The sequence below is a fragment of the Mycobacterium sp. SMC-17 genome (assembly GCF_045310915.1).
GTDB lineage: Bacteria > Actinomycetota > Actinomycetes > Mycobacteriales > Mycobacteriaceae > Mycobacterium.
In genome coordinates, this window is record NZ_JBJIAK010000044.1 from 1 (window position 1) to 50,625 (window position 50,625).

Here is a 50,625-nt window from a genome sequence, read left to right on the forward strand (position 1 = left end):
TAACTGCCGCCCACAGCAAAATGATCCCGACCAGAACCGAAAAGTCCTCACAGAATCAGTCAGTCCACGGATCGAGGTTTAGCCCACGTCGTTGGGGCCAGCCGAACTCGCGACATTTGCGAATTCTGTCCTACGCGGGCAATTTCGCGCCTGTACATGACGAAGCGCTCATTACCTAGCGCGTACATAATACGTTCTGCGCCAAATGATTACACAACCATGTGCGCCGATTATCCGGTCGGCGCCTGATCCTCAACAATTGGACCAGCAGGGTCATAACCGCCACGCGCGCCTCAATATCCATATCTGGGTGATACAAGATCCATAGAAATTCCCAAGGTCAAACCTCGCGCACGCTCATGCCGACCTGGACGGCCAAAACAAGCAGCTCCACCGGGGAGTGAAGACCGATTGGTCAAAATCAATGCAGCGCAACAGGACTGCACAAGGGGTGCGACACGCGAGAGACCGGGAGGACTGGTCGCTCGCGTGTCGCACTAATTGAGATGATGCCGGAAGGTCATCACCGATAACCAACAGGCTGTCGCGGGCCCATTGGCGAATCCAGCCTATGACCTCCTGCTATGCACGAGCTGTCGTGCGCATAGGAAATGACAATCAGAATTGTAGTCACGACAGGAATCCGCGCGATGAACTGCCCGCCACTGCGTGCAGAGAACGCCGGCACGCGCTCGGTCGCCACTTCCGAGTACGGGGATAAGGGCTGAGCCACTGAAGGTTTCGGAAGGATCGCAGGCCACGTCGATGTTGACGTACCTCGCTGCGGAATTATCCGCAGTTGATCTCGGTGTCATGTATGGCGACCTCGGCGGGTCTGTTCCACACGTTGAATCAGACTGTGCATAAACGTGTTTCGAAGTCGCTGCCCATATCGGCGACGATGACATGAGGTGTGCATGACACAAAATGGCGGCGGCGCAGCACGCGATTTCACACGCGCTGCGCCGCCTGGACAGTTTGTCAGGGAATCCTCTTGATCACCGAGGTGGCGGAGGCGGCGGCGGGCACGGAGCGGGTGGCGGTGCGCACTGGCTTGGCGGCGGCAGGGGCGGACCGGCATTGGCCACACCTGCACCGAGCAGGCTGGCGGTCAATCCAAGCCCGGTGATGAATGCGGCGGCGCCGACATACTTGGGCCGACGTGTGATTGAGCTGGACATGTAGCTCCCTTCCTAGGTGAATCAGTCTGTCCTGCAACGACTGTAGTGCACAAGGTGGTCTGCGGAACGTCATCGGACCTGTGGCATCCATATGCATTTTCAGGCTCACCACTGAGATGAATTGATAGAAAACCCACAACGCCAGCGGGGCGCGACAGCCGGTATGCCGACCCATAATGGAGCCATGGCACCGATCGAACGTCTCAAGGCGGGCCGTCCGTCGGCAGCAACAACCGCCGCCAACCGTCAGCGCATTCTGCGTGCAGCGCGAGAGACGTTCATTGAATTCGGTTATACCACCGCGACATTCGATGTCATTGCAACACGGGCTGGCTTGTCCAGACCGGCACTGCACTATCACTTTGCCAACAAATCGGAGTTGTACCGCGACGCCATCGACCGCCCAGCGGTCGATGTAATGGCGGCAGCGGCCGCTACGGCCCGACGCTCGAAAACGTTGCCCGCACAGCTTGTCAGCTTCTTTTCAACGGCCCTGGGCGCCGACGACCCTGGCCAGTGCAACGCCCAACTTGTTGCCGCCGCCGTTCGCGAATCGGTTCGCAATGAAACACGAATCGTCACTGACCGCTCGGTGCTTCGTATGGCCCGGGCGTTCATCTCGTCGGCAATGCGTGAGGCTATCGATCGAGGCGAGCTCAGCGATGAGATCAACATCATCGATGCCGTCGAAACGATGGTCGCGGTTCTTTGCGGTATCGCCGCTTACCCCTCGGCGGTTGGCCCTGCCGACAACCTTCCGGCCATCGTGAGTACTTTCGAACTGCTGATCACCGACAGACTCCTCGCCGGTTGACACGTCGCACCGGCCTACAGAGCTGCAAACGCCACCTGCGCATGAGCGACGGTCCGGCCGCCAGCCGCAGTTGCGCTTGTGTCACGGTTGACATGATTCACATACGAAAACCCCACAAGTACAACATCATTCGGCCCTATCCTGCCTAGATCATCATCGGCGCTGAATCAACGACCAAGGCATTACCAGGACGGGAAAGAACTGTTGACAACATTGAAATGCGGCTTCGTGATGAGCATCTGTGCGGTCGTGGCGTTGTCCGTCGGAGCTGCGCCCTCACGCGCGGATCTAGACAACCAGCTGAGCTTGGTGGACGGCCTCGATCGCACCTTGACGGTGCAGCAGTGGGACACGTTCCTCAACGGTGTATTTCCGTTGGACCGCAACCGGCTGACACGTGAGTGGTTCCACTCCGGCCGCGCCACCTACAAGTGTGATGGCAACGGCTGCGGCCAGTTCACCGGCACGTTGGAGTTGGGCTATCAGATCGGCTTCCCGTGGGCCCTGGGCGTAGGCATCAACTTCAGCTACACCACGCCGAACATTCTCCTCGACGATGTCAATCCCGGCACATTCAACAGTAGCGGGAGCGGCGGTGGCGGCATCATCACACCAAACCTGTTGCCGGGTGTGTCGATCTCCGCCGATCTAGGCAACGGCCCGGGTATCCAGGAAGTCGCGACGTTCTCGGTGGACGTTTCCGGCCCGACGGGTTCAGTGGCGGTGTCCAACGCGCACGGCACTGTGACCGGTGCAGCCGGCGGCGTGCTCTTGCGGCCCTTTGCTCGCCTGATCGCCAAGACCGGTGACTCGGTGACCACCTACGGTGAACCCTGGAACATGAACTAACCGGGCAGCCATCGAGGCATGGAGGCGCTGGATGAGGAATACACGGCCCAGAAGATGCCCGGACGCGCCTTGGCCGCCGAGATGAGTCGGTCGAGGGAACGGGGCGAGTTCGAAGATCAAATGAATCCCCAGCGGAGTAGCGGAGCCGCCAAACGAGCGGCATTCAGACGGGGTTGTGCGCCGAGATCGCCAGCCCGCCAGCGGGACTCAGTCCGTGACGAGCGGGTCGACCACCCGGCCGCGTCCCGGTTGCACCTGCGGCAACCGGGCTACGCGCCGGGCGGTCGAGTCGCTGCACCAGGATCAGAACGGCGGAGGCGGGAGTAGTGGGCCGCCCGGGGCCGGCGGAGCCCCTGGACCCGGAGGAGGAGCGAGGCCGGGTCCACCGGGCGGCGGGGGCGCACCGGGCCCCGGCGGCAGGATGCCCGGCCCGGGCGGTGGGGGCGGCTGCGCGCCGGCCACGGCCGCGGTAAATCCGGCGCCCGTGCCCATCAGCGCGACCGCCAGCAATGCGACCGCTGCACGATGACGTGACTTGTGCTGCTTCGACATTCACATACCTCCTCTTCTGCGGAACTACTTACAGTCGCCGACACTAGCTCATTCAATCGACTGAAATGAATTGTCTAATCGCGGTAACATCGTGCGTTGAAACGTTATATCGCAAACCGTGCAGCTACTTCTACGATTGCCGGTTCAAGCTCTAATTAGCCTTGCTACCAGTCGATTTGGTCGGACGGTGCCGTAGCACAGCAACACAATATTGTTCATCGGAATGGGTAAATATTCGGAGTTCGCGCTTTTCCGACGCTCCTCTCCGCTGCATATTCATATTGTCGCGATACGCGATCCATACGAATTCCCCAGGATTGGAATCGCATTTGAGCCGAGTACGACTCAACGTCGTGAGCACAATGCAAGCAGCGTTATTTTTGCCAGACGGAGGTGTCGGTTGACTGTCAAAGTCGCGCGGCGCCGTGCGGCGTCTGCACTCGCGTACGTCGTGGCACGCGATAGGCACGGTGCACTCCGCAGCGCACGACGGGCGACTTCTCGCTTCGAGGCCCTTACGGGTCATCCGAGCGCTCTTCCCGCCAGTTGGAGGGGAAGTCTGGCCAGATGGCGGATAACAGCGGAGCGGCCCGACGCGGCACACTCGGTCCTGAACAGCCTCACGGCATCTCTGGAGGCAATGGCCGGAGCACGATCGGCGTCGCGTCAAGAACCAGGAGGCCACGGACGCGCCGCGCGAATCCACGACCTGCCACGCGATTGCTTAGTTGACCTTTTGCAGTGCAAACGGTCGAACCCGGCACCGTTGGAGATTTCGTAATGCGCGTCGCCACGGAGAAAAGCAACCCCTGCTCCCCTCACTTTCAACATATAGCGCACCCCGGGGCTTGTGGCAAGACCCCCCCTCATGCTCCAGAATCGCTGGGCTGCAACGTAACTGCAGCTCGATCGTCTTGAGGGGGACGCATGACGAACATTGACGTGATCATCGTGGGCGCAGGACCGACCGGTCTGACGCTCGCCACCGAACTCTGCCTGACCGGGATCAAACCGCTTGTCCTGGAGCGACTCACCGACATTCGCGAGGTCGCCAAAGCCGGCGGCATCGGCGGCCAGATCCTCAACCTGCTGCGCTACCGCGAACTCGGTGACCTGCTCAATGACGCGGCCGGCCCGCCCGTCACCGCCAAACTCCCGTTCGGCGGCATCCACGTCGATCTCACCCAGCTCGACGAGTCGCCGATCAGGTGCAGCGGCTCCCCCAGCCTCGGCTCGAAGCCCTCCTGCAGGACTACGCACGCAGCCTCGGCGTCGAGGTCCGGCGCGGCCAGGAGGTCGTCGGTCTGCAGCAGGACGACGACGCCGTGCATCTCGAGGTCCGCGGTCCGGATGGTCCGTACCGCATCATCGCGCATTACGTCGTGGGCTGCGACGGGGTACGGAGCCGGGTGCGGGAACTGGCCGGCATCGGCTTCCCGGGCATCGTCTACCCCGAGATCCACCGGATGGCCACCGTCACGTGGCCGCGCGAGATCACCGCCCGCGACGACGGCGACTACGACGTCCCGGGCTATGGCCGCCTGCCGTGGGGCTACAGCCAGACCGAGGGCGGCATCTTCGCCATCGCGTCGTCAGAGCCCGGATGGTTGGGCCTGTACACCAGCGAGGCTCCCGACCACGACTACGACGATGACGACCCGATGACGCTGGACGAATTCCGCGCCAGCGTCCGTCGCGTGCTCGGCGTGGACTTCCCGCTCGGCGAGCCAAAGCGGCTGACCCGCTTCACGTACGCGGCCCGGCACACCGAGCGCTACGTGTCGGGCCGGGTGCTGCTGGCCGGTGACACGGCGCACCAGATTCCGACGGGCGGCGTCGCGGTATCGGCCGGGATGCTCGACGGGGTGAACCTCGCGTGGAAGCTCGCCGCCACGCTCCATGGCTGGGCACCGCCCGGCCTGCTCGAGACCTACCACTCCGAACGGCACCTCGCCGGCGAACGCCTGCTGCTGCACGCGCAGGCCCAGGTGTCGTTGCGGCGGGGCCACGACCCGGCCGACGAGGCGCTGCGAAAAGTGTTCACTGAGTTGCTCTCCGACGCGCCCGCGCTTGCGCGCGTCGGCGCGATGATCGCCGCGTCCGACGTCCGGTATCCGATGCCCGGCGCGCAGCCGCACCCGCTGGCCGGGACGTTCGCGTCGCACCTGCCCGACGACGTCGTGGCGGCCCTGCGCGCGGCGCGACCTGTCTTCGTCGGACCACCCGAGCTGTGCGACGTCGCGGCACCGTGGGTGGATCGCGTCGACATCCTCAGGGGCCAGGCCGACGCCCTGCTGATTCGCCCGGATGCACACATCGCGTGGGCCGGCGCCTCGGATGCGGGGCTGCGGGACGCACTCACGTATTGGTTCGGCGATCCGCGATGAATATTCGCGCCCGCACCGGTCTACCCAGTGAACGCAACCATCAGGAGGCAACATGACCGAGCAGACCGCCCTGCCGCCAGTGGTCGACCAGGACACCTGGCGGGCCGCCCTCGACGACCTGCGCCGCCGCGAAAAGGCCGCGACGCGCGAATTCGACGCCATCGCCGCACAACGGCGCCGGCTGCCGATGGTCGAGCTGCCCGACTACACCCTGATCGGCGCCGAGGGGCCGGTGCGGCTGGCTGACGTCTTCGACGGCAAGTCCCAGCTGATCGTCTACAACCACATGTGGACCGACGGCGCCGAGTGGCAGTGCTCGGGTTGCACCGGCTTCACCTCGCAGTTCACCCGCCTCGATTTCCTGGCCAATTACGACGCCCGCTTCGTCATCGTCACCAACGGGCCCATCGAGGAAGCCTTGGCCTACAAGGCCAAAGTGGGCAACAAGATGGAGTGGTACTCGTCGTCGGAGAGCAGCTTCGGGTCGGACATGGGCGCCGCGCCCGGCACGGGTTTCGCCGTCAATGTGTTTCTGCGACACGGCGATACGGTGTACCGCACCTGGCACACCGACGGCCGCGGTTGCGAGCAGCTGGGCCACAGTTTCGCGTTGATCGACGTTCTGCCCTACGGCCGCCAGGAGCAGTGGCAGGATTCGCCCGAAGGCTGGCCCCAGTCGCCGACATACTCCAAATGGGCCAGTTCACAGGACATTGCCCGCGCATACGGATCGAACGCAGAGAACGGACAGAACCGATGACCAGCAGCTCGACGACCCAGGAACGCTTCGTCGCCACCCGCACCATCGCCGCACCGCCCGCGGCGGTGTTCGCGGTGCTGGCCAACCCGGCGCGGCACAAGGAGACCGAACCGGGCGACTGGGTCCGCGACGCCGTCGACGCCGCACCGATCACCGGTACCGGCCAGGTCTTCGCCATGAACATGTACCTGGACCAGGCCGGCGGGGACTACGTCACGTACAACCTGGTGACGGATTTCGAGCCCGACAGGACCGTCGGCTGGGCGACCGGCAGTCTGGACGAGTCGGGACAGCACGTCCCGGGCGGTTGGTGGTGGCGCTACGACCTGACCCCGAATGGCGACGGCACCGATGTCACCCTCACGTACGACTGGACCGAGACACCGCAGGCCTTCCGCGACCAGATCGGCGGCATGCCGCCGTTCCCGCTCGGGTTCATCGAGGAGTCGCTCGCCGCACTCGACCGCGCCGTCACCGGGTAGGGGCCGCCTCGCCCGCGCTGCGCGACAACGCTTGCACGACAACGGATTGTCACACATGCACGGGCGAGGCGGTGCCCTCACCGAACCGAGGGTACGGGCAAAAGCGTCGGCCGTTCACCGAGTCGACTCCGAATGGCCAGGCGAGAACCGTTTTGGTCCTGCGCGTTTCCCGCGTACGCTTGGTCCATCGGCGGTACTTCGTCGCGTGGCGGGTCAAAGCCACGCCGTCGCCGATTCGAAGTAGTTTGACCGATTCGCGGTCAAGGCAGGAGCGTCGAAATGACGCCGCAACATGACCGCACGACCCACGCTCAGCGCACGTCGCCGAAGCAGACTCCACGATTGCGGTTGAAGCCCAAGGCTCCCCACAGTGGATATGTCGACGGGGCGTGGTGGCCGCACACCCGCAACCTGAGCACCGAGCTGCCCGACCTGCTGGCCGTCTTGTCGGTGCGCCTCGGACAGATCGACCGGGTGCTCTACAACGTCGGCGAGTGGTCGGCCGCCCCCACCAAACTCGCGGCAGGCGGGCGGCGGGTGCGCCTCGACGGCTATCAGCGCCAGCCGATCAACACCGTTGAGGTGGTTGGTCTCGATCGCAACCGGATCGTGCTCCTGACCGTGCCCGTCGATACGGCTCCGGCAGAAGCCCATTGCGCGCTTATGAGTGCCGCGCAGCCCAATGACCACACGACGGTGTCGGGCATTTTCGCAGCCGCGCAGCACGCGGACTAGCGGTTCATCGCTTCTTGCGCTGAATCACAACAGATTTGGATGCGGACGTTCGCATCCATGTTCAAAAAGAAAGTAGTAGTCACATGACCGAAGGAACCGTGAAGTGGTTCAACGACGCTAAAGGCTTCGGCTTCATCTCCCCCGACGGCGGTGCACCCGATGTTTTCGTACATCACACCGAAATCCTGGGCGCCGGCTTCCGCTCACTGGAGGAGAACCAGCGAGTGAAGTTCGATGTCACCCAGGGCAATAAGGGCCCGCAGGCCGTCGGCGTCACCACGCTCTGATTCCCGCGGAAATTCTGGACTGACGCACCACGCGTCAGTCCAGAACCTTTCCCGAAACACGTTGCCGCCGTGCGGCTGTCAGGATTTCCTCGGCGGTCTCCAGCATCGCGTCCTCACCGCGACGCGGGTCTACCGGCTGACCGGCAGCGCGGCGCAGCACCATGCCGGCGAGCGTGTTGTTGGTCGTGCTGGGCACGATCAACAGGGTGGCGGTGGCTTCGCACCCTTCCACGGTCATGATGTGCTGCGCGCGTCCACGCCAGGCCTGCCAATTGAGGTTCGGCGGATTGTGCAGGGGCGACCAGTTGATGCCGACCTCCGCGATCTTCCCGAGACGGTCATCGAGAACCGCCATCAGGCCCCCGAATTCGTCGGCCAGGACTCCCGTGTACGGCCACCAGGCCCCGTCGATCCGACGACCGAGCTTGTCGGACAGGCACAGCCGGACGGGCTTGTCGGCGCGGATCCGTTGCGCGACGTACGCCATCAGGTCACCACCGCATGCTGAAGCCCACTGGTGCGCCATCCCATGAAAAGTCCTAACGGTCGGTGCCGCGATCACCCACCGGCAGAATCACGTAGAGACCACGCTGCCAATGACTTCGAGCGGAGCCGCCAAGCAACATCTGACGCGGCTCTACCTATGACGCTACGCCGCATGCGCGGCCGCCGCGCCGCGCAACCGTCAGTCGCTGTACTCCGCGGTCCCGTCTTCGAGCACCAGCCGGGCGTTGCTGCCGTCGGCCGCAGCGGCCTCGGTACGGAACACCGCGTGCCCAGGCTCGGTGCGCCACACCGATGTCGTCAACGTCTCGCCGGGGAACACCGGGGATGTGAAGCGCGCGCCGACGGCCTTGATCTTGGCGGCGTCACCGCCGGCGAGCTCGGTGACCAGGACGCGGCCGGCGACGCCGTAGGTGCACAGGCCGTGCAGGATCGGCTTCGGGAAGCCGGCGAGGGTCTGCGCGAACCACGGGTCGCTGTGCAGCGGGTTCCGGTCGCCGGAGAGCCGGTAGATCAGCGGCTGATCCTCGGTGGTGGGCAGCGCCACGACGGCGTCGGCCGGGCGATCCGGGATCTCCGGCGCGGCGGCCCGCTCCCCTGGCTGCCCGCCGAATCCACCCTCACCGCGGATCACCGCGGTCGACCAGGATTCGGCGATCACATTCCCGCTGTCGTCCGTGGCGGTGCCCTTGAACGTCAGGATGGCGTTCTTGCCCTCGCCCTTGTCCTGGATGTCGACCACCTCGGAGCTGACGTTGAATCGGCCCGACGGCGGCAGCGGCGCGTGCAGCCGAATCTGCTGGCTGCCGTGCAGCAGCTTGCCGAAGTTGAAGCTGCCGACCTCCCCGACAGCGCCCCAGGCCGGGCAGCAGATCACCGCGTAGGTGGGCAGCACCTGCTGGTCGATGCCATGGCTGTTCTCCGTGGTGAACGCCAAATCCTTCGTCCCGCAACCCACTCCGAGTGCGTAGAGCAGGGTGTCGCGCTCGGTCCACTCGAAAGGCTGCGGTGCGGTCTTGGCTCCGATGGCATTGGGGTTGATCGGCATTCGGCGGTTCTCCCTCAGAAGTCGGTGTGACAAATTCGGACCATACGCGCTATTGACCTGAACCCGCGACAGGTTCACGATGACTCGCATGCGATATGTCGTTACCGGCGGTACCGGGTTTATTGGCCGCCGCGTCGTCAGCCGGATTCTGGCTCAGTACGACGAAGCCGAAGTGTTCGTTCTCGTTCGTCGGGCCTCGTTGGCTCGCTTCGAAGAACTGGCCGCGGACTGGGGTGACCGGGCGAAACCCCTGGTCGGCGACCTCACCTCCGCAGGTCTGGGCCTGGCCGATCTGGCTGATCTGGGTCCGATCGATCATGTGGTGCACTGCGCCGCGATCTATGACATGACCGTCGACGCCGCTACTCAGCAGGCCGCCAACGTCGAAGGGACTCGCGCGGTGATCGAGTTGACGCGCGGCCTCGGTGCGACGCTGCACCACGTGTCGTCGATCGCGGTGGCCGGCAATTACCGGGGCGTTTTCACGGAGGACGACTTCGATGTCTCCCAGGAGCTGCCGACGCCGTACCACCAGACCAAGTTCGAAGCCGAGCAACTGGTGCGCGCCACCGCGGGTCTGCGGCACCGGATCTACCGGCCTGCCGTCGTCGTCGGCGACTCCCGGACCGGCGAGATGGACAAGGTCGACGGGCCGTATTACTTCTTCGGGGTGCTGTCGCGACTGGCAGCACTGCCGAAATTCACGCCGATGATGGTGCCCGACACCGGCCGTACCAACATCGTGCCGGTGGACTACGTGGTCGACGCGCTGGTGGCGCTGATGCATGCCGAGGGACGCGACGGCCAGACCTTCCATCTGACCTCGCCGAATCCCATTGGGCTCAAGGACATCTACCGCGGCGTCGCGCAGGAAGCCGGCTTGCCGCCACTGCGTGGCACCTTGCCGAAGGCCACTGCGGCTCCGGTGCTCAAGGCCACCGGGCGGGCCAAGGTCCTGCGCAACATGGCGGCCATCCAGTTGGGCATCCCCGGTGAGGTGCTCGATGTCGTCGACCTGGCGCCGTCGTTCGCCTCCGAGGCCACTGTCGCAGCATTGCAGGGCACCGGCATCGTCTTACCCGAATTCGCTTCCTACGCACCGAAACTCTGGCGGTACTGGGCCGAACACCTGGACCCGGACCGGGCCCGCCGTGATGATCCGCGCGGTCCGCTGGTCGGGCGCAACGTGATCATCACGGGTGCCTCGAGCGGTATCGGCCGGGCCTCGGCCATCGCCGTCGCCGAGCGCGGCGGGCGGGTGTTCGCGCTGGCGCGCAGCGCCGACGCCCTCGATGAGCTGGTGGCGGAGATTCGCCAATTCGGCGGCGAGGCCTACGCTTTCACGTGCGATGTCGCCGACGGCAGTTCGGTGGAACACACCGTCAAGGACATCCTCGGCCAGTTCGATCACGTCGACTATCTGGTGAACAACGCCGGCCGCTCGATCCGCCGGTCGGTCGTCAACTCGACCGACCGCTTCCACGACTATGAGCGCGTGATGGCGGTCAACTACTTCGGCGCCGTGCGAATGACCCTGGCGCTGCTGCCACACTGGCGCGAACGCCGGTTCGGTCACGTGGTCAACGTGTCGAGCGCCGGGGTGCAGGCCAACAGCCCGAAGTACAGCGCCTATCTGCCGAGCAAGGCCGCGCTGGACGCGTTCTCGGAAGTGGTTGGCACCGAGACCCTTTCGGACCACATCACGTTCACCAACATCCACATGCCGTTGGTGGAGACCCCCATGATCGCGCCGTCGAAGCGGTTGAACCCCATGCCGCCGATCACCGCGGAGCACGCCGCGGCAATGGTGGTGCGCGGCCTGGTCGAGAAGCCGGCCCGGATCGACACCCCGATGGGCACGCTGGGTGATCTCGGAAACTACTTCACACCCAAGCTGTCTCGCCGCGTGCTGCACCAGTTGTACCTCGGCTACCCGGATTCGGCAGCGGCCCGCGGTGTCGCCGAAACCCAGCCGCCGGTTGATCGTCCGGATCGCCCGCGCACACCGCGTCGACCCAAGCGGCCCCTCGCAGCCGGCAAGGTCCGGGTGCCCCGTCCGGTCAAGACCGCGGTACGGCTGATCCCCGGCGTGCACTGGTAGACACCGATACAGACGGCGACACCTGGTCCCAGCAATGGGGCTCGGACCAGGTGTCGCGGTGTCGAGGTCAGACCAATTCGTACGCCGGGTCCCGGTGCAGGGTCGAGTCGATGCCCTCTTCCTCCTCTTCCGCCGAGATCCGCAGCCCCATCATCTTCTTGATGACAAGCGCGATGACGAGGGCCACCGTGAACGAGTAGGCCAGGACCGACCCCGCGGCGACGGCCTGCTTGAGCAGCAGGTCTGCGCCGCCGCCGTACAGCAGTCCGTTGACGCCGTTGGGCATGCCCGAGCTGGCGAAGAAACCGATCAGCAGGGTGCCGACGATGCCGCCGACGAGGTGGACGCCGACGACGTCGGTCGAGTCGTCATAGCCGAACTTGTGCTTGAGCCCGATGGCGAACGGGCAGATCACCGCCGGGATGAAGCCGACGAAGATGGCGCCGACCGGGGTGACGGCACCACACGCGGGAGTGATGGCGACCAGACCGGTGATGGCGCCCGAGGCGGCGCCGATGCCGGTGACGTGGCCGTCCTTGAACTTCTCCACCAGGAGCCAGCCCAGCGTGGCCGCACACGTCGCGACGAACGACGTGACCATGACGATCGCCGCCGGCTTGCCGGCGGACAGCGCCGAGCCACCGTTGAACGCGTACCAACCGGCCCACAGCAGACCGGCGCCGAGCAGGATGAGCGGCACGTTGTGCGGCTTACGTGACGACCAGGTCGCCGAGCGGCCGAGCACCAGCGCCACCGCGAGCGCAGCCGCGCCCGCGTTGATGTGGACCGCCGTGCCACCGGCGAAGTCGATGGCGTGCAGCTTGTTGGCGATCCAGCCGCCCTTGGCGTCACTCGTGACGACGCCGTCGACCGCGAAAACCCAATGGGCGACCGGGAAGTAGACCAGAATTGCCCACGCCGTCGCGAACGTCATCCAGGCCGCGAACTTCATCCGGTCCGCGGCGGCACCCGAGACGATCGCCACGGTCAGCGCCGCGAAGAGCGCCTGGAACAGCGCGAACAAGCTGACCGGCAGGCCGTTGATGGTGGTCATCGGGTCCAGGAGGTTCTTCATCCCCGCGAACTCGGTGAAGCTCCCGACGAATCCGCCATAGGAAGTGCCGAACGCCATGGAGAAGCCGAACAGCACCCACAGCACTCCGACGACCGCCACGGCGCCGTACGTCATCATCATCATGTTGGTCGAACTCTTCACACTGACCATGCCGCCGTAGAACAGGGCCAGCCCCGGGATCATGATGGTGAGCCCAATGATGCAACAGAGCATGAATGCTGTTGTTCCGGTATCCATTTCGCCTCCTCGCAAGTTCGGGGCACAGGCTATGCCCGTCTCGGGACAGTAGACATCGTTTTCTTTGCGTAGACGAGATGGTGCGCGTAACAAGCTTGTGAACGACCTCGTAACGCCGAAGTTACGTAGCTGCTGTTGCAATCCCCAAGTCGCCCATGTCTACTATTGAGAAACGATGATTCCTATCAGTAGTCGGGAGTTGGCATGACGAAGCCCACCACACTTGCGGAGTTGGCCGCCCAGGCGGGAACCAAGTTCATCCTCGCGCTCTTCGTCGACCTGAACGGCAAGCCGTGCGCGAAGCTGGTGCCAGTCGAAGCGGTCGACGAACTCGCCACCGACGGAGTCGGGTTCGCCGGCTACGCGGTCGGCGCGATCGGCCAGGAACCGAAAGACCCCGATCTGGTCGCCATGCCCGATCCTGCGTCGTTCACACCGATCCCCTTCGTCAAAGAGGGCCTGGCCCTCGTCCATTGCGATCCGCACGTGAACGGTGAGCCGTGGCCGTTCGCGCCGCGCAACATCCTCAAGGCCATGATCCAGCAGGCCGCCGACGCCGGATTCGAACCGTGGATCGGCGCCGAGGTCGAGTACTTCCTACTCAAGCGGGACGCCGACGGCGCATTGGTGCCTGCGGACGACCAGGACACCGCGGCCCAACCGTGTTACGACGCCCGCAGTGTCACCCGGATGTACGACCACCTGTCGTCGATCAGCACCGCGATCAACGGTCTGGGCTGGGGCAACTATGCCAACGATCACGAGGACGGGTCCGGCCAGTTCGAACAGAACTTCAATTACGCCGAGGCGCTGACCACCTGTGACCGCGTCATCACCCTGCGTTACCTGCTCAACGTGATGGCCGCTGAGCGGGGCATGATCGCCACGTTCATGCCGAAGCCGTTCGCGAACAAGACCGGATCCGGCCTGCACATGCACATGTCACTCACCAGTGGCGGCGCCCCGGTGTTCCCGACCGAGCCCCACGAGGACGACCGCGGCCTCGCGATGTCCGCGACGGCGTACTCGTTCATCGCCGGCATCCTCGATCACGCGTGCGCCATGCAGGCGGTGATCGCGCCAACGGTCAACTCCTACAAGCGAACCGGCGCCATCTCGACGGCGTCGGGCGCCTCATGGGCGCCGCGCTTTCCGACCTATGGCGGCAACGACCGCACCCACTACGTGCGCGTCCCGGACAGCAGTCGCATCGAAATGCGCGGCGCCGACGGTTCGGCCAACCCGTACCTGGCGGCGGCCGTCGCACTCGCCGCCGGACTGGACGGCATCAAGCGGGCTGCTGACCCCGGCGCCCTGGGCACGGGACCGAAACAGGAACGCCTCCCCGCCACGCTGTTGCACGCCATCGAACGGCTGGAGACCGACGAGGTGATGACCGGCGCCCTGGATGCCGCCATCCCGCCCAACACCGATATCCCCAGTGTCGCCGCCTATTTCGCCCGTCTGAAGAAGACCGAGTTCTGGGACTGGCATTCCGCGGTCGGCGCCTGGGAACACGAGCGCTACCTCACCGCTTTCTGAGCACTGCAGCAAAACCGCTGTCGGCCAACAACATCGGGCCGCGACGAGAAAGGACCAGTACAACCATGTGCGGAATCGTCGGGTTGCACCTGCGCAACCCCGAGCTCTATCCCAGGCTGGGTGAACTGTTGGCCGGCATGCTGACCGCCATGGAGGCGCGCGGCGCCGACTCCGCCGGCATCGCCGTGTATGGCGACCCCGAGTGGTCACCGCCGGGACAGAGCACCATCTCGCTGATCGAAGTCGGCGAGTCCCCCGAACAGGTCGCGGAAGCACTCGGCGCCCGCCTGAGCGCCGAAATCACGGTCATCGCGCGCGATGTGACCTATCTGGTGTCGGCGTCCACGACGCCCGAGGCACTGCTCGCCGCGGCCAAGGCGGTGTACCCGCACGCTCTCGTCGGCGGATTCGGCACCGATGTGGCGGTGCTCAAGGGCGTCGGCACGCCCACGTCGCTGGTCGAGAACTGGGGCTTGGCCGGCGCACAGGGCTGGCAGGGCGTCGGCCATACCCGGATGGCCACCGAATCGGCGGTGACGCCCAGCGGCGCACATCCGTATGCGGTGGGCCCGGATCAGTGTCTGGTGCACAACGGTTCGTTCGCCAACCACGCCGGCATCCGACGTAACCTACGCGCGGCCGGTGTCGAATTCGATTCCGAGAACGACACCGAGGTCGGTGCCCGCTTCGTGGCCCACGAGCTGGCGGCGGGATCCGACGTCGAGCAGGCCCTGACCGATCTGACGACAACATTCGACGGCTTCTACACCCTGCTGGTCTCCAACAGCGACAGCTTCGCCATCGTCCGCGACGCCATCGCGTGCAAACCGGCGGTCATCGCCGAGACCACGGACTGGGTGGCCATGGCATCGGAGTTCCGCGCCCTGGCGCACCTGCCGGGGATCGAGGACGCCCGCATCTGGGAGCCCGAACCCGAAGTGGTCTACGCCTGGAGCCGAGAGGCGGTGCCGGCATGAGCGACGCGCCAACGACTTTCGACCTGTCGACGGTGAGTCTGCGTGACGTCAATGCGGCCCTGCACGCCGACGGCATCGACGGCCAGTTCGTCATCACCAATCCCCAAGGCGCGCACAACGTGGCCGTCGGAGTCAACTCGCCGGTCGAGATCACGGTGCACGGCCACGTCGGCTACTACGCCGCCGGCATGAACCAGAAGGCCGAGATCACCGTCAACGGCAACGCCGGACAAGGTCTGGCGGAGAACATGATGAGCGGTGTCGTCCATGTCACCGGCGACGCATCGCAATCGGCGGGCGCCACGGGGCGCGGCGGACTGCTCGTCATCGACGGCAACGCCGCCGCCCGGTGTGGCATCTCGCTGAAAGGGCTGGACATCGTCATCGGAGGCTCAGTGGGCCACATGAGCGCCTTCATGGCACAGAAGGGCCGCATCGTCATCCGCGGTGACGCCGGCGACGCCCTCGGCGACTCGATCTACGAGGCCCGGCTGTACGTCCGAGGCGAAGTGAAATCCCTTGGTGCGGACTGCATCGAGAAACCGATGGAGGCCGAACACCTCGAGGAGCTCGCGGGCCTGCTCAAGGCGGCGGGCTACGACGACGACCCGGCCACGTACCGGCGCTACGGCTCGGCCCGCAACCTCTATCACTTCCAAGCACACAACTCCTACTGATTGGAGGCCAGCTCATGACCTTCTCGGCAGACGACCGCGCCAACCGCGGTCTACGCGAGTCCGCCACCTTCGACCGCACGACCATCGCCGCCATCCACCGGGCGGCGGAGACCGGCATCTACGACATCCGCGGCTGGGGCGCCAAGCGCGCACTCCCCCATTTCGACGACCTCCTCTTCCTCGGCGCGTCGATGTCGCGCTACCCTCTGGAGGGCTACCGCGAGAAGTGCGGCACCGATGTGGTGTTGGGCGCACGGAACGCCAAATACCCACTGCACCTGGATATCCCGGTCACCATCGCCGGCATGTCGTTCGGGGCGCTGTCCGGCCGCGCCAAGGAGGCGCTCGGACGCGGCGCCTCAGAAGTGGGTACGTCGACCACCACGGGAGACGGCGGCATGACGCCCGAGGAACGTGGCCACTCCAAACACCTTGTCTACCAATACCTGCCGAACCGGTACGGAATGAACCCGGACGACCTACGCCGCGCCGACGCCATCGAGGTGGTACTCGGCCAGGGCGCCAAGCCCGGTGGTGGCGGAATGCTGCTGGGCCAGAAGGTCTCCGAACGGGTCGCCGGGATGCGCGACCTGCCACAGGGCATCGACCAGCGCTCGGCGTCGCGGCACCCCGACTGGACCGGCCCTGACGACCTGACCATCAAGATCAACGAGCTCCGTGAGATCACCGATTGGGAGAAGCCGATCTACGTCAAGGTCGGCGCATCGCGCACGTACTACGACGTCAAACTCGCGGTCCACGCCGGCGCCGACGTCGTCGTGGTCGACGGCATGCAGGGCGGCACCGCGGCCACCCAAGAGGTGTTCATCGAGCACGTCGGCATCCCCACCCTGGCCGCAGTACCGCAAGCCGTGCAGGCCCTGCAGGAACTCGGCGTACACCGCAAGCCCGACGGCGTGCAATTGATCGTGTCCGGCGGCATCCGCACCGGCGCCGACGTCGCGAAAGCACTGGCGCTGGGAGCCGACGCCGTCGCGATCGGCACCGCTGCATTGATCGCGCTCGGCGACAACCACCCGAAGTACGAGGCCGAGTACGCCCAACTCGGCTCGGCAGCAGGGTTTTTCGACGACTTCCAGGACGGCCAGGACCCAGCAGGCATCACCACGCAGGATCCGGTGTTGCAGCAGGCGCTGGACCCGGTCGACGGCGGCCGCCGCGTCGCCAACTACCTGCGCGTCTTGACGATGGAGGCACAGACCATCGCACGCGCCTGCGGCAAGGCACACGTCACGCACCTGGAGCCTGAGGACATGGTTGCCGTGTCCATCGAAGCCGCCGCCATGGCGCGGGTGCCGTTGGCCGGCACGTCGTGGATCCCGGGCCACTCCGCGGCAGGTGGTTTCTGATGGCGTCGAAAGCCGTGATCATCGGTGGCGGCCTCATCGGACTGTCCATCGCACACTCCCTGACTCAGCGCGGGCTCACGGATATCCTTGTCCTGGAACGGCATCAGCTGGCCAGCGGCGGCACCGGAAAATCATCGGGCATCGTCCGCGCCCACTACGGTGTGCCGTCGATCGCCGCGATGGCCTGGCGCAGCCTGCCGGTGATCGAACAGCTGGGAGACGCCGTCGGCTTCCGCCAGGTCGGCTACACCGTGCTCGTCGGTGACGAGAACGTCGACGCCCTGAGCGCGAACACGGCCATGCATCAATCGCTCGGCGTCGAGGTCGAACTGATCGACACCGACACCCTGCAGAAACTGTGGCCGATGCTCGAAACCTCCGATGTGGCACTGGCTTCCTACGAACCACGCGGCGGATTCGCCGACGCCACCCAGCTGGCACTGCACTTCGGGCAGGCAGCCCGGGCGGCGGGGGCCAGGATCCGGCAGAACACGCCCGTCGCCCGCGTCGTGACAGCCGGCGACAAGGTCACCGGGGTCATGCTGGAGAACGGTGACCTCATCGACGCCGATCTGGTGATCGTGGCCAACGGCTGGTGGTCGGCAAAGTTGTTGGCCGCCATGGGCATCGACTTTCCCATCGAGGCGTATCGATCGGAACTGCTGATCGTCGACGCCGGCACACCGCTGCCGGACCTGCCGGTGATCTCCGACTTGATCAGCCTGCAGTACTGCCGCGTCGAAGGCTCCGGCCAGTTTCTGGTCGGCAACAGCGACCACGCCGACTTCCAGAAGAAGTTCGTCGACCCGGACAACTACTCGAATGTCGCGGCGGAGGCATCCGTCCTGGCCTACGGCGAAAAGGTGATGCACCGGTTCCCCGGCTTCCCCGAGCCGGCGGTGACCCACACCTACGCCGGCGTGTATGACGTTCCGCCGGACTGGAATCCGGTGATCGCGCCGGTCGGTGGGGTCGACGGGTTGATCCTGGCGGCCGGGTTCGCCGGTCACGGATTCAAGATCAGCCCCGCGGTCGGTGAGCTGGTCGCGGATCTGGTATTCGAGGGCGACAGCACCGATCCGGATATCCCGGCCACGGACTTCCGGCTGGAACGGTTCGCCGAAGGCAAGCCGCTCAACAGCCTGCACCCGTACGCCGGTGCGGGCGAGATGCGCTGATCACGTCACCCTGAATCTCTCTGCCAAGAAGGATCTTTCATGCCTGACACCGTCACCTCGTTGCTTGCCGAGATCGCCGGCACCGGCGTCGACAACCAGCGCGGCGGCTACACCCGGCCCGTCTATTCGACCGCCGAGCTCGACCTGCGGTCGTGGTTCGTCGCGCACGCGGCAAAGCGCGGCCTGGACATCGAGACCGACCGCAACGGGATCATCTGGGCCTGGTCGGGCGGAGTCGGCGACGACGCCGTCGTCACCGGCAGTCACCTGGATTCCGTGCCCGGCGGCGGCGCCTACGACGGGCCGCTCGGGGTGGCGTCGGCGTTGGTCGCTTTCGATCTACTGGCCGCCCGCGGTGTCGGCGGGCGGCGGGCCATCGCGGTGTTCCCCGAGGAGGAGGGCTCACGTTTCGGGGTCGCGTGCCTGGGCTCGCGGCTGCTGACCGGAGCGATCGACCCGGACCGGGCCCGATCACTGACCGACAGCAGCGGAACCACATTCGCCGAGGCAAGTCGTTGTGCCGGAATCGATCCCGCTCATCTGGGGCCCGATCCAGACATGGTGCGGCGGATCGGGACGTTCGTGGAACTCCATGTCGAACAGGGCCGCGGGCTGATCGATCTGGGCAGGCCGGTGGCTGTCGCGTCGTCCATCCTCGGCCACGGCCGGTGGCGGTTGTCCTTCACCGGTGCGGGCAACCACGCCGGCACCACGCTCATGACGGACCGGGCCGATCCCATGGTGGCCGCCGCCCGGCTGATCACCGCCGTCCAGTCACAGGCGCGGGCCATCAGCGGCGCACGCGCCACCGTCGGCCGGATCGTCCCGGTGCCCGGCGGCACCAACGTCATCGCCTCGCGTGTGGATCTCTGGCTGGACGTACGTCACCCCGAGGACGCGGTGACCAAGTTCCTGGTGCACGAGATCGCGGAGGCCGCCAATGCCGCTGCCGCCGGCGAGGGCTGTGGTGTCACGATGACCGAGGAATCATTCAGCGCCACCGTCGATTTCGATTCGTCGTTGCGTGACGGGCTGAGCGCTACGCTCGATGACGCGCCGATACTGGGCACCGGCGCGGGGCATGATGCCGGAGTCTTGAAGGATCACGTGCCCACCGCAATGTTGTTCGTGCGCAACCCCACCGGCGTCTCCCACGCGCCGTCCGAAGCGGTCGAGAACGCGGATGCCGAAGCCGGCTCGGTCGCTCTGGCCGACAGCCTGCAGCACCTCATCGAGGCCCAGTCGGCCCGTACCGACCCCGACGCGCGTCGTCTACTGACAGTGGACGTTGATGCGTTACGGTTGACAAGTGGAGAACGACGAAACGCTACTTCGCAATGCGGGCACCACCCGTAACCGACGGCCCGACGACAAGGTCGAAGAACTCGAGCTCGAGGTCGCCATCGCGCGCAATGTTCGTCAGCTGCGCCACAATTCGGGTCTGTCGGTCGGAGAGATGGCCGCCCGCATCGGCATCTCCAAGGCCATGCTGTCCAAGGTCGAGAATGCCCAGACGTCCTGCTCGCTGAGCACCCTCGCGCTGCTGTCCAAAGGTTTCGACGTACCGGTGACCTACCTGTTCCGCGGCGCCGACACCGAACGGCCCGCGTCGTTCGTCAAAGCCGGCAAGGGCACCCCGATCGTCCGCAGCGGCTCGCAGGCCGGCCACGAATACGAACTACTGGGTGGGCTCCGCGGCGAGCACAAACGCCTGGAATGCCTGATGGTGACGCTCAACGAGGACAGTGAGGTCTATCCACTGTTCCAGCATCCCGGGACCGAATTCATCTACATGCTCGACGGCGTCATGGACTACGGCCACGGCCGGTCCGAGTATCGACTCGAGCCCGGCGACTCACTGCAGTTCGACGGTGAGGGCGTCCACGGGCCCACCCGGCTCATCCGTCTGCCGATCCGTTTTGTGTCGGTCATCGCATTCCCCGACGGCGCGATATAGGTAACAGGCCCAGAGCCCGCGATCGGACTGCCCGTTGCCCCGCGGCCCTTTAGGGTTGGCGACATGACAGGGGGCCTACTACCCGTCGGACAGACCAGGGTGCAGCCGGTTTTTGCCGACGTCGACACCGGCGTAGACGACGCGATGGCACTGGCCTACCTGCTGGCCAGCGCCGACGCCGAACTGGTGGGCATCGCGTCCACCGCGGGCAACGTCCCGGTCGACCAGGTATGCGTCAACAATCTGGGGCTGCTGCAGTTGTGCGGCGTCGGCCCCATCCCGGTGTCCAGGGGCTCGAGCGTCCCGCTGGTCGCGCCGTTGCGCACCGCCGAGGACACACACGGCCCGCAGGGACTCGGTTATGCGGAACTGCCCGAGCCCGACGCCGAGTCCGAAATCGGCGGCGTGCTCACCGACTACGACGCCGCCGAGGCCTGGATCCAGGCCGCACGCGAGTACCCCGGCGAGTTGATCGGTCTCGTCACCGGCCCGCTGACCAACTTCGCGCTGGCGCTGCGGCAGGAGCCGTCGCTCCCCCGGCTGCTGCGACGCCTGGTGATCATGGGCGGCGCCTTCGACTACCGGGGCAACACCACGCCGGTGTCCGAATGGAACATCAGCGTCGACCCGGAGGCCGCCGCCGAGGTGTTCTCGGTGTGGGGCGCGGCGTGGGGTCTGGAGGACCCCACGCATCTGCCAATAGTGCTGGGGCTCAACCTGACCGAGAACGTCGCGATGACACCGTCGCTGTTGAGCCGGCTGGCTACCGCAGCGGGTGGACCGTCGTCGCCGATGAGTGTGCTGGACGATCGCGGGACACGGTCGACGTCATCCAACCCGCTGATCCGGGTGCTGGAAGACGCCATGCGGTTCTACTTCGAGTTCCATTTCGACCAGGGCGAGGGCTACCTGGCGCACCTGCACGACCCGCTCGCGGCGGCGGTGGCGCTCGACCCGGACATCGTCCGGTACCAGCAGGCGACGGTCGACGTGGAACTGCTGGGCACGTTGACGCGCGGCATGACGGTCGCCGACTGGCGCGGACACTGGGGACGCCAGCCCAATGCCCACATCGGCATCGAGGTCGACCCGGTGGCGTTCTTCGATCGGTTCATCGAGCGCGTCGGGGCCTTCGCATCCAAGTTGTGAGGGGTGTTCCGACGACTCCGCGAGCAGGCGCAAAACTGTCTTTTCCGAACGGAATTCGACAGTTTTGCGTTCCCCCGCAAGCGGGAGGTGCCCCCAGCTCGCGGCGGGAGCTCAGTCGTCGGTGACGGTGATCTTGACGTCGATGTTGCCGCGGGTGGCGTTGGAGTAGGGGCAGACCTGGTGGGCCTTGTCCGCCAGCTCCTGCGCAGCGTCGTGCTCCAGGTTGGGCAGGGTGATCTCCAGCTCGACCGCCAGGCCGAATCCGCCGTTGTCCAGCTGGCCGAGCGAAACCCGAGCTCCCACAGACGAATCGGTGACATCAGCCTTGGCTTCGCGGGCCACCAGGCGCAGCGCCGAGTGGTAGCAGGCGGCGTAGCCGATGGCGAAAAGCTGCTCGGGGTTGGTGCCGTTGCCGCTGCCACCCATCTCCTTCGGGATGGCCAGATCCAGGTCCAGCTTGCCGTCGGAAGTGCGGCCGTGGCCGTCGCGACCTTCGCCGGTGGCCAGGGCTTCTGCGGTGTACAGCGTCTTCATGTCGATCTCCTTGTGGTGGTTGGTGCCAGTGACGCGGGTTGCGTCGGTAAATCAGTGCGATGCGGTGAGCGCATCGGTCAATCGGTGAATCGCGTCGCGCAGATCCGCGGCTTCCTGCTCGGTGATGCCGGTCTGGGCGCCCAGCTTCTCGGGGATGCACTGGGCCTTTCCCTCGAGCTTGCGGCCGGCCGGGGTGAGGGTCACCTCGACCTGGCGCTCGTCCTGCAACGACCGTTCACGACGGATGAATCCATTGGCTTCCAACCGTTTCAGTAGCGGTGAGAGAGTGCCCGAATCCAGCTGCAGCCGCTCACCCAGGCGCCCGACCGTGACCCGATCCTCTTCCCACAGCACCAGCAGCACGAGGTACTGCGGGTAGGTGAGGTTCAGCTCGGCCAGGATCGGCCGGTAGGCCGCTGTCATCGCCCGCGACGCCGAGTACAAGGCGAAGCAGAGCTGACGGTCCAAGGTGAGTGCGTCCACACGAAGAACTGTAGCCCACAATTCAGTTGTGCACAACCATAATTTTGTCGTGCTGCCGGCAGGCCTCGAAGATGTCGCTGGTTCGGGTACTTCCGGCGGTGCCACAGTCCGCCCATCCCCGAGGGGTGCTACGGCGAATGTGCAGTTTCGGACGGTGAATCTGCGAAATGTCGAACGAAACCTGCACATTCGTCATAGGAAGCGATGGGGCAACCATTGGGTGCCGCCCCGCCCAGGAACTCCACGGTTCGAACTACAGCGCCGGCCTATTCATAAACCCCCTCCACATACCACCGCCGCTGTCGATAGCAGAGGAGCAGCGCACGGCTCTCCCCTTCATCTCCGAGCAGCACCTGAACCCGGGCCGTGCGGCCCTTCCCCCGCTCCGGATCCCACCAGCGTTCGTCGACCGGCCACGGCCCCGCCCACCAGCGCAACGCCCCGCGGTAACCCGAACCCGTCAGCCCCACCGGATCGGTGGAGAACATGCCCCGGTCCGTCACCCGAACCGAATCACCGCGTACGTCAACAAGTTCCACCGGGTCATCCAGCAGGACCACCGGAGCCGGCTCCGGCAGGCGCCCGGGCCACGGCTGGGTCGGATCATTCAACGGCACCACCTCATCACCCAGCGGCGTGAGTGTGATGCGCTCGGCGGGCCCCCGTCCACCACTGAGCACCGGCACCTGCACCGCCTCCGGCCCGAGCAGACCCTGGACCCGCACCAGCGCCCGCCGGGCGCGCATCCGGTCGTCATCTCCGGAAGATCCCCACAACGGCAACTGCAATGCCGCGGCCGAGACGACCTCGACCGGATGCAGCCGCAACACCGTGATGGGTCCGGTGGGCCCGGCGCCGCCCAGTCCCCGCCTGGTCAGCCAACCGTCCAGCTGCCACCGCACCCGGTCCGCGGTGGCATCCTCGGTCAGCGGCTCGGCACACCGCCAAACCCGTTGCAGTTCCTCACCGTTGGCGGTCACCGCATCGATGGCCAGCCGAGTGCACCCCACCCCGGCGGACTCCAGGCTGCGGTGCAACTGGCTTGCCAGCGAGCGTCCGGCGAATGCCGCCGCGTCCACCCGGTCGATCGGCGGGTCGCAGTCCATCACGGCGTCGAGGTCCGCCGGCGTCTCCGGTCCCGACGGGCGGCGCGCCGGTTCACCCCGCGAAAACCGGTGCGCGACCACGGCATCGGTACCGAACCGGGACGCCACGTCGGTCCGGGACAACGCGGCGAACTGCCCAATGGTTCGGATACCCATGCGCCACAACAAGTCCGCCAGTTCTTCCCGGCCCTCACCGGACAGGCTCGGTTCGGTGGCCAACTGCCGGATGGACAATTCTGCGAGAAACTGCGCATCCTCACCCGGCGCGAGGATGCGCCCCGCCCGGGCCGCGAAGACCGCCGTGGGCAGCTGGTCGGCGATGCCCACCTGGCATTCGACCCCGGCCGCACCCACCGCGTCGACCAATCGTTCAGCCGCGGTCTGCTCCGACCCGAAATACCGGGCCGCGCCACGCACCGGCAATACCAGCAGCCCCGGCCGCAGGACCTCTGCGCGCGGCACGACCTCGTCGACCGCAGCCGTCACCCCCTCGAAATGACGGGCATCCCGCGCCGGATCGGCGGTGGCGACGTGCAATTGCGGACAGCGTGCCTGAGCTTCCCTGCGCCGCAACCCCCTTCGGACGCCCGATGCCCGCGCCGACGCCGAACAGGCCGCCACCCGGTTCGCCAGAGTGACCGCCACCGGTTCGGTCACCGGCAGCCCGGCCGCCACCGCCGCCGCCACCGCGGGCCAGTCCATGCACCAGATGGCCAACACCCGGGACATCTCAGCCACCCACCGCTCGCAGCGGACGCATCGAGCGGCCGCGGGCCCGCGTGTCCAGCCGCACCCGGCCGATCCGCCCGCACCCCGGCACCGGGTCCCCGTCGCCCGCTCCGACCACCTCGTACCCGCGGACCCTGGCCTCCAGCCGGGCCGTCGCCCCGGGCCAGTCGCCGTCGGTGACCAGCAGGGTGCACTCGCGCTGCCGGGCCCGGGACGCCACCACCCGCGCCCGGCCGGCCGGAACGGACTTGCCACCCAGCCCGAGCAGCACCAGGTCGAGCCCGTCCATGAGCACCGCGGCCACCTCCACCGGGTCCGGCCCCGGGTCCGGGATGAGCGCGATGCGTTCCAGGTCGGCCCCCATCTCCACCGCGGCCAGCAGCCCGACCTTGGGCTGACCGACGATGGCCGCATACCCACCGGCCGCCGTCACCGCGGCCACCATTCGCAACGGCAGCGAGCGGGCCCCCGAGAGCACCGCGACCGTGCCGCGGGGCAACACGTCAGGCAGCAGCTCAGACTGCAGATCCGACGGTTCCAGCAAACTTTCGGCAACCTTCGGGGCAGGCTCGGACCGTCCCCGGTCCCGGCCGCGCAAACCCGCGGGTCCCGACATCTCGGCGATCTTGCGCCGGAGTTGTTCCAGCTGGTCAGCGCGGTCAATCTGGCTATTCGCCAGACTGGTCACAGCCGCCACAACAACACCTCCCGCACCATCAGACACTGTCAATATTCGAATATTTGTTCGATATCGTGAGTAAACACCCACCCACCGACACGGTCAAGCCGCCGGTGACCCACAACACCGCCATCGCAGCGTTCTGACCTGTACGCTCATAACTGGAATAGGTCCGGAAATCCCGCTCGGGGCTTGGTGGACCGCTGCGCTAGTGGAAGGGCATGCATCATGCGTTCGAATCGTCTGGTCCACCGCGTCGCCGCCGCAGCGGGAGGCACCGCACTCATCGCGATGATCGGCCTCACCGCCGGCTGCGGCGAGGAGAAGAAGACCCCCGAGGCGCCGTCGACCACCACCACGACCACGACCACATCGGCGGTCACCCCGACCGAGAAGTCGCTCAGCCCGAACGGCGGCAACCTGTTCACCCCGTCGGTCACCGCCAACCCGGCGCCCACCGCCACACCGGGCACGCACCGCAACTGACAACCAACCCGGGTTGCCTACCGGCCCAGCAGAATCCGGGTTCGCGCTACCGTTGGTACATGCCATCGCCGAATCGGACACCACCCCGGCGATGGCTGGTTGGCCTGGCGCTTGCCGCCACGCTGACGATGGTGGTCGTCAACCTGCCCACCCCGGGTCGGCCGACCACGGCGTCAGACCAGCCGTCGGGCACCATCGACGGTCCCTTCGCGTCGCTACTCGCCTCCTCGACCGATCTCGGGCCCGCTCATCCGCAGCGCGTCCAGCTCACCGCCACGCTCGATGCGAACCATCGACCGGACGCGCTGATCAATTGGGCTGAGCTGCAACGCCTTTCGGTGCGCTGGCGCCCCGGCGACAACTGGGCCGTCGTCGAAGGCGACCCCGACCGGATGGGCGCCGCCTTCGGCGTCGAGGTGCACGACTATCGCGGCCGGCGTGGACAGGAGTTCTACGCCGCGCCGCAGCAACCCCAGCTCCCCACCGAACTACAAGGCACGGTCGCCGAATTGGGCCGGATCCTCAGCTACACCCCGCACCACGATTCGGCACCGCAGGACCCGCCGCAGGGTGTCCCGGAACGCGGACTGACCCCGAGCCACCTGCTCAGCGCCTACCACGCCGACAAGTTGAGCGCCGCCGGCCACACGGGCAAGGGCACCACGGTGGTGGTCTTCGCTTTCAACGGTTACGACCAAGCCGACCTGGACCAGTTCTCCACCACCTTCGGCCTGCCCAAGTTCACCCCGACCCTCATCGGCGGGCAGCCCGGCGACGAGCGCGGTGAGACCACCATGGACCTCGAGGTGATCCATGCCATCGCCCCCGACGCACGGCTGGTCGTGGTCAACGCCCGTCCCACGGTCACCGGTGACGGCGCCTACGTGAAGATCGGCGAGATGTTCGAGCAGACCGACCGTGATTTCCCCGGCGCGATCTGGAGCCTGTCGATCGGCTGGGGCTGCGACAAACTGACCACCGCGGCCGACCTCGCTCCCGTCCGCTCGGCGTTGGCCGCCGCAGAAGCGCACGGCACCACGGCATTTGACGCCAGCGGCGACCTGGCCGGACTGGAATGCAAGGGCGGCGACGACTGGGACTCCCCTCCCGGCCCCGCCGACATCGGGCTGGATTCGGTGGCGTCGCTGCCCGAGATGACCAACGTCGGCGGCAGCACCCTGTCCACCGATGCCGAGGGCAGGTGGGTGGACGAACAGGCCTGGTTCAACGTCCCGCTCTCCCAGGGCACCGGCGGCGGGGTCTCCGCACTGTTCGACCAGCCACGCTGGCAGGCGGCCGCGGCGAACCAGGTCGACCCGAAACGCAGCGCCGGCAAGCGCATGACGCCGGACATCTCGGCCGTCGCCGATCCCTACACCGGCGTGCGGATCGTGGTGGACAAGGAGGTGGTCGTCGGGGGCGGCACCTCGCAGTCCGCGCCGATCTGGGCCGGGCTGACGGCCGTCATGACGCAATACCTCACCGCCAACGGCGGACGGCCCATCGGTGCGCTCAACCCGCTGCTGTATCGGATCGCCACCGGCGCCCCACGACCGGCATTCCGCGATATCACCTTGGGCGGCAACGCCGTTGACACGGCGGGCCCGGGCTACGACCTGGTCAGCGGTCTCGGCACCCCGAACGTGGAGAACCTGGCGGAAAACCTGTTGTTGCTGCAGAAGGTGACGCAATGACCACCCAGCTCGAAGACCGGCCGATGATGGAGTGCGAGGTCTGCCAGCTGGACGTCCCGGCCGGCGAGTACTGCGGCCTGTGCGGCGCGCCGCTGAGCGAACACCGTCACGACGGACCGCATTGGCTGCGGGCGCGGTCGTTCAGCGCCGCGCCCGGCCAGCATCTGCTTCGCCTGTCGATCACCAGCTCGCTGTTCCCGCACCTGTCCCCGCGGTCGCGCACGTCGTTCATGCTCGGGCTCGTCGCCCTGGTGCTCGCCCTGGTCGCCACCGCGATGCTCCGCCTGCCCGGCGCGCTCGTCGCCGTCGCCGTCCTCGGGCTGCCCGTGATCTTCGGAATCTATCTCCGGGAATCGGAATTCAACCAGGACGCACCGCGGGGCAACCTCTGGCTGACCGCCGGTCTCGCCGTCGGACTGGGCGTCGGATGGGCGCTGCTCACCGGAGCGGTGGCCGCCCGGTCTTACGGCATCCCGCTCGGTGCGGGCATCGCGGCGGCCCGCATGCTGCGCACCGGCCTCGGCGCCACGCTCGGTGGCCTCCTGCTGATGCAGGTGCCCACACTGGTGATCCGTCTGGTCCGGCCCGGCCATCGAGAAGCCTTGCACGGCTACGCCATCGGCGCCCACGCCGCCATCTATTTCACCGCGGCGGCAACCCTGACCCGGCTGGCCCCGCAGTTCGGCACCGGCATGGTCAACCGCGACCGCCCGCTGCAAGGCCTGTTGGTCGAAGCCGGTATCCGCGGCCTGGCCACTCCCATCATCGCCGCCACCGTCGGCGGCCTGATCGGTGCGGCGCTGTGGTTCACCCGGCCACCGAACAAGGCGCACCAACATCGAGGCTACGTCCGGCTGACGCTGACCCTGATCGCGGTGATCGTCGCCGTGGTCTACGCCCTGCTCGGCCTGATCGACGCGGTCCAGCTGCCCCAGTTCGTTCAGCTGGCAATGTATTTCGCGCTCACCCTCGTCGCACTGCTGGCGTTGCGCGTCGGACTGCACCTGGCGCTGCTGCACGAGGCCCACGACGACTACAACATGGACGAGCCGCTGCTGTGTACCCAGTGCGGCCACGTCGTGCCCGACGCCCCGTTCTGCGCGGCCTGCGGCGCCGCCACCCGGGCGTCGTCACGGGCCGCACGGCACAGCCAGCGCGCCGACCGCCCGGCACCCGCCGACAGCTTGACGGTGGGGCTCCTCCCCGGCTACTCGCTGCACGCGCCTGCCTACGCGACGACGCCGACCCGGACCACGAAACGCGTTCAGGTGACACTGATCTTCGTCCTCGCCGCGGTGGTGCTGGCCGCTCTCTTGGTAGGGGTGTCCGGGCTCTTGGAGAAGCCGGCCGTGCGGTACGTGTGCCCGCCGGAATGCGGCCATCCGCCCATGGGCCAGCCGGTGACCATCAACCCCCGGTTCACCGCACCCGACGGCTCGTTCAGCGTCGCCTACCCGGCGACCGGATCGGCGTACGAAGTGACCAAGGACGACCACGGCGTACTGGCCAAACTGCTCGCCGGCGATGGCGGGATGCTGCAGCTGTTCAGCCGGCCCGCGACCGGACGCCAGCCGAAAGACATTGCGGCCGAACTGGTCAAGTCGACCTATCCGGATGCCAAGACCGCGTACGAGATTCCGAACGCCATGGTCGGCTACCAGACGGGCTACGGCGTCGTCGCCGACTGGTATCCGCAGGGCGCGAGCCGCCAGTACTCCCGGATGCGGCTGCTGGTGCTCGTCGCCGTCAAGAACGACCTGGCACTGATCGCCGCGGCCTCGGGTCCGTACCACCGTTTCGGTCCCGACTTCGGTTCCGGGAAACCGTCCGCGGTCGGCCTGCAGCTGGCCCTGGATATGGGCCAGTACGTCAACAGCTTCGCGTGGCGGGGCGACCCGGCGCGCTGAGCCGCACCCGTCAGCGGAGGGGGATCACTCCCACTCGATGGTGCCCGGCGGCTTGCTGGTGATGTCCAGCACCACGCGGTTCACCTCGGGCACCTCGTTGGTGATGCGAGTCGAAATACGTTCCAGCACTTCGTAAGGCACGCGGGTCCAGTCGGCGGTCATGGCGTCCTCACTGGACACCGGGCGCAGCACGATCGGATGTCCGTAGGTCCGCCCGTCGCCCTGCACACCGACCGAGCGCACGTCGGCGAGCAGCACCACGGGGCACTGCCAGATGCTCTGGTCCTGACCGGCCGCGGTGAGCTCCTCGCGGGCGATCGAGTCGGCGCGGCGCAGCGTGTCCAGCCGGGAGCCCGTCACCTCGCCGACGATCCGGATACCCAGACCCGGGCCCGGGAACGGTTGGCGCCCAACGATTTCCTCGGGCAGGCCGAGCTCGCGGCCGACGGCGCGCACCTCGTCCTTGAACAGCAGCCGCAGCGGCTCGACGAGTTTGAACTTGAGGTCCTCGGGCAGACCGCCGACGTTGTGGTGGCTCTTGATGTTGGCCGTACCGGTGCCACCGCCCGATTCCACGACGTCCGGGTAGAGCGTGCCCTGCACCAGGAATTCGATCTCGGACTCGCTCGATCCCAGGGTGTCGCGCACCGCGCCCTCGAAGGCCCGGATGAACTCGCGGCCGATGATCTTGCGCTTGCCTTCGGGGTTGGTCACACCCGACAGGGCGTCGAGGAAGCGGTCGGCTTCGTCGACGGTGACGAGCTTGGCACCGGTCGCGGCGACGAAGTCGCGTTCGACCTGCTCACGCTCCCCCGCGCGCAGCAGGCCGTGGTCGACGAACACACAGGTCAGTCGGTCGCCGATGGCGCGCTGCACCAGCGCGGCCGCGACCGCCGAGTCGACGCCGCCCGACAGGCCGCAGATGGCCTGGCCGTCGCCGATCTGCTCGCGCACCTGCTCGACCAGCTGGTCGGCGATGTTGGCCGCGGTCCAGGTCGCGCCGATGCCGGCGAAGTCGTGCAGGAACCGGCTGAGCACCTGCTGGCCGTGCGGCGAGTGCATCACCTCGGGGTGGTACTGGACACCGGCCAGCTTGCGGGCCCGGTCCTCGAAGGCGGCGACCGGGGCGCCGGGGCTGCTGGCCACGACGTCGAATCCGGCGGGCGCCGCGGTGACCGCGTCGCCGTGGCTCATCCACACCGGCTGCGTGCCCGGCAGGCCTGAATGCAGTTCTCCGCCGGAGACTTTCAGCTCGGTCCGGCCGTATTCACTGGTGCCGGTGTGCGCCACGGTGCCGCCGAGCGCCTGCGCCATGGCCTGGAACCCGTAGCAGATGCCGAACACCGGGACGCCCAGGTCGAAGATCGCCGCGTCCAGTTGCGGCGCGCCGTCTTCGTAGACGCTGGACGGCCCACCGGACAGCACGATGGCCTGCGGGTTCTTGGCCTTGATGTCCTCGACCGTCGCGGTATGCGGCAGCACCTCGGAGAACACCCGAGCCTCGCGGACCCGGCGGGCGATCAGCTGCGCGTACTGCGCACCGAAGTCGATGACCAGAACGGGCTGTGAAGCTGGTGTTTGCACCCGCCCAGTCTAGTGGTGGGCAGCCGGCGGCTCTGCCAACCGCTCGGCTGCGGCGCCCACGGCGGCGCGGACGTCGTCATCGGTCATCTCGCCGAGCCCCAGCGCGGGCCGCAGGAATGGCCCCAGCAGTCGCCAGCCGAGTTGCAGCGCGATGATGTTGCCCACCGCGAGCCGGGCCTGATTCTCGTCGGCGTACCGGGGCAGGAATTCGTCGAGCAGGCGCGCCATGTTGGGAAATGTGGTCTGCAACTCCCCGACCGGGTAGCCGTCGAGCGCGGCCCGGGCGATCACCCGGAGCTGTCGGTCGACTGCCGCGTCGATCACGTCGGCCGGCGCATCGGTGTCGATCAGGCCCTTGAGCCGTTGCCCGAGATGGTCCAGCACCGCTCCGACCAGCTGATCCTTGGAGCCGAGGTGCCGGAACACCAGACCGTGGTTGACGTTCGACTTCGCGGCGATGTCCCGGATCGACGTGGCGGCGGGACCGCGTGCGGCGAACAGCTCCGATGCGGCCTCGAGGACGGCCGCGACGACCTCGTCCCGGCCCACTGGCACGCCTGTAGTCATGTGGCTACACTAGCGCCCACGTGCTGTAGTCAATTGACTACAGTCGCCTTGGCCGAAAGGAACGTCATGCTCAACGCCACGAAACTGACCAGCAAGATCGGTGCCGTCATCGACGGCGTCCGACTGGGCGGTGACCTCTCCCCCGAGACCATCGCCGAGATTCGCGCCGCGCTGCTGGAGCACAAGGTCATCTTCTTCCGCGGTCAGGACCATCTCGACGACGCGCAACAGCAGGCCTTCGGGGAACTGATGGGTGACTTGGTCGGCCATCACTCGATGAAGCGCGCCGACGCACCGAAGATCACCCCGATCGACTCGGAGTACGGCAAGGCCAACCGCTGGCACACCGACGTGACGTTCATGCCCGACTACCCCTCGGCATCGGTGCTCCGCGCCGTCACCCTGCCGACCTACGGCGGTTCCACCCTCTGGGCCTCCACCGTCGCGGCCTACGAGGCGCTGCCCGCCCCGCTCAAGGCGCTGGCGGAGAACCTGCGGGCCGTGCACTCCAACCGGTTCGACTACCTCAAGGACGTCACCGTGGACACGACCCACCTCACCGACGAGCAGAAGGGCTACCAGGCCGAATTCCAGAAGCCCGACTTCCGCACCGAGCACCCGGTGGTGCGGGTCCACCCCGAGACCGGGGAACGCGCCCTCGTGGCCGGCCAGTTCGTCCGCGGCTTCGTCGGCCTGGACAGCTACGAGTCGGCCGCCCTGCTGGAACTGCTGCAGCGACGAATCACCATGACAGAGAACACCGTTCGCTGGAACTGGCAGCCCGGCGACGTCGCGATGTGGGACAACCGGGCCACCCAGCACCGCGCCGTCGACGACTACGACGGCCAGCACCGGCTGATGCACCGCGTCACCCTGACCGGCGACGTCCCCGTCGACATCCACGGAACGCCCAGCCGCGTGATCAGCGCGGCATAGCGACGACGAATAACCGGGCCGAAAAGCGGGAAAGGACACAGCAGAACCGCTCCCGACCGAAAGAGCAACCATGCTGGGTCTCCCCGACGCCGTGCACGCCTGCCTGTTCGACCTCGACGGCGTCCTGACCGACACCGCGAGCGTGCACAAGAAGGCCTGGAAGGCGATGTTCGACGACTATCTGCGGCACCGCGCCGAACGCGACGGCGAACCGTTCGTCCCGTTCGACAGTCACGACTACCTGCAGTACGTCGACGGCAAGCCGCGCCAGGACGGCGTCCGCGCATTTCTGCGCAGCCGCGGCGTCGACCTCCCCGAGGGCGACCCTGACGACCCGCCCGGCGCCGAGACCGTCGCCGGACTCGGGAACCGCAAGAACGAGATGTTCCAGCAGGTGCTGCACGACGACGGCATCGAGGCGTTCAGCGGATCCCGGAAGTATCTGGAGGCGGTCGCCGCTGCCGGACTCGGCATCGCGGTCGTGTCGTCGAGCGCCAACACCCGTCAGGTGCTCGACGCGACCCGACTGTCGCGGTTCGTCCAACAGCGGGTCGACGGTGTGACCCTGCGGGACGAGCACATCGCGGGCAAACCGGCACCGGATTCGTTCCTGCGGGCCGCACAACTGCTGGGCGTCGAACCGGCGGCGGCCGCCGTCTTCGAAGACGCCCTGGCCGGTGTCGCGGCCGGCCGAAACGGCAGATTCGGGTACGTCGTCGGAGTGGACAGAGCCGATCAAGCCGCGCAACTACGCGACAGCGGCGCAGACGTCGTGGTCCGCGACCTGGCCGAGCTGCTGTAGGCCGACGATGATCACTCAGGACTCATTTCCCGTCGAGCCATGGCAGGTCCGCGAGACCCAACTGGACCTCGAGCTGTTGGCGCAGTCGGAGTCGGTGTTCGCATTGTCCAACGGACACATCGGCTTTCGCGGCAATCTCGACGAAGGGGAACCGCACGGGCTGCCCGGCACCTATCTCAACTCGTTCTACGAAACCCGGCCGCTGCCGTACGCCGAAAGCGGATTCGGCTATCCCCAGGGCGGCGAGACCATCGTCGACGTCACCAACGGCAAGATCATCCGCCTACTGGTCGACGACGAGCCCTTCGACGTCCGGTACGGCGAACTCCTCGACCACGAGAGAATTCTGGATCTGCGTGCCGGCACCCTCTCGCGCACTGTGCATTGGCGCTCACCGGCCGGAAAACAGGTGCGCGTCAAGTCGGTTCGGCTGGTCTCGCTGGCCCAGCGCAGCGTCGCGGCCATCGAATACATCGTCGAGGCCATCGACGAATTCGCCCGCGTCACAGTGCAATCGGAGTTGGTCGCCAACGAGGACCAGCCGCAGACCTCGTCGGATCCCCGCGTCGCGGCGGCCCTCGCCAATCCCCTGCAGGCGATACACCACGAACACAACCAACACAGCGGCCTGCTGATCCACCAGACCAAGCGCAGTGGCCTGATGATGGCCGCCGCGATGGACCACGAGATCGAGGTCCCGGGCCGTGTCGAGGTGAGCACCGACGCGCGCCCAGATCTGGCGCGTACCACCGTGATCTGCGGCCTGCGACCGGGTCAGCAACTGCGCATCGTAAAGTATCTGGCGTACGGCTGGTCGAGCCTGCGGTCACGGCCCGCGCTGCGCGATCAGGTCGCCGGTGCGCTGGCCGGCGCGCACTACAGCGGGTGGGAGGGCCTGCTGGATCTGCAGCGCGCCTATCTCGACGATTTCTGGGACAGCGCCGACGTCGAAGTCGACGGTGACCCCGACTGTCAGCAGGCCGTGCGGTTCGGGTTGTTCCACGTATTGCAGGCCAGTGCCCGCGCGGAATGCCGCGGCATCGCCGGGAAGGGGCTGACCGGAACCGGCTATGACGGTCACTCTTTCTGGGACACCGAAGGTTTCGTGCTGCCGGTGCTCACCTACACGAAACCGCATACCGTCGCCGACGCTCTGCGCTGGCGTGCTTCGATCCTGGGATTGGCGAAAAGCCGTGCGGCGGAACTGGGTTTACGCGGCGCGAGCTTCCCGTGGCGCACCATATCCGGACCCGAGTGCTCGGCGTACTGGCCGGCGGGCACCGCGGCGTGGCACGTCAACGCCGACATCGCGATGGCGTTCGAGCGCTACCGCAACGCCACCGGTGACCAATCCCTGGAAGTCGACTGCGGCCTGAACGTGCTGGTGGAGACGGCACGGTTGTGGATGTCGTTGGGACACCACGACCGGCACGGCGTCTGGCATCTCGACGGCGTCACCGGCCCCGACGAGTACACCGCGATGGTGCGCGACAACGTCTTCACCAATCTGATGGCGGCGCACAATCTGCGCGTCGCGGCCGACGCGTGCACGCGGCACCCCGACAACGCCTATGCCATGGGCGTGACCAACGAGGAGACCGCCGCCTGGCGCGACGCCGCAGCCGCCGCACATATCCCGTATGACGACGAACTCGCCGTGCATCCGCAGTGCGAGGGCTTCACCACCTTCGCGGAATGGAAGTTCACGCCCGACAGCGCTTATCCGCTGTTCCTGCACTACCCCTACGTGCGACTGTATCCGGCGCAGGTGATCAAGCAGGCCGACCTGGTGCTGGCCATGCAGTGGCAAGGGCACGCCTTCACCGCTCAGCAGAAGGCGCACAACGTCGACTACTACGAGCGGCGCACGGTCCGGGATTCCTCGCTGTCCGCGTGCACGCAGGCGGTGATGTGCGCCGAGGTCGGCCACCTGGAATTGGCGCACGACTATGCGTACGAGGCGGCCTTGATCGACCTCCGCGATCTGCACCACAACACCCGCGACGGGCTGCACATGGCATCCCTGGCCGGCGCCTGGATCGCGCTGGTCGCCGGTTTCGGGGGCCTGCGCGACGATGAAGGCATCCTCGCGCTCGACCCGCAGCTGCCGGACAGTCTGTCCCGGCTCCGATTTCGGTTGCGGTGGAGGGAGTTTCGGATCACCGTCGACGCGACGCACAACGAGGTGACGTACACCCTGCGCGACGGGCCCGACTCCACCCTGGAAATCCGCCATGCCGGATCCGACCTGACGCTGAGTACGCGCGAGCCGACCGTCGTCGATGTCAAGCGGCGGCAGTCGCTACTGCCCCCGCCGCCGCAACCGCCGGGCCGGGCGCCCACACACCGGCGGCTGCACACCGTCTGACCCCGAGGATTTGTGCACGATTTTCCGCGGCGACCGCGGAAAATCGTGCACAAATCCCAGTTAAACCGGGGTGATCGGCAACCGGCGCAGCGCGCCGGGAGCGTCGGCGGGGACGACGGGACGGTCCGGCGCGACCGGATCGATCCGCCGGTAGGGCTCACCCTGAGCCGGACGCGGGTCGTCCTGTCCCTTGTTCGGCCACAGCGACGCCGCCCGCTCGGCCTGCGCCGCGATCGAAAGTGACGGATTCACACCGAGATTCGCGGAAATCGAGGCGCCGTCGGTGACGAACAGCGTCGGGTAGTTGTAGACGCGGTGGTACGGGTCGATGACGCCGGTCGCCGCGCTGTCACCGATCGCCGCGCCGCCCAGGAAGTGGGCCGTCAGCGGGATGTTGAACAGCTCGCCCCACGTGCCGCCCGCGATACCGCCGACCTTCTCGGCCATGCGCCGGGTCGCCTCGTTGCCGACCGGAATCCAGGTCGGGTTGGGCTCGCCGTGGCCCTGCTTGGACGACATGATCCGGATGCCACCGGGCCCACGCTTGGTGAACGTGGTGATGGAGTTGTCGAGGTGCTGCATCACCAGTGCGATCACCGTGCGCTCGCTCCACCGCTGCGGGTTGAGCAGCCGGATCAGCTCACGCGGGTCCTCGCCGGCCTGGTCCAGGAACTGCCTCCACCGCGGCACGTCGGTGCCCTGCGGGCCGGCGCCGTCCGTCATGAGCGTCTGCAGCATGCCCATGGCGTTGGAGCCCTTGCCGTACCGCACCGGTTCGATGTGGGTGTCCGGTGTCGGGTGGATCGACGACGTGATGGCCACGCCGTGCGTCAGGTCCATGTCCGTGGGCACTTCGCGGGTCTGCGCGCCGACGATCGACTCGGAGTTGGTGCGGGTCAGGACGCCGAGCTTGTCCGACAGCTTGGTCAGCTTGCCGGTGTCGCGCACCTTGAACAGCAACTTCTGGGTGTTGTACGTGCCGGCCGCCACGATGAGGTACCTGGCGGTGAAGGTCCGCTTGCCGCGCCGCACCTTGCCGTTGGTGCGTCGGGTCGACACCTCCCACAGCCCGTCGCCGCGCTGCTGGAAGCTGGTGACCGTGGTCAACGGATGTACTTGCGCCCCAGCCTTTTCCGCCAGACCGAGGTAGTTCTTCACCAGCGTGTTCTTGGCGCCGTGCCGGCAGCCGGTCATGCACTCGCCGCACTCGATGCAGCCGGTGCGCGCCGGGCCGGCCCCACCGAAGTAGGGGTCCGGGACCGTCTTGCCCGGGGTCTTCTCCCCGTCGGGCCCGAAGAACACACCGACGGGCGTCGCGACGAAGGTGTCGGCGCAGCCCATGTCCTCGGCGACCTCTTTGATGATCTTGTCCGCGTCGGTGAACGTCGGGTTCTTGACCACGCCGAGCATGCGCTGCGCCTGCTCGTAGTGCGGCATCAGTTCGGCGCGCCAGTCGGTGATGTTCTTCCACTGCGGGTCGTTGAAGAAGGGGTCCGGCGGGATGTAGAGGGTGTTGGCGTAGTTCAGCGAACCACCGCCGACACCCGCGCCCGCCAGGATCATGACGTTGCGCAGCAGGTGAATCCGCTGGATGCCGTACATGCCGAACTTGGGGGCCCACAAGAACTTTCGCAGGTCCCACGAGGTCTTTGCGAAGTCGGCGTCGGAATACCGGGGGCCGGCTTCCAACACTCCAACGCGGTAACCCTTCTCGGTGAGCCGGAGGGCGCTGACGCTGCCTCCGAACCCCGAGCCGATGATCAAGACGTCGTAGTCAGGCTCCATGGCAGAAGTATGGACCTACCGCTCGGTAACCAGCTACCAAGGTATGCCTAACTCGCTACCGCCGGTACTAGCTACCGACGGTCAGCCCGACCTTCTGGAACTCCTTGAGGTCGCAGTACCCGGCCTTGGCCATCGAGCGACGCAGACCACCGACCAGGTTGAGCGACCCGAAGGGGTCGTCGGACGGACCGTTGAGCACGTTATCGAGCGACGGACGCTCACCCAGCGCGACCTGCAGCAGAGCACCGCGCGGGAGCGACGGATGCGCCGCAGCGGCGGGCCAGAACCAGCCGTCACCGGGCGCCTCGGCGGCAGCGGCCAACGGGGTGCCGAGCAGGACCGCGTCGGCGCCGCACGCGATGGCCTTGGCCAGGTCACCCGAGGTGTGGATGTCTCCGTCGGCCAACACGTGCACGTAGCGGCCGCCGGTCTCGTCGAGGTACTCGCGGCGCGCGGCGGCGGCGTCGGCGATGGCGGTGGCCATCGGCACGCTGATGCCCAGGACCTCGTCGCTGGTCGTGGCGCCGTAGGTCGAGCCGTAGCCGACGATGACGCCGGCCGCACCGGTGCGCATGAGGTGCAGCGCGGTGCGGTGGTCGAGCACGCCACCGGCCACCACCGGCACGTCCAGCTCGGAGATGAAGGTCTTGAGATTGAGCGGCTCACCGTCTTGCGCCACCCGCTCGGCCGAGATGATGGTGCCCTGGATGACCAGCAGGTCGATGCCGGCCGCCACCAGCGTCGGCGTCAGGGCCTGGGCGTTCTGCGGGCTGACCCGCACCGCGGTGGTGACGCCGGCGTCACGGACGCGGGCGACGGCGGCACCCAGCAGCTCGGGGTCCAGCGGCGCCGCGTGGAGCTGCTGCAGCAACCGGACGGCTGCCGACGGGTCATCTTCCTTGGCGGCCAGCTCGACCACCTGCGCGAGCTTGTCCTCGACATCGCGGTGGCGGCCGACCAGGCCTTCACCGTTGAGCACACCGAGGCCGCCGAGACGGCCCATCTCGATGGCGAACTCGGGCGACACCAACGAGTCGGTCGGGTGCGCCAGGACCGGAATCTCGAACCGGTAGGCGTCCAGTTGCCAGGCCGTCGACACGTCCTGGCTGGAGCGGGTGCGCCGCGACGGCACGATGTTGATGTCGTCGAGTTCGTAGGTACGACGAGCGGTCCGGCCCATGCCGATTTCGACCATGTCGCGCATGTGTTTAGTCGTCTCCCTGTGATAGGTGCGCCTGTCAGTTAGCGCGAGGAATAGTTCGGTGCTTCGACGGTCATCGTGATGTCGTGCGGGTGGCTTTCCTTCAAGCCCGCCGCCGTGATCTGCACGAACTGCGCCTGCTGCAGTTGCTCGATGGTGGCCGAACCGGTGTAGCCCATGGCAGCCCGCAGACCGCCGGTGAGCTGGTGAATGACCGTGGACAGCGGACCGCGGAACGGCACCCGCCCCTCGATGCCCTCGGGCACCAGCTTGTCCTCGGACAGCACGTCGTCCTGGAAGTAGCGGTCCTTGGAGTAGGACTTGCCCTGACCACGGCCCTGCATGGCGCCCAGCGAGCCCATCCCGCGGTAGCTCTTGAACTGCTTGCCGTTGACGAAGATCAGGTCGCCCGGCGATTCGGCGGTGCCGGCCAGCAGCGAACCGAGCATCGCGGTCGAGGCACCGGCGGCCAGCGCCTTGGCGATATCGCCCGAGTACTGCAGACCGCCGTCGGCGATGACCGGCACGCCGTACGGACGGCAGGCGGCCGTCGCCTCGAGGATCGCGGTGATCTGCGGGGCGCCGACGCCGGCGATCACGCGGGTGGTGCAGATCGAGCCGGGTCCGACACCCACCTTGACGGCGTCGGCGCCGGCCTCGCACAGCGCGGCGGCGGCCGACCGGGTGGCGACGTTTCCGCCCACGACCTCGATCTTCTCGCCGACCGCCTTCTTGAGGCGGGCGACCATGTCCAACACGCCGCGGTTGTGCGCGTGCGCGGTGTCGACGATCAGCACGTCGACACCGGCGTCGGCCAGCGTCATGGCGCGGGTCCAGGCGTCGTCACCGACGCCGACGGCGGCACCGACCAGCAGACGGCCGTCGCTGTCCTTGGTGGCCAGCGGGAACTGCTCGGTCTTGACGAAGTCCTTGACGGTGATCAGCCCGGTGAGCTTGCCGTGGCCGTCGACGATGGGCAGCTTCTCGATCTTGTGCCGGCGCAGCAGGCCCAGGGCGGCCTCGGCCGAGACGCCCTCCTGGGCAGTGATCAGCGGAGCCTTGGTCATGACCTCGGCGACGGCCTTGTCCTGGTCGACCTCGAAGCGCATGTCGCGGTTCGTGATGATGCCGACGAGCTGCCCCGACGTGTCCACGACCGGCAGGCCGGAGATCCGGAACCGGGCGCACATGGCGTCGACCTCGGCCAGGGTGTTGCTCGGCGAGCAGGTGACGGGATCGGTGACCATGCCGGCCTCGGACCGTTTGACGGTCTCGACCTGCGCGGCCTGCTCGCTCAGCGGCAGATTGCGGTGCAGCACGCCCATACCGCCGGCGCGGGCCATCGCGATGGCCATCCGCGACTCGGTGACGGTGTCCATGGCCGAGCTGACCAGCGGCACCCGCAGCCGGATGTTGCGCGTCAACTGGGAGGACGTATCGGCAGTCGCCGGGATGATGTCGGACGCCGCGGGCAGCAGAAGGACGTCGTCGAAGGTCAGCCCGAGCATCGCGACCTTGGTCGGATCGTCACCGCCGGTCGGCACCGGAACGGAGATGGGAACGCTGCTTTCAGCGATCGACATGGGTGGGGCCTCCAGGGCAGACACAGTCGTGGAACTAAAAAGCCATCCTATCGGCCCAGACTGCGTGCAACGAACTCCACTCGGTGGCGGCTCGCCGGGGTAACGGCTGGCGCATGGTCGGGGGTGATAAGTAGGGTGGACCTGTGCGTGACCACCTGCCGCCGGGCTTGCCACCCGACCCGTTCGCCGACGATCCCATGGACCCGTCGGCCGTTCTGGATGCGCTGGAGCCCGGACAACCCCTGGACCCGCAGGAACGCATGGCCGTCGAGGCCGATCTCGCCGATCTGGCAGTGTACGAAACACTGTTGGCGCACAAGGGCATTCGCGGCCTCGTCGTCTGTTGCGACGAGTGTCAGCAGGACCATTACCACGACTGGGACATGCTGCGGGCGAACCTGCTGCAGCTGCTGGTCGACGGCACCGTCCGTCCCCACGAGCCGGCCTACGATCCCGAGCCCGATGCCTACGTGACGTGGGACTACTGCCGCGGTTATGCGGATGCGTCGCTCAACGAGGCAACCTCCGAGCACGACGGCTACCGCTGATTTTTTCTGTTGACGTGCTGGATGTCACGTCTGGCTGCGTTGATGTTCCGCTGAGGGCGAAAAAAGCCGAGTAGGCAGCACCCCCATTAGAGGGTCAACAGCCGCCGCATGACGTCAGTGCTGCCCGTGGCCCGATCCGGATCCCGATCCCGATCCCGACCCTGACGGGGCCTGCGTCGTCGTCACGACTGACCGCTCGCGCGTCGGCTCCGGCTGCACTTCCCTGGTTGAGGGCGCCACGGTGGGCTGTACTGCCGGGACTGTCGGTGCAGGTGTGGTCACCGAGGGCACTGTGACAGTCGGGGCGACGGTGGTGACCGTCTGCGCGGGCGCCGGGTTCTGCGTCGGCGATGCCACAGTCGACGGTGCGACCGTGGCCGACTGCGTGGCCGTCGCCGTGGGCTGATTGGTGACGACGGGCTCGCTCGAGGGCACCGTGACAGGCGACGTCCCCGTCGCCGTCGCGCTCGACGGCACCGAGGTGGCCGTCGAAACCGAAGACGAGGTGACGGTCGAGCTGCTCGGCGACGGAGAACTGGTCGTCTCGGTCGGCGACGTCGCACTCGAGGAGGCCGACGTGCTCGTCGGCTCCGAGGGCGAGGTCGACGCACTGGTCGACGTCGCGGACGCGTCGGTCGAGGTGGCCGACGTGGACGACGATGTGGTCGTCGACGTGCTGGACGACGAGGTCGACGACGACGTCGTCTCCACGACCGGCACCGGCAACAGGGTCAGCGGCGACGACGGCAGGACCGGCATCGGCTCGCCCGGCGGCGGCAGCGTCGCGGCGGGGTCCTGCTCAACCACCTTGTAGGTCAAGGCATTCCACTGCTGGATCAGCTGCTGCTTGTGCTCCGGGGCGTCGACGCTCTGCACGGTCGGGCTCAGCGCCTGGAGCTTCTCCTGCGCCTGCTGCCACTGGCCGTTGTCGATCAGCTGCTGCACTTGCTGCATCTCGGTCTGCGCGGCCAGCATCACCTGGTCGTCGCGGCTGGCCTTGTCGCTGCCGAACATCGCCGTGTGCAAGCCGTACAGCGACGAGTTGGGCCCAGCGGCGTAGATCGCGGTGCCGAAGCCACCGAGGCACAGCAGCGCGGCCGCGACCGAGCCGACGATGGTCAGCGATGTCCGAGATTCCTTGCGGTGCAACCCGTTCTGCAGGGCGGCGACCGCATCGCGGGCCGTGACGGGCGTCGTCACCGCGGGTTCGCGGATGCTGTCGCGCCAGTCCGCGAGCAGGAACGCCAGCTCGGCTTCCGTGGAATCCGTCGAGTAGGCGTGTTGGTCTGCGGCGAGCGCGTCGAAGAAGCGGTCGACGCGTCGAATCTCGTTGAGCGAGGGGTCGCCGCCGCCCGGCGACCATTGTCCGGAGTCAGGCATGGCCGCGCTCCGTCGAACCGATCTCGGTCTTCAACCGCGCCAACGCACGGTGCTGCGCGACGCGGACCGCGCCGGCGGTGCTGCCGACGGCCTCCGCGGTCTCCTCGGCACTCATGCCGACGACGACGCGCAGGATCAGGATTTCGCGCTGCTTCTCGGGCAACACGGACAGCAAGCGGTTCATCCGGGCCGCCGAGTCGGCGTCGATGGCCAACTGTTCCGGGCCCAGCTCGGTCGAGGGGCGGTCCGGCAGATCGTCGGTGGCTTCAGCGCGGTTGCGGCCGGCGGCACGATGCGCGTCAGCAACCTTGTGAGCGGCAATGCCGTACACGAAAGCCAGGAACGGCCGTCCCTGGTCCTTGTACCGCGGCAGCGCCGTGATCACAGCTAAACACACCTCCTGAGCCACATCGTCTGCGGAAACACCCTGTCGCTCGCCGACCCCGAAGCGCGCACGGCAGTACCGAACGACGATCGGGCGGATGGTTTCCAGCACCTTGCGGAGCGCGTCGCGATTGCCGGCAACTGCATCAGCAACGACAGCATCGAGACCATCTCCCGAAAATGTCATCGTGGGCGCAATCTCCAGCGTTACGGACGAGGCAGTGCCGTGGTTGGTATGTCAGGACAACAGTAATGACTGGCGTGAGCTACCAGATTCATCCCGCCCATCGGCCGCCGCGTGCGCGCACCGTGGCGGCCGCCGTGTCACGGAGCTCTGCCATCGCTTCCGGGCTGTGCCCGGCGCTCCCGATATCGCTCAACAAACAACCCAATGCCCAGGTCAGCGGCACCAACCCGAACTGCTGCGTGCGTTCCAGCGCGGCGTCGGCGAGACGCCGGGACTCGTCGAACCGGCCGGCGCTGCACAGCGCCGCCGAATACACGACGTCGGTTTTCACGGCGTGGCGCGGCGAACCGAGGTCAGCGACGAGCTCCCGCGCGCGTTCGGCATGAGCGACGGAGTCCTCGCCACGACCGCTGACCATGGCCAACTCCGCACTGACCCAGGCCAGCCGAACCCGCTGACGCGGTACCCCACTGTTGTCGGTGTCGACCGCGGCCCGCTCGAGCAGCCGCTGCGCCACCGCGAAGCGGCCGATCCCGAGAGCATCGGCGGCCAGACCGACGAGGGCGTCAGCCCGCGCCTCGGCGGCATCGCGCCGATGGGCGACCAAGGCCCACGCCCGCCCGTCGGCAACCCGGGCGAGGCGATGCCAACCGAGCTGCCGGAGAAACGACGCGCGGGTGCTGTGCGCCAGCGACAGCAACGGACCGCGACCACGCCGCGCCACGGTGTCGAGATCGGCGGTGGCGACGGCATATCGCCCCTGACCGCCTGCGGCCACGGCGCGCAGCCACAGTTCGCCGGCCGAGTGCGCCGCGGGCAGCGGCCAACACGGCAGGTCGTTGCCAAAAGCGGCGTCGTACAGACGGACGGCTGGCGGGTCGACAGTGCCCGTCCTGGTACCGGTTGCGGTCATCGAGTCAGCACGGTATCAATGCCGCTCCTTCGCGTGACCGCCTTCTCTCGCCGTGCGAGTTCGAGAGCTTTGGTTAATAATTAATGCTGGCCGTGTTAACAACATGTCAACGACTTCCAATTCCGCCACATATCGACAAACGTGGCGAACTGTCGCGAACTGCCGAAACAGGTACCTTGCGACAATATCGCCACCACTCGTTTCGTTTCCAAGGCATCGCGCAGATGAACGTGATGTAAATTCTTGACCTGCGCTTATGGGGTTTCGCACAGAGCGTGGCTATTGACGGAATTTGCCGAATCCTTCTACTTTGTGTGCACGAGTTGTCATCGGCGACAAGTTCTCGGGTCATTTGCAGATCAACGCGTATCCACAGCTTTCCAAAATGGATGCGCGGGGAGGAGTCGTTCCCAATGCCACAGCCTCAGCAGCTTCCCGGACCCAACGCCGATATGTGGGATTGGCAGATGCACGGCGTTTGCCGTGGCGTCGACTCAGCGGTGTTCTTTCATCCCGATGGCGAGCGCGGCCGGGCTCGGGCCCAGCGCGAAATGCGCGCCAAGGAAATGTGCCGGGCCTGCCCGGTGATCACTCAATGCCGGTCGCACGCCTTGGCCGTCGGCGAACCGTATGGCATCTGGGGCGGGCTCAGCGAAGGCGAGCGCGAACTGTTGCTGAAGCGGGGCATTCGCCGCGCGTCGTAGTCCATCTCCACCGAAAACCGCATCCCAGCAGGCGTTCCCGAACGTTCGCTGGCATGCGGTTTTCGGCGCAGTAGTCGCAGCCGTCAGTCCGGCTCACCGTATTCATCGAACCAATAGGCAAGTTTCCCGCGGCGGCTCACCGCGCGCAGTCTGCGCTCGGTGGCCTCACGGGTGGTGCTGGTACTGACGATCAGCAGCTCGTCACCAGCTTCCAAGCGCGTGTCCGGCTGCGGCACAAAGGTATTGCCCTTGCGGATGATCAGAGTGATCACGCTCGGGTCGGGCAGCCGCAGTTCCAGCACCGTCACGTTGTGCAGCCGCGACTGCGGCAGCACTGTCAGCGTCAACAGCTCCGCGTCGAGCACGTCCAGCGGCGCCGCTTCCACCTGAATCTCCCGGGTGACATCGCGACGGATCAGTCCGAGCCGGTGCGCGATCGGCTTCAGACTCGGCCCCTGCACGAGCGTGAACACCACCACCAGCACGAACACGATATTCAGCAGCCGCTGGCTGTCCGGCACTCCGGTGACGATCGGGTAGGTGGCCAGCACGATCGGCACAGCGCCGCGCAGTCCGGCCCACGACAGGAAGGCCTGCTCCCGCCAGGGCACCCGGAAGCCGATCAGCGACAACACCACCGACAACGGCCGGGCCAACAGCAGCAGCACCAGGCCGATGACGACGGCCGGCACCAGGTCGTCACCGAGCTGGCTGGGCGTGACCAACAGGCCGAGCAGGACGAACAGCCCGATCTGGGCCAGCCAACCCAGACCCTCGGCGAACGACCGGGTGGCCGCGCGGTGCGGCAGCCCGGAATTCGCGAGCACCAGACCGGTCAGGTAGGCCGCGAGGAATCCGCTGGCGTGCGTGACCCCACAGGCCGCGAAGGCCACCGTGCCCAGCCCGAACGTGGCGAGCGGATACAGCCCCGACGCCGGCAGCGCGATCCGGCGCAGCGTGACGGCACCGAGGTACCCGCACAGCAGGCCGATCGCCGCCCCGACCGCCAGCTCGTAGACCAGGTCGACCATCCCGTGACCCGGATGGAAGGCCAGCGGCACCACGCTGAACATCAGGACGAGGATGACGGCGGGGGCGTCGTTCAGACCGGACTCGGCTTCCAGCAGACCCGCCAGCCGTCTGGGCAACGGCAGCACCCGCAGCACGGAGAACACCGCGGCGGCGTCTGTCGACGAGACGATGGCGCCCAGCAGTAGCGCCAGCTGCCAGTCCATGCCCAACAGCAGATGCGCGCCTGCCGCAGTGACGGCCGTGCTGACGGCCACGCCGAGGGTGGCCATCACCGCCGCCGGCGCCAAACTCTTGCGGACGTCGCTGAACTTGGTGGTCAGACCACCCTCGATGAGGATGATCGCCAGCGCCGCGGTCCCCAGGTCCCGGACCAGGGCGACGTCGTCGAACCGCAGCCCGATGCCGTCTTCGCCGACCAGCACACCGAGGCCGAGGAACAGCAGCAGACTGGGCAGGCCGACGCGGGTCGCGAGCCGCGTGGCGACGATGCTCGCCAACAACACCAGCGCCCCGACGAGCAGCACCCGGTTCAGCTGCTCGAGCGTCATCAATCCCCCATTCCGGTGTGCGGCCGAAGCAAATGTATCTGGGAACTCGCTGCGGGACGCGGTAGGCGACAATGGCTGCGTGAGCACCCGGGGCATGCGCGTGGCGATCGCCGGCGCCGGCGCGGTCGGCCGGTCGGTCGCACAGGAACTCGTCGCCAACGGGCACAAGGTCCTCTTGATCGAGCGCGACATTCGCAAGTACGAGCCGCGCACAGTCCCCGAGGCCGACTGGCTGTGGGCCGACGCCTGCGAGGTGGCCGCGCTCGAGGAATGCGGCATCGAGATGTGCGACGTCGTGATCGCCGCGACCGGTGACGACAAGGCGAACCTCGCCATGGCACTGTTGGCGAAAACCGAATTCAGTGTGCCGCGGGTCGTCGCGCGCGTGAACAACGTCGCCAACGAGTGGTTGTTCACCGACGACTGGGGTGTCGACGTCGCGGTGTCCACGCCGCACGCGATGGCCGCCGGCGTCGAGGGCGCCATCGACGTCGGTCACCTGGTGCGGCTGATGGGACTACGTCAGGGGCACGCGAACCTGACGAAGTTCACGCTGCCACCGGACAGCCCGCTGATCGGGCGAACCATCGGGGACATGACCCTGCCGCCGAACACCCTGTTGGTGACGGTGCAGCGCGGCAGCAGGATCATCGTGCCCAAGTCCGGGGACCACTTCGAGGACGGCGACGAATTGCTCTTCGTCGCAGACGAATCCGTCGACGGCGACATCCACGACCTCATCCACGGTGCCTAGAGCGCGTAGCAGTACCTGCTCGTCGGCACCGAGTCGAGGTTGGTGTGGGCGCCGAAGCGCATCACGCTCTCGACCATGAGCGTCATCCGCCGTTGCAGTTCCGCATCGTCTCCCCCGCTGCCATAGAACGCGTGCACGTCCGTCATGGCCGCCATGTGGAACAGTTCCTCGACGACGGCGTCGACCCGTTCGGTGCCGTGCACCGTCCGCAGGACGCGGTTCTGCACGTAACCGAACGTGTCCTGGGTGTCGATCGCGACGCTCGTGTGCTGCCCCTGCCAGATCTGGAGCCAGTCGGCCGGGTCGAGGTCCGCCGGGATGCGCAGGAAACCGAGCTGCGCCAATGCCGTTGTCCGGACCCCGTTTTCCACGACGGGCGGCTCCAGCCGCACCGTCTCCTCGACCTCCCAGCCGGCGCTGCGCTGCGAGATCGCGGCCAGCAGATCGGAGATGGGGTCCGGGTCGACACCGGCGTCGGCCCACACACTGACGACCGCCGGGACCGGGTTGTCGAAGGTGGTGATGCGCAGCATCGCGGCCTCGACGTCGACATCGTCGACGTTGATCTGCAACCGGTTCACGCCCGCCGCCTGCAACAGCACGTGCAATTGCGTCGAATGCAGGGCGGTGTCCAGACCCGAGCCCCACAGGGCGTAGATGAGCTTCACGCCGTCAGCCATGCTTGGCGGCCATCGGCTCGGCCTGCATGACACCGCCGGCCTGCAGCCACTCACCGACGGCACGCGGCGCGTCCCGGACCGGGTTGTAGACGTCCTCCTCCGAGGAGAACAGGTTGTCGCCGGCGTAGACGAGGCGGGTGATGTTGGGAAAACCGAACACCTTGCCCGGCTCGGTCGGGTGGTCGAGGGCGTTGATGATCTTGGTGACGATCGCGCCGTTCTCCTCATCGATCGCGACCCAGGTGTGCGGGAATCGCATGTGCGGAAACGGCTTCATGACGCCGACGATCCATTCGCGCACCGCTTCGCGGCCGTGCATCTCACCGTAGGCGTGCTCGATGTAGTGGACGTCCTCGGTGAACAGATCGGCGAACGGCGCCCAGTCCCCCGTGCTCGAACAGACCTCGACGACCTTGGTGTAGTGATCGAGCGCGGCCATCAGCTCGTCGCGGGTGAAGCGTGGCATGTCCAGACCTCCAAGATAACTAGAATCAATTTCAGTTTCGGGACTCTACCGAACAACTAGAATTCGCTCCAGACCCAAAAAGGAGCTGCACCTTGGCAAGAATCGCCGAACCCCGCCCGGCCGCCGAGCCCAGCTCCGCCGTGCAGCAGCAGCGGCGCGACGCGATCCTCAAGGCCACCGCAGCCCTCGCCGCGCGGAAGCCCGCCGACCAGGTTCAGATGAACGAAGTCGCCCGCGCGGCCGGGGTCGCCCTCGGCACGCTGTACCGCTACTTCCCATCCAAGACCCACTTGTTCGTCGGCCTCATGGCCGACCGGGTGGACCGGATGCAGGAGGGTATCGACCGCCGGAAGGCCCCGGCCGGCACAGCGGCCGACCGCGTGTTCGACGTGCTGTCGCGCGCCACCCGTCCGATGCTGCGCCAACCGCATCTGACCGCAGCCATGCTCAATTCACTGAACACCGCCGATGCGACGGCCGTGGCCGAGGTGGGGCATATCGACCGCCAGGTCCGCAGCATGCTGCTGACCATCTGCGGTGTGGACGACCCAGGGCCGCAAGATATTTCACTGATGCGGCTGGTCCAGCACACGTGGCACGGCATCCTGCAGTCCAGCATGAACGGGCGAATCTCCGCCGACGAGACCGAAGACGAAATTCAGCTGGCCTGCCGGTTGATCCTGGCCCCGTTGTCCGAGGCCCCCCGTTAGCCTTGTCGGCATGACCACACCATCGCCCGAAGGCACCGTCACCGTCGTCGAGAGCGGCTCGGGGACCTACACGCAGGAGATCATCGCCGGCGGGCACCGGTTGATCGCCGACGAGCCACGCCCGTTCGGCGACGATGCGGGACCGTCCCCCTATGACCTCCTGCTGTCGGCCCTGGGCGCGTGTACCTCCATGACCATCCGCATGTACGCCGCCAAGAAGGGGCTGCCCCTCGAACAGGTGCGGGTGTCGTTGCGGCACTCGCGGATTCACGCAAAAGACTGCGCCGAGTGCGAGACGCAACAGGGCATGGTCGACCACATCGATCGTGACATCGAGTTGATCGGCGACCTCGACGACGATCAACGGGAGAAGCTACTGGCCATCGCCGAACGCTGTCCCGTGCACCGGACGCTGACCTCGTCGGTGCACGTGTCGACTTCGTTGAAGGTCTGACCCAGCTCAGGTGTGCCGCGCGGCTTCCTTCGCCAACTGAACCCGCGACTCGAGCCCCAACTTCGCGTACACGTGCGTGAGGTGAGTCTGCACCGTCCGGGGCGACATAAACAGCCGAGCCGCAATATCTTTGTTGGACAAGCCGTCACTGACGTGACGCACGACATCACGCTCGGTCGGAGTGAGTGATTCCCACCCACTCGCTGGCCGCCTGCGGGTGCCGCGACCACGCTGGGCGAACGCAATGGCCTCATCGGCTGATAACGTCGCCCCCTCGTGCCACGCCGACTGAAAGTCGGCGTCGCCGAGCATGTCCCGCGCCGCCGCCTGCGCATCGGAAACCTCGTGGTCGTAGATCTGATAGCGCACAATGCCATTGCGCTGACGCAGCGCGTCTGCCGCACCGAGCAGGCGGGCCGCAAATTGATGTTCGCCGGCGCAGACCGCCAGCTGAGCCAGCCGCTCGACGATGTCCGGCAGCCGGATGAATCCCCGTGTCTGCGCGGCGATCGCCAGGGCTTCGTGGGCGTCGCGCTCGGCCTGTGCCAACTCCCCCTGGGCGATGGCGACGCGCGAACGCGCATGCAGGGCAACCATTTTGTGCCAGCCCGACACCACAGCGACAGTATCGTCAGCCCAGCGTCGGGCGGCGGCGAGTTCACCACATGCCAGCAACGCATCAGCCATCGGATTGAGGCTGCGAATGAAGAGCTCGCGCTGTGGCACGGTGCGCTGCCAACACGTCTCACACGCTGCTCTCGCGGCGGGACCGTCGCCACCTGCCAGTGCAGTGAAGGCGATGACCGTGTAGATGGCATCCTCGGCCCAACCACCCATGGCCGCCGAGGTTTTGAGCGCGACGTCGTTGCACTCCCGCGCCTCGGCGAGGCTGCCTCGAAAAGCGTGAACGTGAGCCAAGCCGATATTGGCGAGACAAACCCTGAAGCGCTCGTCCGGGGCTGATCCCGTCGTCAGCGGGCGATACATTCGCTCAGCCTCGTCGAGCTCACCTAGCGTGAACAAGGTGATGCCGAGCCAGCACCGGATGTTCCATGACATGAACCGGTCTCCCAGCTCACCGGCGAGGCCGAGGCCTTCTTCCGCCGCAGCGCGGCTCCCTGGATCGCCGCCGAATGGGCCTGCAAGCGCCTGAGTGAGCCGGACCTCGCAGAGGATCCGTCGATCGCCGCATTCTTGGGCCAGACGGGCTGCCTCCTCCAGGTACGTTCGGCAGGTCTCCGTCGCCACCACGGTGAGATTGCCGCACGCATTCAGCACGGCGGCAGTAAGTGACGGATCTCCGAGCTGCCGCGCGACCGACAAAGCCGCATCGATCCGCTCCAGACCGACCGGGGCCACTCCCCACAACGCCAGCACCGCGTGGTCAGCCACCGCACGTGCCCAGGTGTGAGGAGCCACGTCGCCTGGCTCGTCGGTCAGCGCTGCGTCGAACCACGCCAGTCCTTCCTGGAATCGCGCCTGTGGCTAAGTCCCCTGGGGTGGTGGGAATTCGGGGACGGGGCTGAGGTGGGCGGAGATGTTCAGGCCGTGTCGGTGCC

At 67.0% G+C, this 50,625-nt stretch carries 47 protein-coding genes and 1 pseudogene; 28 read left to right on the plus strand and 20 right to left on the minus strand.

The features are described 5' to 3' along the window. Positions 1 to 1,365 precede the first annotated feature (1,365 nt). Positions 1,366 to 1,995, plus strand: a complete 630-nt coding sequence (locus tag ACJH7A_RS23095) for a TetR/AcrR family transcriptional regulator (RefSeq protein ID WP_212806797.1) — start codon at positions 1,366 to 1,368, stop codon at positions 1,993 to 1,995. A gap of 231 nt (positions 1,996 to 2,226) precedes the next feature. Next, positions 2,227 to 2,844 carry an MspA family porin gene (locus tag ACJH7A_RS23100; RefSeq protein ID WP_212806798.1) on the plus strand — a complete coding sequence of 206 codons (618 nt, stop codon included), beginning with the start codon at positions 2,227 to 2,229 and terminating at the stop codon, positions 2,842 to 2,844. A 303-nt stretch (positions 2,845 to 3,147) separates the two neighbouring features. Here the strand turns inward: ACJH7A_RS23100 and ACJH7A_RS23105 are convergent, their stop codons facing one another. Continuing rightward, entirely contained in the window at positions 3,148 to 3,396 is a 249-nt protein-coding gene (locus ACJH7A_RS23105) for a hypothetical protein (RefSeq protein WP_212806799.1), read from the minus strand. Positions 3,397 to 4,323: 927 nt separating this feature from the next. On the opposite strand from ACJH7A_RS23105, the pseudogene ACJH7A_RS23110 reads away from it, so the two are divergent. The 6 genes and pseudogenes from ACJH7A_RS23110 to ACJH7A_RS23135 form a co-directional block, all read left to right on the plus strand. Beyond that, positions 4,324 to 4,479: pseudogene (locus tag ACJH7A_RS23110) on the plus strand (FAD-dependent monooxygenase); the annotation flags it as partial. Positions 4,480 to 4,604: 125 nt separating this feature from the next. Then, positions 4,605 to 5,783 carry an FAD-dependent monooxygenase gene (locus tag ACJH7A_RS23115; RefSeq protein WP_256445375.1) on the plus strand — a complete coding sequence of 393 codons (1,179 nt, stop codon included), beginning with the start codon at positions 4,605 to 4,607 and terminating at the stop codon, positions 5,781 to 5,783. Between the two features lie 52 nt (positions 5,784 to 5,835). After that, positions 5,836 to 6,543, plus strand: a complete 708-nt coding sequence (locus ACJH7A_RS23120; protein ID WP_212806800.1) for a DUF899 family protein — start codon at positions 5,836 to 5,838, stop codon at positions 6,541 to 6,543. After that, positions 6,540 to 7,025 carry an SRPBCC family protein gene (locus ACJH7A_RS23125; protein ID WP_212806801.1) on the plus strand — a complete coding sequence of 162 codons (486 nt, stop codon included), beginning with the start codon at positions 6,540 to 6,542 and terminating at the stop codon, positions 7,023 to 7,025. Before ACJH7A_RS23120 ends, ACJH7A_RS23125 begins: the two co-directional genes overlap by 4 nt. A 279-nt stretch (positions 7,026 to 7,304) precedes the next feature. Next, the gene (locus tag ACJH7A_RS23130) at positions 7,305 to 7,760 is read left to right on the plus strand and encodes a DUF5994 family protein (RefSeq protein ID WP_212806802.1); all 456 of its coding nucleotides are present in this window, start codon (positions 7,305 to 7,307) and stop codon (positions 7,758 to 7,760) included. An 83-nt stretch (positions 7,761 to 7,843) separates the two neighbouring features. Further along, positions 7,844 to 8,047, plus strand: a complete 204-nt coding sequence (locus tag ACJH7A_RS23135) for a cold-shock protein (protein ID WP_020102455.1) — start codon at positions 7,844 to 7,846, stop codon at positions 8,045 to 8,047. Between the two features lie 34 nt (positions 8,048 to 8,081). Here ACJH7A_RS23135 and ACJH7A_RS23140 read toward each other — a convergent pair whose 3' ends face one another. Further along, on the minus strand, positions 8,082 to 8,534 hold the full coding sequence (locus tag ACJH7A_RS23140) for a DUF5994 family protein (protein WP_212806803.1): 453 nt from the start codon (positions 8,532 to 8,534) through the stop codon (positions 8,082 to 8,084). A 198-nt stretch (positions 8,535 to 8,732) separates the two neighbouring features. Then, positions 8,733 to 9,599: a MaoC family dehydratase gene (locus ACJH7A_RS23145; protein ID WP_212806804.1), complete on the minus strand. Its 867-nt coding sequence runs from the start codon at positions 9,597 to 9,599 to the stop codon at positions 8,733 to 8,735. 88 nt (positions 9,600 to 9,687) lie between these two features. Here ACJH7A_RS23145 and ACJH7A_RS23150 point away from each other — a divergent pair, with 88 nt between their 5' ends. Next, positions 9,688 to 11,700, plus strand: coding sequence for an SDR family oxidoreductase (locus ACJH7A_RS23150; RefSeq protein WP_212806805.1), 2,013 nt, complete (start codon positions 9,688 to 9,690; stop codon positions 11,698 to 11,700). Positions 11,701 to 11,767: 67 nt separating this feature from the next. Here the strand turns inward: ACJH7A_RS23150 and ACJH7A_RS23155 are convergent, their stop codons facing one another. Further along, positions 11,768 to 13,012 carry an ammonium transporter gene (locus ACJH7A_RS23155; RefSeq protein WP_212806806.1) on the minus strand — a complete coding sequence of 415 codons (1,245 nt, stop codon included), beginning with the start codon at positions 13,010 to 13,012 and terminating at the stop codon, positions 11,768 to 11,770. Between the two features lie 204 nt (positions 13,013 to 13,216). Here ACJH7A_RS23155 and glnT point away from each other — a divergent pair, with 204 nt between their 5' ends. From glnT to ACJH7A_RS23195, 8 genes are all read left to right on the plus strand, one after another. After that, positions 13,217 to 14,554: a type III glutamate--ammonia ligase gene (glnT, locus tag ACJH7A_RS23160; RefSeq protein WP_212806807.1), complete on the plus strand. Its 1,338-nt coding sequence runs from the start codon at positions 13,217 to 13,219 to the stop codon at positions 14,552 to 14,554. Between the two features lie 65 nt (positions 14,555 to 14,619). Continuing rightward, positions 14,620 to 15,531 carry a glutamine amidotransferase gene (locus ACJH7A_RS23165; RefSeq protein ID WP_212806808.1) on the plus strand — a complete coding sequence of 304 codons (912 nt, stop codon included), beginning with the start codon at positions 14,620 to 14,622 and terminating at the stop codon, positions 15,529 to 15,531. Then, positions 15,528 to 16,208 (plus strand): protein glxC, encoded by a 681-nt coding sequence (locus tag ACJH7A_RS23170; protein ID WP_212806809.1) that lies wholly within the window; start codon positions 15,528 to 15,530, stop codon positions 16,206 to 16,208. Before ACJH7A_RS23165 ends, ACJH7A_RS23170 begins: the two co-directional genes overlap by 4 nt. Positions 16,209 to 16,222: 14 nt before the next feature. Beyond that, entirely contained in the window at positions 16,223 to 17,578 is a 1,356-nt protein-coding gene (locus ACJH7A_RS23175) for an FMN-binding glutamate synthase family protein (RefSeq protein WP_212806810.1), read from the plus strand. Continuing rightward, the gene (locus tag ACJH7A_RS23180; RefSeq protein WP_212806811.1) at positions 17,578 to 18,756 is read left to right on the plus strand and encodes an FAD-binding oxidoreductase; all 1,179 of its coding nucleotides are present in this window, start codon (positions 17,578 to 17,580) and stop codon (positions 18,754 to 18,756) included. Before ACJH7A_RS23175 ends, ACJH7A_RS23180 begins: the two co-directional genes overlap by 1 nt. A 39-nt stretch (positions 18,757 to 18,795) precedes the next feature. After that, complete coding sequence (locus ACJH7A_RS23185; protein ID WP_212806812.1) at positions 18,796 to 20,112, plus strand: allantoate amidohydrolase; 1,317 nt, start codon at positions 18,796 to 18,798, stop codon at positions 20,110 to 20,112. Continuing rightward, positions 20,066 to 20,713, plus strand: coding sequence for an XRE family transcriptional regulator (locus tag ACJH7A_RS23190; protein ID WP_212806813.1), 648 nt, complete (start codon positions 20,066 to 20,068; stop codon positions 20,711 to 20,713). The genes ACJH7A_RS23185 and ACJH7A_RS23190 overlap by 47 nt, the downstream gene beginning before the upstream one ends. A 63-nt stretch (positions 20,714 to 20,776) precedes the next feature. Next, entirely contained in the window at positions 20,777 to 21,862 is a 1,086-nt protein-coding gene (locus tag ACJH7A_RS23195; RefSeq protein ID WP_305798813.1) for a nucleoside hydrolase, read from the plus strand. Between the two features lie 111 nt (positions 21,863 to 21,973). On the opposite strand, the gene ACJH7A_RS23200 is transcribed toward ACJH7A_RS23195, so the two are convergent. The 4 genes from ACJH7A_RS23200 to ACJH7A_RS23215 all read right to left on the minus strand — a co-directional run bounded on the left by ACJH7A_RS23200 (position 21,974) and on the right by ACJH7A_RS23215 (position 25,411). Continuing rightward, positions 21,974 to 22,396 carry an organic hydroperoxide resistance protein gene (locus ACJH7A_RS23200; RefSeq protein ID WP_020102468.1) on the minus strand — a complete coding sequence of 141 codons (423 nt, stop codon included), beginning with the start codon at positions 22,394 to 22,396 and terminating at the stop codon, positions 21,974 to 21,976. Positions 22,397 to 22,447: 51 nt separating this feature from the next. Then, complete coding sequence (locus tag ACJH7A_RS23205) at positions 22,448 to 22,879, minus strand: MarR family winged helix-turn-helix transcriptional regulator (protein WP_212806814.1); 432 nt, start codon at positions 22,877 to 22,879, stop codon at positions 22,448 to 22,450. Positions 22,880 to 23,145: 266 nt separating this feature from the next. Continuing rightward, entirely contained in the window at positions 23,146 to 24,714 is a 1,569-nt protein-coding gene (locus tag ACJH7A_RS23210; protein ID WP_212806815.1) for a DNA polymerase Y family protein, read from the minus strand. Position 24,715: 1 nt separating this feature from the next. Beyond that, entirely contained in the window at positions 24,716 to 25,411 is a 696-nt protein-coding gene (locus ACJH7A_RS23215; RefSeq protein ID WP_212806816.1) for a hypothetical protein, read from the minus strand. A 210-nt stretch (positions 25,412 to 25,621) separates the two neighbouring features. Here ACJH7A_RS23215 and ACJH7A_RS23220 point away from each other — a divergent pair, with 210 nt between their 5' ends. From ACJH7A_RS23220 to ACJH7A_RS23230, 3 genes are read left to right on the plus strand one after another with little or no spacing between them, the layout of a single operon-like run. Continuing rightward, positions 25,622 to 25,879 carry a hypothetical protein gene (locus ACJH7A_RS23220; protein WP_212806817.1) on the plus strand — a complete coding sequence of 86 codons (258 nt, stop codon included), beginning with the start codon at positions 25,622 to 25,624 and terminating at the stop codon, positions 25,877 to 25,879. Positions 25,880 to 25,938: 59 nt separating this feature from the next. Continuing rightward, the gene (locus ACJH7A_RS23225; protein ID WP_406802767.1) at positions 25,939 to 27,573 is read left to right on the plus strand and encodes a peptidase S53; all 1,635 of its coding nucleotides are present in this window, start codon (positions 25,939 to 25,941) and stop codon (positions 27,571 to 27,573) included. Further along, positions 27,570 to 29,480: a zinc ribbon domain-containing protein gene (locus tag ACJH7A_RS23230; RefSeq protein ID WP_406802768.1), complete on the plus strand. Its 1,911-nt coding sequence runs from the start codon at positions 27,570 to 27,572 to the stop codon at positions 29,478 to 29,480. Before ACJH7A_RS23225 ends, ACJH7A_RS23230 begins: the two co-directional genes overlap by 4 nt. A 24-nt stretch (positions 29,481 to 29,504) precedes the next feature. Here the strand turns inward: ACJH7A_RS23230 and guaA are convergent, their stop codons facing one another. After that, on the minus strand, positions 29,505 to 31,064 hold the full coding sequence (gene guaA / locus ACJH7A_RS23235; RefSeq protein WP_212806820.1) for a glutamine-hydrolyzing GMP synthase: 1,560 nt from the start codon (positions 31,062 to 31,064) through the stop codon (positions 29,505 to 29,507). 9 nt (positions 31,065 to 31,073) lie between these two features. Then, positions 31,074 to 31,631: a TetR/AcrR family transcriptional regulator gene (locus tag ACJH7A_RS23240; RefSeq protein WP_212806821.1), complete on the minus strand. Its 558-nt coding sequence runs from the start codon at positions 31,629 to 31,631 to the stop codon at positions 31,074 to 31,076. Between the two features lie 66 nt (positions 31,632 to 31,697). On the opposite strand from ACJH7A_RS23240, the gene ACJH7A_RS23245 reads away from it, so the two are divergent. The 3 genes from ACJH7A_RS23245 to ACJH7A_RS23255 all read left to right on the plus strand — a co-directional run bounded on the left by ACJH7A_RS23245 (position 31,698) and on the right by ACJH7A_RS23255 (position 35,737). Continuing rightward, positions 31,698 to 32,567, plus strand: a complete 870-nt coding sequence (locus tag ACJH7A_RS23245; RefSeq protein WP_406802769.1) for a TauD/TfdA dioxygenase family protein — start codon at positions 31,698 to 31,700, stop codon at positions 32,565 to 32,567. Positions 32,568 to 32,637: 70 nt separating this feature from the next. Then, on the plus strand, positions 32,638 to 33,369 hold the full coding sequence (locus ACJH7A_RS23250) for a beta-phosphoglucomutase family hydrolase (RefSeq protein ID WP_406802770.1): 732 nt from the start codon (positions 32,638 to 32,640) through the stop codon (positions 33,367 to 33,369). Positions 33,370 to 33,376: 7 nt separating this feature from the next. After that, entirely contained in the window at positions 33,377 to 35,737 is a 2,361-nt protein-coding gene (locus ACJH7A_RS23255; RefSeq protein ID WP_406802771.1) for a glycoside hydrolase family 65 protein, read from the plus strand. Positions 35,738 to 35,797: 60 nt separating this feature from the next. Here ACJH7A_RS23255 and ACJH7A_RS23260 read toward each other — a convergent pair whose 3' ends face one another. From ACJH7A_RS23260 to guaB, 3 genes are all read right to left on the minus strand, one after another. Further along, on the minus strand, positions 35,798 to 37,522 hold the full coding sequence (locus ACJH7A_RS23260) for a GMC family oxidoreductase N-terminal domain-containing protein (protein ID WP_406802772.1): 1,725 nt from the start codon (positions 37,520 to 37,522) through the stop codon (positions 35,798 to 35,800). A 67-nt stretch (positions 37,523 to 37,589) separates the two neighbouring features. Then, the gene (locus ACJH7A_RS23265) at positions 37,590 to 38,717 is read right to left on the minus strand and encodes a GuaB3 family IMP dehydrogenase-related protein (RefSeq protein ID WP_406802780.1); all 1,128 of its coding nucleotides are present in this window, start codon (positions 38,715 to 38,717) and stop codon (positions 37,590 to 37,592) included. A 47-nt stretch (positions 38,718 to 38,764) separates the two neighbouring features. Continuing rightward, a complete protein-coding gene (guaB, locus tag ACJH7A_RS23270) occupies positions 38,765 to 40,306 on the minus strand; it encodes an IMP dehydrogenase (RefSeq protein ID WP_406802773.1) in 1,542 nt (513 codons plus the stop codon). 143 nt (positions 40,307 to 40,449) lie between these two features. On the opposite strand from guaB, the gene ACJH7A_RS23275 reads away from it, so the two are divergent. Continuing rightward, on the plus strand, positions 40,450 to 40,854 hold the full coding sequence (locus ACJH7A_RS23275) for a DUF5319 domain-containing protein (protein WP_020102483.1): 405 nt from the start codon (positions 40,450 to 40,452) through the stop codon (positions 40,852 to 40,854). Between the two features lie 114 nt (positions 40,855 to 40,968). On the opposite strand, the gene ACJH7A_RS23280 is transcribed toward ACJH7A_RS23275, so the two are convergent. The 3 genes from ACJH7A_RS23280 to ACJH7A_RS23290 all read right to left on the minus strand — a co-directional run bounded on the left by ACJH7A_RS23280 (position 40,969) and on the right by ACJH7A_RS23290 (position 43,718). Further along, positions 40,969 to 42,234 carry an anti-sigma-D factor RsdA gene (locus ACJH7A_RS23280; protein WP_406802774.1) on the minus strand — a complete coding sequence of 422 codons (1,266 nt, stop codon included), beginning with the start codon at positions 42,232 to 42,234 and terminating at the stop codon, positions 40,969 to 40,971. Beyond that, positions 42,227 to 42,805 (minus strand): sigma-70 family RNA polymerase sigma factor, encoded by a 579-nt coding sequence (locus ACJH7A_RS23285; RefSeq protein ID WP_138250355.1) that lies wholly within the window; start codon positions 42,803 to 42,805, stop codon positions 42,227 to 42,229. Before ACJH7A_RS23285 ends, ACJH7A_RS23280 begins: the two co-directional genes overlap by 8 nt. An 88-nt stretch (positions 42,806 to 42,893) precedes the next feature. After that, a complete protein-coding gene (locus ACJH7A_RS23290) occupies positions 42,894 to 43,718 on the minus strand; it encodes a hypothetical protein (protein WP_406802775.1) in 825 nt (274 codons plus the stop codon). 413 nt (positions 43,719 to 44,131) lie between these two features. Between ACJH7A_RS23290 and ACJH7A_RS23295 the strand changes: the two genes are divergently transcribed. Then, positions 44,132 to 44,422 (plus strand): WhiB family transcriptional regulator, encoded by a 291-nt coding sequence (locus tag ACJH7A_RS23295; RefSeq protein ID WP_029105464.1) that lies wholly within the window; start codon positions 44,132 to 44,134, stop codon positions 44,420 to 44,422. Between the two features lie 83 nt (positions 44,423 to 44,505). On the opposite strand, the gene ACJH7A_RS23300 is transcribed toward ACJH7A_RS23295, so the two are convergent. Next, entirely contained in the window at positions 44,506 to 46,002 is a 1,497-nt protein-coding gene (locus ACJH7A_RS23300) for a potassium/proton antiporter (RefSeq protein WP_346414584.1), read from the minus strand. Positions 46,003 to 46,096: 94 nt separating this feature from the next. Between ACJH7A_RS23300 and ACJH7A_RS23305 the strand changes: the two genes are divergently transcribed. After that, positions 46,097 to 46,756, plus strand: coding sequence for a TrkA family potassium uptake protein (locus tag ACJH7A_RS23305; protein WP_212814653.1), 660 nt, complete (start codon positions 46,097 to 46,099; stop codon positions 46,754 to 46,756). Here ACJH7A_RS23305 and ACJH7A_RS23310 read toward each other — a convergent pair. Both ACJH7A_RS23310 and ACJH7A_RS23315 read right to left on the minus strand, forming a co-directional pair. Then, on the minus strand, positions 46,753 to 47,436 hold the full coding sequence (locus ACJH7A_RS23310; RefSeq protein WP_406802776.1) for a hypothetical protein: 684 nt from the start codon (positions 47,434 to 47,436) through the stop codon (positions 46,753 to 46,755). The genes ACJH7A_RS23305 and ACJH7A_RS23310 overlap by 4 nt on opposite strands. Next, on the minus strand, positions 47,429 to 47,902 hold the full coding sequence (locus ACJH7A_RS23315; protein ID WP_406802777.1) for a nuclear transport factor 2 family protein: 474 nt from the start codon (positions 47,900 to 47,902) through the stop codon (positions 47,429 to 47,431). The genes ACJH7A_RS23310 and ACJH7A_RS23315 overlap by 8 nt, the downstream gene beginning before the upstream one ends. Positions 47,903 to 47,994: 92 nt before the next feature. Here ACJH7A_RS23315 and ACJH7A_RS23320 point away from each other — a divergent pair, with 92 nt between their 5' ends. Together ACJH7A_RS23320 and ACJH7A_RS23325 are read left to right on the plus strand one after the other, a co-directional pair. Beyond that, a complete protein-coding gene (locus tag ACJH7A_RS23320; protein ID WP_318986493.1) occupies positions 47,995 to 48,612 on the plus strand; it encodes a TetR family transcriptional regulator in 618 nt (205 codons plus the stop codon). A 10-nt stretch (positions 48,613 to 48,622) separates the two neighbouring features. After that, positions 48,623 to 49,066 carry an OsmC family protein gene (locus tag ACJH7A_RS23325; RefSeq protein WP_406802778.1) on the plus strand — a complete coding sequence of 148 codons (444 nt, stop codon included), beginning with the start codon at positions 48,623 to 48,625 and terminating at the stop codon, positions 49,064 to 49,066. 6 nt (positions 49,067 to 49,072) lie between these two features. Here ACJH7A_RS23325 and ACJH7A_RS23330 read toward each other — a convergent pair whose 3' ends face one another. Continuing rightward, the gene (locus ACJH7A_RS23330) at positions 49,073 to 50,458 is read right to left on the minus strand and encodes a LuxR C-terminal-related transcriptional regulator (protein ID WP_406802779.1); all 1,386 of its coding nucleotides are present in this window, start codon (positions 50,456 to 50,458) and stop codon (positions 49,073 to 49,075) included. Positions 50,459 to 50,625 lie beyond the last annotated feature (167 nt).

Bases quoted from the DNA above. Each gene is read 5' to 3' on its own strand.
- ACJH7A_RS23315 (WP_406802777.1), bottom strand. From the start codon at position 47,902: ATGCCACGCTTCACCCGCGACGAGCTGATGGCCGCGCTCGATCACTAC.
- ACJH7A_RS23255 (WP_406802771.1), top strand. From the start codon at position 33,377: ATGATCACTCAGGACTCATTTCCCGTCGAGCCATGGCAGGTCCGCGAG.
- ACJH7A_RS23260 (WP_406802772.1), bottom strand. From the start codon at position 37,522: ATGGAGCCTGACTACGACGTCTTGATCATCGGCTCGGGGTTCGGAGGC.
- ACJH7A_RS23165 (WP_212806808.1), top strand. From the start codon at position 14,620: ATGTGCGGAATCGTCGGGTTGCACCTGCGCAACCCCGAGCTCTATCCC.
- ACJH7A_RS23150 (WP_212806805.1), top strand. From the start codon at position 9,688: ATGCGATATGTCGTTACCGGCGGTACCGGGTTTATTGGCCGCCGCGTC.
- ACJH7A_RS23145 (WP_212806804.1), bottom strand. From the start codon at position 9,599: ATGCCGATCAACCCCAATGCCATCGGAGCCAAGACCGCACCGCAGCCT.
- glnT (WP_212806807.1), top strand. From the start codon at position 13,217: ATGACGAAGCCCACCACACTTGCGGAGTTGGCCGCCCAGGCGGGAACC.
- ACJH7A_RS23155 (WP_212806806.1), bottom strand. From the start codon at position 13,012: ATGGATACCGGAACAACAGCATTCATGCTCTGTTGCATCATTGGGCTC.
- ACJH7A_RS23250 (WP_406802770.1), top strand. From the start codon at position 32,638: ATGCTGGGTCTCCCCGACGCCGTGCACGCCTGCCTGTTCGACCTCGAC.
- ACJH7A_RS23300 (WP_346414584.1), bottom strand. From the start codon at position 46,002: ATGACGCTCGAGCAGCTGAACCGGGTGCTGCTCGTCGGGGCGCTGGTG.
- ACJH7A_RS23305 (WP_212814653.1), top strand. From the start codon at position 46,097: ATGCGCGTGGCGATCGCCGGCGCCGGCGCGGTCGGCCGGTCGGTCGCA.
- ACJH7A_RS23325 (WP_406802778.1), top strand. From the start codon at position 48,623: ATGACCACACCATCGCCCGAAGGCACCGTCACCGTCGTCGAGAGCGGC.
- ACJH7A_RS23290 (WP_406802775.1), bottom strand. From the start codon at position 43,718: ATGACCGCAACCGGTACCAGGACGGGCACTGTCGACCCGCCAGCCGTC.
- ACJH7A_RS23140 (WP_212806803.1), bottom strand. From the start codon at position 8,534: ATGGCGTACGTCGCGCAACGGATCCGCGCCGACAAGCCCGTCCGGCTG.
- ACJH7A_RS23295 (WP_029105464.1), top strand. From the start codon at position 44,132: ATGCCACAGCCTCAGCAGCTTCCCGGACCCAACGCCGATATGTGGGAT.
- ACJH7A_RS23225 (WP_406802767.1), top strand. From the start codon at position 25,939: ATGCCATCGCCGAATCGGACACCACCCCGGCGATGGCTGGTTGGCCTG.
- ACJH7A_RS23180 (WP_212806811.1), top strand. From the start codon at position 17,578: ATGGCGTCGAAAGCCGTGATCATCGGTGGCGGCCTCATCGGACTGTCC.
- ACJH7A_RS23265 (WP_406802780.1), bottom strand. From the start codon at position 38,717: ATGGTCGAAATCGGCATGGGCCGGACCGCTCGTCGTACCTACGAACTC.
- ACJH7A_RS23100 (WP_212806798.1), top strand. From the start codon at position 2,227: ATGAGCATCTGTGCGGTCGTGGCGTTGTCCGTCGGAGCTGCGCCCTCA.
- ACJH7A_RS23130 (WP_212806802.1), top strand. From the start codon at position 7,305: ATGACGCCGCAACATGACCGCACGACCCACGCTCAGCGCACGTCGCCG.
- ACJH7A_RS23240 (WP_212806821.1), bottom strand. From the start codon at position 31,631: ATGACTACAGGCGTGCCAGTGGGCCGGGACGAGGTCGTCGCGGCCGTC.
- ACJH7A_RS23195 (WP_305798813.1), top strand. From the start codon at position 20,777: ATGACAGGGGGCCTACTACCCGTCGGACAGACCAGGGTGCAGCCGGTT.
- ACJH7A_RS23175 (WP_212806810.1), top strand. From the start codon at position 16,223: ATGACCTTCTCGGCAGACGACCGCGCCAACCGCGGTCTACGCGAGTCC.
- ACJH7A_RS23125 (WP_212806801.1), top strand. From the start codon at position 6,540: ATGACCAGCAGCTCGACGACCCAGGAACGCTTCGTCGCCACCCGCACC.
- ACJH7A_RS23310 (WP_406802776.1), bottom strand. From the start codon at position 47,436: ATGGCTGACGGCGTGAAGCTCATCTACGCCCTGTGGGGCTCGGGTCTG.
- ACJH7A_RS23280 (WP_406802774.1), bottom strand. From the start codon at position 42,234: ATGCCTGACTCCGGACAATGGTCGCCGGGCGGCGGCGACCCCTCGCTC.
- ACJH7A_RS23210 (WP_212806815.1), bottom strand. From the start codon at position 24,714: ATGTCCCGGGTGTTGGCCATCTGGTGCATGGACTGGCCCGCGGTGGCG.
- ACJH7A_RS23170 (WP_212806809.1), top strand. From the start codon at position 15,528: ATGAGCGACGCGCCAACGACTTTCGACCTGTCGACGGTGAGTCTGCGT.
- ACJH7A_RS23230 (WP_406802768.1), top strand. From the start codon at position 27,570: ATGACCACCCAGCTCGAAGACCGGCCGATGATGGAGTGCGAGGTCTGC.
- ACJH7A_RS23120 (WP_212806800.1), top strand. From the start codon at position 5,836: ATGACCGAGCAGACCGCCCTGCCGCCAGTGGTCGACCAGGACACCTGG.
- ACJH7A_RS23200 (WP_020102468.1), bottom strand. From the start codon at position 22,396: ATGAAGACGCTGTACACCGCAGAAGCCCTGGCCACCGGCGAAGGTCGC.
- ACJH7A_RS23285 (WP_138250355.1), bottom strand. From the start codon at position 42,805: ATGACATTTTCGGGAGATGGTCTCGATGCTGTCGTTGCTGATGCAGTT.
- guaB (WP_406802773.1), bottom strand. From the start codon at position 40,306: ATGTCGATCGCTGAAAGCAGCGTTCCCATCTCCGTTCCGGTGCCGACC.
- ACJH7A_RS23245 (WP_406802769.1), top strand. From the start codon at position 31,698: ATGCTCAACGCCACGAAACTGACCAGCAAGATCGGTGCCGTCATCGAC.
- ACJH7A_RS23095 (WP_212806797.1), top strand. From the start codon at position 1,366: ATGGCACCGATCGAACGTCTCAAGGCGGGCCGTCCGTCGGCAGCAACA.
- ACJH7A_RS23185 (WP_212806812.1), top strand. From the start codon at position 18,796: ATGCCTGACACCGTCACCTCGTTGCTTGCCGAGATCGCCGGCACCGGC.
- ACJH7A_RS23105 (WP_212806799.1), bottom strand. From the start codon at position 3,396: ATGTCGAAGCAGCACAAGTCACGTCATCGTGCAGCGGTCGCATTGCTG.
- ACJH7A_RS23220 (WP_212806817.1), top strand. From the start codon at position 25,622: ATGCGTTCGAATCGTCTGGTCCACCGCGTCGCCGCCGCAGCGGGAGGC.
- ACJH7A_RS23135 (WP_020102455.1), top strand. From the start codon at position 7,844: ATGACCGAAGGAACCGTGAAGTGGTTCAACGACGCTAAAGGCTTCGGC.